This is a genomic window from Mycolicibacterium neoaurum ATCC 25795, from assembly GCF_000691525.1.
Lineage (GTDB): Bacteria > Actinomycetota > Actinomycetes > Mycobacteriales > Mycobacteriaceae > Mycobacterium > Mycobacterium neoaurum.
The window spans coordinates 171,419-212,580 of the sequence record NZ_JMDW01000013.1 but is presented as its reverse complement, the minus strand read 5'-3'; the positions used below and the strand labels follow the sequence as shown (position 1 = coordinate 212,580).

The 41,162-nt window shown below is 67.5% G+C and carries 36 protein-coding genes and 1 pseudogene (1 of these 37 cut by a window edge); 13 read left to right on the top strand and 24 right to left on the bottom strand.

All coding sequences use genetic code 11. The features are described 5' to 3' along the window. Positions 1 to 183, top strand: a pseudogene (locus IC40_RS27990) (hypothetical protein); the annotation flags it as partial. Between the two features lie 33 nt (positions 184 to 216). On the opposite strand, the gene IC40_RS0120360 reads toward IC40_RS27990, so the two are convergent. The 3 genes from IC40_RS0120360 to IC40_RS0120345 form a co-directional block, all read right to left on the bottom strand. Then, positions 217 to 567 carry a DUF6319 family protein gene (locus IC40_RS0120360; RefSeq protein WP_030136524.1) on the bottom strand — a complete coding sequence of 117 codons (351 nt, stop codon included), beginning with the start codon at positions 565 to 567 and terminating at the stop codon, positions 217 to 219. Positions 568 to 705: 138 nt separating this feature from the next. Further along, positions 706 to 1,752, bottom strand: coding sequence for a GGDEF domain-containing protein (locus IC40_RS0120350; protein WP_030136523.1), 1,047 nt, complete (start codon positions 1,750 to 1,752; stop codon positions 706 to 708). 227 nt (positions 1,753 to 1,979) lie between these two features. Beyond that, on the bottom strand, positions 1,980 to 4,850 hold the full coding sequence (locus IC40_RS0120345) for an MMPL/RND family transporter (protein ID WP_030136522.1): 2,871 nt from the start codon (positions 4,848 to 4,850) through the stop codon (positions 1,980 to 1,982). Positions 4,851 to 5,073: 223 nt separating this feature from the next. Between IC40_RS0120345 and IC40_RS0120340 the strand changes: the two genes are divergently transcribed. Further along, positions 5,074 to 6,048 carry a beta-propeller fold lactonase family protein gene (locus IC40_RS0120340; protein ID WP_081843497.1) on the top strand — a complete coding sequence of 325 codons (975 nt, stop codon included), beginning with the start codon at positions 5,074 to 5,076 and terminating at the stop codon, positions 6,046 to 6,048. Here IC40_RS0120340 and IC40_RS0120335 read toward each other — a convergent pair. Genes IC40_RS0120335 through IC40_RS0120320 form a run of 4 tightly spaced genes read right to left on the bottom strand, consistent with a single transcriptional unit; the run spans position 6,027 to position 11,321 of the window. After that, positions 6,027 to 6,830 carry a transglutaminase-like domain-containing protein gene (locus IC40_RS0120335; protein ID WP_019512254.1) on the bottom strand — a complete coding sequence of 268 codons (804 nt, stop codon included), beginning with the start codon at positions 6,828 to 6,830 and terminating at the stop codon, positions 6,027 to 6,029. The genes IC40_RS0120340 and IC40_RS0120335 overlap by 22 nt on opposite strands. A 48-nt stretch (positions 6,831 to 6,878) precedes the next feature. Beyond that, positions 6,879 to 7,583 carry a TVP38/TMEM64 family protein gene (locus tag IC40_RS0120330; protein WP_030136520.1) on the bottom strand — a complete coding sequence of 235 codons (705 nt, stop codon included), beginning with the start codon at positions 7,581 to 7,583 and terminating at the stop codon, positions 6,879 to 6,881. Next, entirely contained in the window at positions 7,580 to 8,992 is a 1,413-nt protein-coding gene (locus IC40_RS0120325; protein WP_030136519.1) for an NCS2 family permease, read from the bottom strand. Before IC40_RS0120325 ends, IC40_RS0120330 begins: the two co-directional genes overlap by 4 nt. A 10-nt stretch (positions 8,993 to 9,002) precedes the next feature. Further along, entirely contained in the window at positions 9,003 to 11,321 is a 2,319-nt protein-coding gene (locus tag IC40_RS0120320; RefSeq protein ID WP_042509657.1) for an AAA family ATPase, read from the bottom strand. 288 nt (positions 11,322 to 11,609) lie between these two features. Here IC40_RS0120320 and IC40_RS0120315 point away from each other — a divergent pair, with 288 nt between their 5' ends. After that, positions 11,610 to 13,355: a hypothetical protein gene (locus IC40_RS0120315; RefSeq protein ID WP_030136517.1), complete on the top strand. Its 1,746-nt coding sequence runs from the start codon at positions 11,610 to 11,612 to the stop codon at positions 13,353 to 13,355. 21 nt (positions 13,356 to 13,376) lie between these two features. On the opposite strand, the gene IC40_RS0120310 is transcribed toward IC40_RS0120315, so the two are convergent. Next, entirely contained in the window at positions 13,377 to 13,784 is a 408-nt protein-coding gene (locus tag IC40_RS0120310; protein ID WP_030136516.1) for a hypothetical protein, read from the bottom strand. After that, entirely contained in the window at positions 13,784 to 14,524 is a 741-nt protein-coding gene (locus IC40_RS0120305; RefSeq protein WP_030136515.1) for an SDR family NAD(P)-dependent oxidoreductase, read from the bottom strand. The genes IC40_RS0120310 and IC40_RS0120305 overlap by 1 nt, the downstream gene beginning before the upstream one ends. A 64-nt stretch (positions 14,525 to 14,588) precedes the next feature. Between IC40_RS0120305 and IC40_RS0120300 the strand changes: the two genes are divergently transcribed. Genes IC40_RS0120300 through IC40_RS0120290 form a run of 3 tightly spaced genes read left to right on the top strand, consistent with a single transcriptional unit; the run spans position 14,589 to position 17,777 of the window. Next, positions 14,589 to 15,131, top strand: coding sequence for a hypothetical protein (locus IC40_RS0120300; RefSeq protein WP_030136514.1), 543 nt, complete (start codon positions 14,589 to 14,591; stop codon positions 15,129 to 15,131). A 10-nt stretch (positions 15,132 to 15,141) separates the two neighbouring features. Further along, entirely contained in the window at positions 15,142 to 16,224 is a 1,083-nt protein-coding gene (locus tag IC40_RS0120295) for an NAD(P)H-dependent amine dehydrogenase family protein (RefSeq protein ID WP_030136513.1), read from the top strand. Beyond that, positions 16,224 to 17,777, top strand: coding sequence for an acetolactate synthase large subunit (locus IC40_RS0120290; protein ID WP_030136512.1), 1,554 nt, complete (start codon positions 16,224 to 16,226; stop codon positions 17,775 to 17,777). Before IC40_RS0120295 ends, IC40_RS0120290 begins: the two co-directional genes overlap by 1 nt. A gap of 10 nt (positions 17,778 to 17,787) precedes the next feature. Here IC40_RS0120290 and IC40_RS0120285 read toward each other — a convergent pair whose 3' ends face one another. Then, on the bottom strand, positions 17,788 to 18,861 hold the full coding sequence (locus IC40_RS0120285) for a class I SAM-dependent methyltransferase (RefSeq protein WP_030136511.1): 1,074 nt from the start codon (positions 18,859 to 18,861) through the stop codon (positions 17,788 to 17,790). Positions 18,862 to 18,941: 80 nt separating this feature from the next. Between IC40_RS0120285 and IC40_RS0120280 the strand changes: the two genes are divergently transcribed. Then, positions 18,942 to 19,655, top strand: a complete 714-nt coding sequence (locus IC40_RS0120280) for an SHOCT domain-containing protein (protein ID WP_030136510.1) — start codon at positions 18,942 to 18,944, stop codon at positions 19,653 to 19,655. Here IC40_RS0120280 and IC40_RS0120275 read toward each other — a convergent pair. From IC40_RS0120275 to IC40_RS0120260, 4 genes are all read right to left on the bottom strand, one after another. Further along, positions 19,644 to 21,005, bottom strand: a complete 1,362-nt coding sequence (locus IC40_RS0120275; protein WP_030136509.1) for a styrene monooxygenase/indole monooxygenase family protein — start codon at positions 21,003 to 21,005, stop codon at positions 19,644 to 19,646. The genes IC40_RS0120280 and IC40_RS0120275 overlap by 12 nt on opposite strands. A gap of 96 nt (positions 21,006 to 21,101) precedes the next feature. Continuing rightward, complete coding sequence (locus IC40_RS0120270; protein WP_110783252.1) at positions 21,102 to 22,241, bottom strand: cellulase family glycosylhydrolase; 1,140 nt, start codon at positions 22,239 to 22,241, stop codon at positions 21,102 to 21,104. A gap of 177 nt (positions 22,242 to 22,418) precedes the next feature. Next, complete coding sequence (locus IC40_RS0120265; RefSeq protein ID WP_030136507.1) at positions 22,419 to 23,042, bottom strand: MBL fold metallo-hydrolase; 624 nt, start codon at positions 23,040 to 23,042, stop codon at positions 22,419 to 22,421. Then, on the bottom strand, positions 23,042 to 24,127 hold the full coding sequence (locus IC40_RS0120260) for an S-(hydroxymethyl)mycothiol dehydrogenase (RefSeq protein WP_030136506.1): 1,086 nt from the start codon (positions 24,125 to 24,127) through the stop codon (positions 23,042 to 23,044). The genes IC40_RS0120265 and IC40_RS0120260 overlap by 1 nt, the downstream gene beginning before the upstream one ends. A 73-nt stretch (positions 24,128 to 24,200) precedes the next feature. Here IC40_RS0120260 and IC40_RS0120255 point away from each other — a divergent pair, with 73 nt between their 5' ends. The 3 genes from IC40_RS0120255 (at position 24,201) to IC40_RS0120245 (ending at position 26,091) form a co-directional block, all read left to right on the top strand. Then, complete coding sequence (locus tag IC40_RS0120255) at positions 24,201 to 25,025, top strand: serine hydrolase domain-containing protein (RefSeq protein WP_030136505.1); 825 nt, start codon at positions 24,201 to 24,203, stop codon at positions 25,023 to 25,025. A 110-nt stretch (positions 25,026 to 25,135) separates the two neighbouring features. After that, entirely contained in the window at positions 25,136 to 25,648 is a 513-nt protein-coding gene (locus IC40_RS0120250; RefSeq protein ID WP_023986000.1) for a DUF3145 domain-containing protein, read from the top strand. 122 nt (positions 25,649 to 25,770) lie between these two features. Beyond that, positions 25,771 to 26,091, top strand: a complete 321-nt coding sequence (locus tag IC40_RS0120245) for a PASTA domain-containing protein (protein ID WP_019513331.1) — start codon at positions 25,771 to 25,773, stop codon at positions 26,089 to 26,091. Between the two features lie 26 nt (positions 26,092 to 26,117). Here IC40_RS0120245 and IC40_RS0120240 read toward each other — a convergent pair whose 3' ends face one another. Together IC40_RS0120240 and IC40_RS0120235 are read right to left on the bottom strand one after the other, a co-directional pair. Beyond that, positions 26,118 to 27,005 carry a diacylglycerol kinase gene (locus IC40_RS0120240; protein WP_036470450.1) on the bottom strand — a complete coding sequence of 296 codons (888 nt, stop codon included), beginning with the start codon at positions 27,003 to 27,005 and terminating at the stop codon, positions 26,118 to 26,120. Beyond that, a complete protein-coding gene (locus tag IC40_RS0120235; RefSeq protein WP_030136502.1) occupies positions 27,005 to 28,573 on the bottom strand; it encodes an FAD-binding oxidoreductase in 1,569 nt (522 codons plus the stop codon). The genes IC40_RS0120240 and IC40_RS0120235 overlap by 1 nt, the downstream gene beginning before the upstream one ends. 50 nt (positions 28,574 to 28,623) lie before the next feature. On the opposite strand from IC40_RS0120235, the gene IC40_RS0120230 reads away from it, so the two are divergent. Together IC40_RS0120230 and IC40_RS0120225 are read left to right on the top strand one after the other, a co-directional pair. Beyond that, positions 28,624 to 29,199: a TetR/AcrR family transcriptional regulator gene (locus IC40_RS0120230; RefSeq protein ID WP_030136501.1), complete on the top strand. Its 576-nt coding sequence runs from the start codon at positions 28,624 to 28,626 to the stop codon at positions 29,197 to 29,199. Continuing rightward, the gene (locus IC40_RS0120225; RefSeq protein ID WP_030136500.1) at positions 29,196 to 30,725 is read left to right on the top strand and encodes a glycerol-3-phosphate dehydrogenase/oxidase; all 1,530 of its coding nucleotides are present in this window, start codon (positions 29,196 to 29,198) and stop codon (positions 30,723 to 30,725) included. The genes IC40_RS0120230 and IC40_RS0120225 overlap by 4 nt, the downstream gene beginning before the upstream one ends. Before the next feature lies 1 nt (position 30,726). Here the strand turns inward: IC40_RS0120225 and IC40_RS0120220 are convergent, their stop codons facing one another. Further along, positions 30,727 to 31,596, bottom strand: a complete 870-nt coding sequence (locus tag IC40_RS0120220) for a LysR family transcriptional regulator (protein ID WP_030136499.1) — start codon at positions 31,594 to 31,596, stop codon at positions 30,727 to 30,729. Positions 31,597 to 31,679: 83 nt separating this feature from the next. On the opposite strand from IC40_RS0120220, the gene IC40_RS0120215 reads away from it, so the two are divergent. Beyond that, the gene (locus IC40_RS0120215) at positions 31,680 to 32,429 is read left to right on the top strand and encodes an SDR family oxidoreductase (RefSeq protein WP_030136498.1); all 750 of its coding nucleotides are present in this window, start codon (positions 31,680 to 31,682) and stop codon (positions 32,427 to 32,429) included. A gap of 87 nt (positions 32,430 to 32,516) precedes the next feature. On the opposite strand, the gene IC40_RS0120210 is transcribed toward IC40_RS0120215, so the two are convergent. The 7 genes from IC40_RS0120210 to aceE all read right to left on the bottom strand — a co-directional run. Further along, a complete protein-coding gene (locus IC40_RS0120210) occupies positions 32,517 to 33,938 on the bottom strand; it encodes an acyl-CoA carboxylase subunit beta (protein WP_030136497.1) in 1,422 nt (473 codons plus the stop codon). A gap of 55 nt (positions 33,939 to 33,993) precedes the next feature. After that, a complete protein-coding gene (kasB, locus tag IC40_RS0120205; RefSeq protein ID WP_030136496.1) occupies positions 33,994 to 35,247 on the bottom strand; it encodes a 3-oxoacyl-ACP synthase KasB in 1,254 nt (417 codons plus the stop codon). 70 nt (positions 35,248 to 35,317) lie between these two features. Continuing rightward, entirely contained in the window at positions 35,318 to 36,568 is a 1,251-nt protein-coding gene (gene kasA, locus IC40_RS0120200) for a 3-oxoacyl-ACP synthase KasA (RefSeq protein ID WP_030136495.1), read from the bottom strand. Then, a complete protein-coding gene (gene acpM, locus IC40_RS0120195; protein WP_030136494.1) occupies positions 36,565 to 36,861 on the bottom strand; it encodes a meromycolate extension acyl carrier protein AcpM in 297 nt (98 codons plus the stop codon). Before acpM ends, kasA begins: the two co-directional genes overlap by 4 nt. A 72-nt stretch (positions 36,862 to 36,933) precedes the next feature. After that, a complete protein-coding gene (locus tag IC40_RS0120190; protein ID WP_081843495.1) occupies positions 36,934 to 37,842 on the bottom strand; it encodes an ACP S-malonyltransferase in 909 nt (302 codons plus the stop codon). A 131-nt stretch (positions 37,843 to 37,973) separates the two neighbouring features. Beyond that, positions 37,974 to 39,257 carry a PucR family transcriptional regulator gene (locus IC40_RS0120185; protein WP_030136492.1) on the bottom strand — a complete coding sequence of 428 codons (1,284 nt, stop codon included), beginning with the start codon at positions 39,255 to 39,257 and terminating at the stop codon, positions 37,974 to 37,976. 72 nt (positions 39,258 to 39,329) lie between these two features. Next, on the bottom strand, positions 39,330 to 41,162 hold the 3' portion of the coding sequence (aceE, locus tag IC40_RS0120180) for a pyruvate dehydrogenase (acetyl-transferring), homodimeric type (RefSeq protein ID WP_030136491.1). 957 nt of this gene lie beyond the right edge of the window; 1,833 of the gene's 2,790 nt are visible here — the last part of the coding sequence; the start codon falls outside the window, past its right edge; the stop codon is at positions 39,330 to 39,332.

The window sequence follows — 41,162 nt, the reverse complement described above, 5'->3', positions numbered from 1 at the left end:
GTCGGTCCGGCGGATCGGCTGGTGGTCACCGACTGTGATGGTCGGCGGTTGACCGGGGCGTCGTTGGCTCGCCCACCGACCGGGCCGCCGCCGGATGTGCCCCCGTGCCGCGGTCCGAAGGGGGAGCGCGCCCAATGGATGTGGTACACGCCCTTCGAACCCGAACCGCCACCGGCACAGTAGAACTGGTCGGCGAACCCGGTCAATCGGCTGCGATCAGTCCAGGCCCGCCAGCGCGGCCCGGGCGGCTTCCAATTCGGCCTCCAATGCCGCCACGCGGGCTGCCTGCTGTGTGCGGGCCTCCTCGATGACCGCGTCGATGGGCGTCGACAGATCCTCGTGCAGCTCGCGTGCCGCGCGCGATACCGCCGCCGCCGCGACGGCCAGCCCGCGAGTCAGATAGGTGCTGCCCTGCTTCAGCTCGGCGTGCCACTCGCCGTCGGCGGTGCCGGTGACGGTCAACGTCAACTCCAGCGTCTTGGTCTTCTTACCTGCCCGCTTGACCGGCGCCTTCTTGGGAGCCTCGGTGCTGACCTCGGCGGCGGGGGAGGTCAGATCGGACGGCATATCGGTGGTCACGTTGTCGAAAGTCATTGCTACGGTGAATCCCTCCCGGTTGTCGCCCGCGGACGGCGGGCCGGTTGCGTCACCGATTAGAACACACGTTCGACTTCGACGGAGAACGCGCCACGCCGAGGGGGTGATTCAGGCGGGTCGGGCCCGCTTCTCGGCGTACATGAGTTCGTCGGCGGAGGCCATCCACTCGTCGAGGGATCGGTCGACGGCGAAGGGGACCCGGACCAGGCCGATGCTTGCCGAGACCAGATAGGATCGATCGGCGGAACCGTTGAATTTCGCGATCGCCGCAGCCATCCGAGCCTTCAGCGCCACCGGGTCACTCTCGGAACCGGTTGTCAGCACACAGAACTCGTCACCGCCCATCCGCGCGAGGATATCGGATTCGTCCAGCGTCGCGCGTAGCACCGTGGCGAGATCGGCGAGCAGGGCATCGCCTGCGATGTGGCCCAGGGTGTCGTTCACGAGCTTGAGTCCATCGGCGTCGATGAAACCCAGCGTGCAATCCAGCCCGTCGCGCCGCGCGGCGCGCAGTGCCGGCTCGGCCAGCAGGTAGAACCCGCGCCGATTGGTCACGCCGGTCAGGTCGTCGGTGTGCGACAGGTGCAAGATCGCGTCATTGGCGCGCTCGAGGTCCGCGGTCCGGTCTCGCACCCGCTGTTCGAGCTGTTCGTAGACCTGCACGTTCTCCATCGCCACCGAGGTCGCATCGGCCAGCGACTGCAACAGCGATATCTGGTGTTCGGTCGGGAGTGTCTCGGCCGCCCAGTAGTTGCCGATCGCGCCGACCGGGTTCAGTTTCCGAATCGGCACCATGGCCAGACTTTTGACGAAGGTCGGTCGATACGCCGCGTGCGGGATGCGCTCGTCGTCGTAGATGTTCTGGATGACCACCGCCTGCCGGTTGGTCATCACCCATCCGCTGATGCAGGTCTCCAGCGGGAACCGGCCACCCTTCCACAACGGCGCGACGGCGTCCTCGTCGACGTAATGACACATGTCCCCGTCCTTGAGGACAAGGGTGGCGCCGTCGCACCCCGTCAGTTCGCGGGCGGCGGCCCGAACGATGCGCTGGATATCGGCCAGACTTCGCGCCAACGACAGTTCCTGCACGGCCTGCAGCAGTCGCTGCACGGTGCGGGTGTCACCGAGACGGTGATCGTCGGGTGCGCTCATCCTGCCTCCGTCCGGACCCCCATCCGTGACGTGCGCACAACGGCGGGTCGTTTCAAGATCGTACTCCGCGCGGCCGATTTTTCGTCATTTGCTGGACACTTCGCTGAACCAGCGCGAATCGGCTGTCCGAACCATAAAAGCGCATTACAGTGCGGAAATTGAATGTCGTTCGTCAGCTCAATCTTATTTGCTGACCGATGTTTTCGCGCGGCGGCGACGCGCCGGGCTCAGACGGAGACGGTTTCCTGCGGTGCCGCCGGGGGAGAAGTCCGTGCAGGACGCCGGATCAACTGCGGCCACCAGAACCACTTGCCCAGCAGTGCGGCGATCGCCGGAGTCATGAACGAGCGGATCACCAGGGTGTCGAACAACAGACCCAGGCCGATCGTCGTGCCGACCTGAGCCGCCACCACCATCTCGCTGACGAACATCGACATCATCGTGAACGCGAACACCAGGCCGGCCGCGGTCACCACCGATCCGGTGCCACCCATCGCCCGGATGATCCCGGTGTTCAGCCCGGCGTGCACCTCTTCCTTCATGCGCGCGACCAACAGCAGGTTGTAATCCGCGCCGACGGCAAGGAGCACGATCACCGCCATCGCCATCACCATGAAGTACAGCTCGATGCCCAGAATGTGCTGCCAGATCAGGATCGACAGGCCGAACGACGCCCCCAGCGAGATCACCACGGTGCCGACGATCACCGCCGAGGCCACCAGGCTGCGGGTGATCAGCAGCATGATGATGAAGATCAGGCTCAGCGCCGCGACCCCGGCGATGATGAGGTCGTAGTTGTTGCCCTCCTGCATGTCCTTGAACGCCGAGGCGGTGCCGGCCATGTAGATCTTGGAGCCCTCCAGCGGCGTGCCCTTGATCGACTCCTTCGCGGCGGTCTTGATCTGGTCGATCAGCTTGATGCCGTCGGGGGTCAGCGGGTCATCGGCATGAGAGATGATGAAACGCACCGATTTTCCGTCGGGGGAGATGAAGCTCTCCATACCGCGCTTGAAGTCCTCGTTGTTGAAGATGTCCGGCGGCAGGTAGAAGGTGTCGTCGTTCTTGGCGTCGTTGAACGCCTCACCCATGGCGCTCTGGTTCTCCGACATCTCCATGCCCTGGTCCTGGATGCCCTTCTGGGTCTGGTACATCCGCAGCATCATGTCCCGCGAGGACTCCATCGACTCGATCTGCGCGGGCATGACCTCCAGCATCTGCGGCATCAGCGCGGCCATCTGGTTCAGGTCGGGCAGGACCTCCTCGAACTGCGTCGTCAGCCGGTCGGTGCCGTCCAGGGCGTCGAACACCGATCGCATCGACCAGCAGATCGGGATGTTGTAGCAGTGCGGTTCCCAGTAGAAGTAATTGCGGATCGGCCGGAAGAAATCGTCGAAATTGGAGATGTTGTCCCGCAGTTCGGCGATGTCGACGGCCATTTCGTTGGACTTGGTCACCATGCTCTGCGTGGTGGCGCTCATCTCCGTCATCAGCGCCATCATGTTTCTCATCGTGTCGACGCTGGACTGCATATCGTCGGCCTGGGCCAGCATGTTGGCGAACATGTCCTCCATGTACGCCTTGTTCATCTGCTGGCTTGCCCCGCTCATGCTCATCTGAGCCGGAATGGTGCTGAATTCCAGCGGCTCACCCTGCGGTCGGGTGATGGCCTGGACGTTGCCCACCCCCGGCACCTTGAAGATGCCCTTGGCGATCTTGTCGATCACCAGGAAGTCCGCCGGATTGCGGAGGTCGCGGTCGGTCTCGACGAGCAGCACCTCGGGGTTCATCCTGGCCACCGAGAAGTGCCGTTCGGCCGCGGCGAAACCCTCCTGGGCGGGCAGGTTCTCGGGCAGGTAGTTGCGGTCGTTGTAGTTGGTGCGGTAGCCCGGCAGCGCCACCAGGCCGATGAGACACAGTGCGACGGTCGCGAACAGGACCGCGCCCGGCCACCGCACGACGCCCGCGGCGATGCGTCGCCAGGTGCGGATGCGCATGGCGCGCTTGGGTTCGAGCAGGTTGCGGAAGCGGCTGGCGACGCTGATGATCGCGGGCCCCAGCGTCAGCGCCGTGAGCACCACGGTCGCCATGCCGAACGCCATCGGGATACCCAACGTCTGGAAGTAGGGCAGTCGGGTGAAATGCAGGCACAGCATGGCGCCGGCGATCGTCATGCCCGAACCGAGCACCACATGCGCGGTGCCGTGGAACATCGTGTAGTAGGCCGATTCTCGGTCCTCTCCGACCGATCGGGCCTCCTGATATCGACCTATCAGGAAGATGGCGTAGTCGGTCGCCGATGCCACCGCCAGTGTCACCAGCATCTGGGTGGCGAACGTCGAGAGACCGATCAGTTCGTGGTAACCGAGGACAGCGACCACGCCGCGGGCCGAGGACAGGCTGAGCACCACCATCACCAGCACCAGCAGGGTGGTCAGGATGGACCGGTAGACCAGCAGCAGCATCGTGATGATGACGATGAAGATGACGCTCTCGATCACCTTGACGCTGCGGTCACCGGCGATCTGTTGGTCGGCCACCAGAGCCGACCCGCCGGTGACGTAAACCTTGATCCCGGCAGGCGGCGGCACCTCGGCGACGATCTGTTTCGCCGCCTCGACCGATTCGTTCGACAGGGCCTCACCCATGTTGCCGGCCAGGAACACCTGCACGTAGGCGGCCTTGCCGTCGGCGCTCTGTGCGCCGGCCTCGGTGAGTGGATCACCCCAGAAGTCCTGGACGTGCTCGATATGGCGGGTGTCGGCCTCGAGGCGGTCGACCAGATCGTTGTAGAAGTAGTGCGCGTCGGCGCCGAGCTTTTCCTCGCCCTCCAACACGATCATGATCTGGCTGTCCGAGCGGTACTCGTCGAAGACCTGACCGATGCGCTTGCTCGCGATCACCGAGGGTGCGTAGTCGGGGCTCATCGAGACCGAGCGCATCTGACCCACGGTCTCCAACGGCGGCACGGTGGCGCTGATGATGCCGACCACGGCGATCCAGCCGATGATGACCAGCACCGCATATCTGCGGATGAACTTGGCGATCCCGCCGCGGTGTTGCTGGGAAGTGACGACCGTCGCCGCCGAAGAGTCGGGCACGTCCGGTCTCTCCTCCTGACATGTTAGAGGTGCTTCGTTCTTACCAGATTTGGCAGCGATTCGGCAGGACAGGCTGCCCTAACCGGCGGTGCTGTGACGGCAATCTCGTCTTCGCTCCCGCGGCGAAAACAAGTACCTCGCTACTCACCGCCGGGAACCGCGACGGCGGCAGAGTCGATGCCGTGGCGCCCCTGCAGCGCCACCGTAGGCCGGAAGGGGTTCCATGTACAGCCGTTCCATGTACAGCGTCGTCACCAGCATCCCGGTCGGCAGTCATCCCCGCGATCTGGTGATCGCCCCCGACGGGAACACCATCTACGTGGCCAACGTCAACAGCTCGGATGTATCGGTGGTCTCCAGGGCCGAGGACACCATGCTGCGCACGGTCACCTTGGACTCGGATCCGGTGTCGATCGTCGTACACCCCGATGGCGACCGGGCCTACCTGGCACGCCCCGGCGACGGGTTCATCTCGGTGATCGACACCGTCTCCGGCACGGTCGTGGCCGATATCGCTCAGGACCCGCAACCGGTGTCGCTGGCGATCGCCCCCGGCGGGGAGCGGCTCTACGCGGTCTGTGACACCGCCGGCGCGGTCAAGGTGTACCGGACCGATTCGATGACCGTCTCGGCGACGATCGCCGTGGGGGCCGCGCCGCGCAAGGCGGTCGTGAGCCCGGCCGGTGACAGCCTCTGGGTGGCCAACAGCGGGTACTCGCACCGCTGCAACGGCACGGTGTCGGTGATCGACGTGCGCGCGGGTGCGGTGACCGCGACCATCCCGGTCGGCAACGAGCCCGCAGCGGTCGCCATCAGCCCGGACGGAGCGACCGTCTACGCCGGTGCGGGCTCGCCGGGTAAGGCGACCGTGGCCGTCATCGACGCGCGCTCACGCACCGTCACCGATGTGGTCGCGGTCGGTTCGGGGCCCACCGAGATCGCTGTCGGTCCGGACGGTGCGACGGTGTTCGTCGCCAACCGCGGCGATGGCACGGTATCGCTGCTCGACGCGGCCACCAGGACCGTCGTCCGTACCACGAAAGTGGGTGGAAACCCGTCGGCCATCGCCGCGCATCCCGACGGTGATGTGGTCTACGTGGCGACGGGAAGCGGCAACAGCATTGCGGTGCTGGCCGAACTGAGCGCCGAAACCTATGGCGTCGAGCACTTCTGGCGTCAGCGCAGGGTGGCCAGCTGATCGATCTGATCGGTCGGCAGCACCCCGTCGGTGATGGCGCGCACCGAGAGCAGGCTCAGGTTGATGGCACCGCTGTGGTTGTCCAGGAACGCGGTGTCGGCGGCGTCGCGACCGGTGGCGATGCGGACCAGACTCTCGCGCGGGGCCAACAGGGTGGCATCGACCACCCGCCACTGATTGTCGACGAACGCCTCGGCAACGGCGTGGAAGTCCATGGGATACAAGCCCGGCGCGTACACCGAGACCAGCCTCGCCGGCACCTTCACCGCGCGCAGCAGCGCCACCACCAGATGCGCGTAGTCGCGGCAGACTCCGGCACCGGCCAGCATGGTGTCCACCGCACCGTCGATCGGGTCGCTGGAGCCGGGGACGTACTGCAGGCGGCGGCCGACCCAGCCGGCAATGCGCTCCAGGAGCTCGGCCGGCTCGGCCTGGTCGCCGAATTCGGTACCGGCGAAACCGAACAGTTTGTCGGCCTCGGCGTATCGGCTGGGGCGCAGATACACCGAAAGGTCGTGGTCGGTGACCGGAGGCGGATCGGCATAGCCGATGACCGTGGCCGAGTAATCGACCCGGAGATGGCCGGTGCCCGCGTCGAATTTGTGGATGCGGTTGCCGTGGGTTCCGGAGATCTCCTGGGCCTGGATCGGTTGTCCATCCAGCACGAAGCTCAACGACTCGTAGACCTCGGCACCCGGGTGCGGCGCCACCGCGATCTGGAATTCCAGCGTGGTGGGGGCGGTGATGTCGACCTCGAGCTCGGCACCGACATCGCGCTTCATGGACCGATCATGCGGTAGAAGCGGCCATTGTGCGAATCGAGGACCGAATCATTCGTTTTCGGGGTGTTCGCCGCGCGTACGCGACGCCCGCCAGCCGCGCAGACCGCGATGTGCGGCGAAAGCGCCGATCACCGCGGTGACACACCACACCCCGATCGCGGCGTAGACCAGCGGTGAGGACAGATCACCGACGGACGCCCCGAGCGCGGTGTAGACGAAGGCGCGCGGCGCCGAGCCGATGAACGAGCCGATCACCATCTGCCACAACGGGACTCCGAAGGCGCCGAAGGTGTAGGAGGCGGCGGCATCGGAGATGCCGGGGACGAAGCGTTGGCCCACCACGGCCCACAGGCCACCACGGGAGATCAGCGCGTCCATCCGGTCGGCCCGTTCGGCGCCCAGTAGCGCCCGCGTGCTGTCCCGGCCCGCCCGCCGGCCGCCGATGCTGGCGATGGTCGCGGTGCCGACGGTGGCGCCGAGGGTGACGAACACGCCGACCACGGGGCCGAACAGCAACCCACTACCCGCCGCCAGCAACGGACCGGGCACGAACAGGCTGCCCAGTACCGCCGAGACCGCGACATAGACCAGCGGGGCGGCAGGCCCGGTGGCCGCGACACCGGAACGGATCTCGTCGAGGTCGATGACGCCCTTGATGCCGATCAGGTACCACAGACCGAGCAGGAAGATCGCCAGCAGAGCCAGCCGGATGAGATGTGTTCGACGGGTTGACTTTTCGACGTCGACGGTCATGCCCCGATCAGCGAATCAATCCACCCGCGCGCGAAGTACAGCAGGAAGCCGGCGGCCACGACCCACAGCAGTGGACTGATTTCCCGGCCCTTGCCCGCCGCCGTCCGCACGATGACCCAGGAGATGAAGCCGACACCGATACCGTTGGCGATCGAGTAGCTCAGCGGCATCACCGCCACCGTCAGCACGACCGGCAGCGCGATGGAGAAATCGGCCAGGTCGATATCGCGCAGATGTGAGGCCATCATCGCGCCCACGATCACCAGCGCCGCCGCGGCCACCTCGGTGGGCACAATCGCGGCCAGCGGCGTCAGGAACATCGCGGCCAGGAACAGGGCGCCGGTGACGAGGCTGGCCAACCCGGTACGGGCACCCTCGCCGATACCGGCCCCGGACTCGATGAACACGGTGTTCGACGAGGCCGATGCCGCGCCACCGACCACCGCGCCGGCACCTTCGACGACGAGCGCGGACTGCAGGCGGGGGAAGTTGCCCTTGTCATCGGCGACGCCGGCCTGTTTGGACAACCCGGTGAAGGTGCCCATGGCGTCGAAGAAGTTGGTGAAGACGAGCGTGAACACCAGCATGACGGCTGCCAGGATGCCGATCCGGCCGACGCTGTTGAGGCTGAACTCGCCGACCAGCGACAGGTCGGGCACCGCGAACGGGGAGCCGCTCAGCGTCGGCACCGAAAGACCCCAGCCGCCGGGTTTCTCGGTGGCCGATCCCAGATGCCAGATCGCTTCCACGACGACCGCGACGATGGTGCCGGTGATGAGGCCGATGAGGATGCCGCCGCGGATCTTGCGGGCCACCAGGATGCCGGTCAGCAGCAGGGTGAACACGAAGATGACGGTGGGGATGCTGCTGATCGACCCCGCGCCGCCGCTGCCGAGGCCGACCGGCGGTGACGGGCCACCGGTGGAGGCGACGAAACCGGCGTCGACGAGCCCGATGAACAGGATGAACAGCCCGATGCCCGCGGTGATGGCCAGCTTCAGCTGGATGGGCACCGCATCGAAGATCAGCCTGCGCAACCCGGTGACCGCCAGCAGCACGATGATGATGCCGTTGATGACCACCAGGCCCATCGCCTCGGCCCAGGTGAGCTCGCCGACCACCGAGGAGGCCAGGAACGAGTTGATGCCCAGGCCGGCGGCGAATGCGAACGGCAACCGCGCGATGACGCCGAACAGGATGGTCATCACCCCGGCGGCCAGCGAGGTGACCGCAGATACCTGGGTGAAGCCCAGCTGGTTGCCGGTGACGTCGGGCGTCCCGGACAGGATGATCGGGTTCAGCACGATGATGTAGGCCATCGCGATGAAGGTGACGACGCCGCCGCGCAGCTCCGAGGAGATCGTCGAGCCGCGGGCGGTGATTTCGAAGAAGCGGTCCAGCCGGTTCACGGGTTCGACCTTAAGGTGTGCGCGACGATGACGAGCGGTGACGGGCCCATCGCAGGAAGTCCTGCGCGGTGAACACGGGTTTGCCGAGTTCGTGCGCCTTGCGGGCCTTGCCGGACTGGCTGCCGGGTTCGGCGGTCACCACGACCTCGCAGCGGGTCTTGGTGACGGTCTTCACCGGGGTGAGACCGGCCTGTTCGGCGATGCGCATCATCTCTTCCCGCGACAGTTCCCGGCCGGCATCGTCGAGCGCGGTTCCGGTGAAGCACACCCGGGCGCCCGGTTCCAGGACCGTCTCGATATCGGGGGCCGACGCCGTCGATCGCAGTGCCGGGTCGAGGACCTCGACGCCGAGCAGCTCTTCGGCGTCGTGCAGGCGCTCCCACACCTGTTCGGTGGGCTGGATCCGACCGGCCGCGGCGCGCAACTGTGCGGCCACCGAGTAGCGGGCCGCGTGGGTCCACGGCGTGTCCGGGGGAGGCGTCGCCGCCGTCGGAAGGCCGAGCAGCGCCGGCCCGATGTACCTGCTGACATCGAGCAGCGCCGAGAGCGCGGGCAACCGGGCCGAGACCGGCGTCGCGGCGGGATCGCGGGTCAGTAGATGGCCGGTCAACGATTCCGGCGGATCGCCGAACGGCGTCGAACCGGTTGTCGTGCTACCGGATTCGGTGAAGGTGGTCAGCGCGTCGGTGGCACGCTGCAGGGCGGTGCGGCCGGTGGTGCGGGCCCGGGGCGCTTCGACGCCGAGCGGCATCACCACCGTCTGCCCGAGACGTTTGAGCTCGAAGTCGATCAATCCGAGCGTCTCGTCGATGCCCGGACCGACGGGGGTGCAACCGGTGAGCATCGGGGCGATCACACCCCACGCCTCGGCCAGCGTCGGGGCCAGCAGGATGTCGGCGACGCTGATGCCATAGGCCGACCGGGCGTCGGCAAGATCGCGCTGGGGATTGATCAGCGTGCTCACCGCGGTGCCATCGTTGAAGGCCACGGCGAGTTCGACCGGCCGCGGCCGCGACATCCTGCCCTCCTCGCCGACGGTGACGATCCCGATACCGCAGTGGCGCCGGGCATTGCCGTCGTCGGGTTCGGCGCTGCGCAGGAACCGGGCGATCCGGCGGTCGGTCTTGAGGTCCTTGGGCAGTACCGGACGCTTGAGCACCAGTCCGTTCATCGAGGTACAACGGCTCAGTGCGACGTAGAGCTGGCCGTAGGAGAACATCCCGCCGGTGAGATCGACGACCAACCGGTCCAGGGTCTGGCCCTGGCTCTTGTGGATGGTGATGGCCCAGGCCAGTGCGAACGGCAGCTGGGTGAAGGTGCCGCACACCTCGTGCTGCAGCGACCCGCCGTCGACAACGGGCCTGGTCGCCTCCCAGGTGAACGGGGTGACCTCGGCGCGGCTGCCGTCGGTGAATTCGACGACCACGCCGGTTCCGTCACTCACCCGCGCGATGATCCTGCCGAGGGTGCCGTTGACCCAGCGGTCGGCGGGATCGTTGGTCAGCATCATGATCTGTGCGCCGACCTTGAAGCGCAGAGTCTCATCGGCGGGCGGGTCGAACAGGCTCAGGTCGCCGGTATGGCGGGCGTGGTGGGTGATCTCGTCCCCGGGCAGCAGCTCCAGCTGCCGCCGGTTGCGAGCGGACACCAGCCGGTTCGTCGGCGCCAGGGTGAGCCAGAACTCGTCGGCGGGCGGCACGAACTCCGGGTCGGTGCGGGTGTTCAACTCGGCCAGCGCGTGCCCGAGCAGCACGCCCTCGCGGATCTCGTTGAGGATGGCGGTCATTCGGTCGTCACCGAGCTGACGGAACACGGTGGTGAGTGAGACCATCGGGAACTCGTCGCGGTCGAAGGTGTCCGCGGAGAAGAAGTACGGGGTGGCGTAGCGATCGGTGAAGAAGTCGGTTTCGGCCTCGGTGACCACCGGCGGCAGCTGATACAGATCGCCGACCAGGACCAGCTGGACACCACCGAACGGGGCGCCGGGATCGGGTCCGTACCGCTGGAGTGCGGCGGCCATCTTGTCGAAGAGGTCGGCCCGGACCATCGAGGCCTCGTCGATGATCAGGGTGTCCAGGCCCTTGACCGTGCGGGCGAACCGGCCGGGGTAGTACCCGCCGGTCCTGATATCGGCCAGGCTGGTGGTGGGGGTGAAGCCGAACAGCCGATGGATGGTGTAGCCGCCGACATTGAGCGCGGCGATCCCGGTCGGGGCGGCCACCACCACGGTGCGGTCGGTCTGCGCCATGAACCGCCGGATCAGCGTCGACTTGCCGGTGCCCGCCTTGCCGGTCAGGAACAGATGCCTGCCGCCGGCGAGCAGTTCCATGGCGTCGCGGAACTCGTCGGTCAGGACGAACTCGCGGGGCGGCACCCGACGATGGTGTCAGACGCTGCACCGGTGAGATTCACATCAGGTACGTCATCCGCTGCAACGACGTACGTGATGTGAATCTCGGGAGCCAGGTAGACGCCGGATGTAACGCTGGGGCGTCCACAGCGATGAACCAGGCGAGACAGCTGCTGGGCCGTACGGCCGGTGTCGGGGGAGATGACTGCGAACCGCAGTAGTGGCTGAGAATTGCCCTGCTCCTGATCTTCGAGGAGTCGATGCACGATGAGTGCCGCACGTGACGAGTTCTTGCGACGCAGCCTGGTGGCCGGCGTGGCGTCCACGGTCGTGTTGTCCTTGACGGCGCTGACCGTCGGGGTCACGCCCGCCCTGGCCGAGCCCGGTTCCGGGGAGACCGCGGTCGTGGAGACGACGGTCGTCGAGGAACCCTCGCCCGCCACCGGCGGCGGTGGTGCCGGCTCGAGCGGTCGCTCCGAGGCAGAGCCCGCCGTTACCGCCGAGGCCCCCGCCGCTACCGCCCCGGCCCCGGCCCCGGCCGCGACGACCGCGGTTGTTCCCGCACCAAACCAAGCCCCGGCGCCGACTCAGGCTCCGGCACCGACGCAAGCTCCGGCGGCGACGCAGGCCCCGGCGCCGACCAGGGTCGTCGAGCCGACCCGGGCGCCGGAACCCGCGCCCGCCGCGCCCGAAACGGTTGCCCCGCAACCCACCCGCGCACCGGAGACGACCACCACCCGGTCGAGCACGCAGGCGGCGACAACGTCCGCCGCCCCGCCGGCGACCAGCACCGTGCCCGCCACCGGAGAGCCCGCCACCCAGCAGCCGCGCACCGAGGAGGCCCGCACCGAGACCGCGACCCCGTCGAGCACGGTGTCCGAGAGCCCGGGCACCGGGGCACCGGCCACGTCCGCTCCTGAGAAGTCCGCCACCGAGAAGCCCGCCGAGGCGACCGAGACCACTCCCGCCGAGACCACTCCCGCCGAGACCACCGCCGAGACCGAGCAGGTCGAGCCGATGGCCCGCGTCATCGAGACCGTGAAGCCGGCGGTGCTGGAGGCTCCCGCCGATGATCTCGTGCTGGCCAGCAAGGCCGCGCCCGTCGAGGTCAAGCCGGAGCCGGCCAAGGTCGAGGATCTCGCCGCGCTGTCATCGCTGGTCGGTCTCGCCGACGAGCGTGATCGGCTGGCACAGGAGCGCCGTGAGCTGCGCGAGGACCAGCGCGAACTCCGTGAGGATCAGCGCCAGCTGCGTGCGGACCAGCGTGAACTGCGCGCCGACCAGCGCGACTGGGACAACCGGGTTCGGCAGTGGAGTCCGGACTGGGTCCAGTACGACGAGTTCTACCGGCCGATGATCGTCAACCCCTATCGCGATCCGGTGCGCATCGTCTACGAGTACCAGAACCAGCCGCGGGTGGTGACGATCCCGCCGCTGCAGCGGATGGTCATGTACGTGGCCGATCTGGCGGCGTACAGCTTCACCGCGGTGGTGCTCAACACCGTCAACACCGTGGTCAGCACCGCCGTCGGGGTGGCCGTCGGCAGCTTCTTCGGTGGCGGGTTCATCCCGACCATCGCCAACATCGGGGCCATCGCGCCGCCGCCCCCGCCGCCGCTGTTCCGCTACGACAACGTGCCGGTGCAGGTGCGTTACTCCGATGCGGTCTACGAGCCCTTCCGCGTCCAGCGCATCGTCGACATCGGCGACGACACCCGCTACGGCGAACGCCGGGTGTTGCTCGACGGCGCGACCCCGGCCTGGGGTGTGTGGAAGCAGAGCGCCGGTGGCGAGCGGATGTTCGAGGTGCACCGGACCCAGCAGTACCCGGGTCTCGACGAACCGCGCGAAGGTCCGCTGCCCGGTGACTACCGGCTGCGGTTGGCCGCCGAGGAAGCTCCGGCCACCGGCAGCAACCAGACGCTGCTGATCACCGCGGCGGTGGCGTGCGCGGTGCTGAGCCTCGGCGCCGTCGGCGGGGCCGCGCTGTTGGGTCGTCGGCGGAGGGTCTAGCCGCCGGGTCCACTCGGCGCATCAGGCGTGCACGTCGCGCAGACCGACCGCGCCGCGCAGGCCCGAGCAGTTCACGCAGCCGATACAGCCGACGCAATCGACGCAGCCGGCACAGGCCACACACGCCGCACATTTGCGGCAGGCCACGCACGCGATGCAGGCCACGCAGCCGACCAGCGCCGCGCACAGCACCGAGAAGGCCGTGCCGACGACGGCGAATCCGCCCGCCACCCCGGCACTTCCACCGGTTGCGATCGAACCCGCGACACCCGCACTGTTCACCGTGGCGATGGACCCGGCGACCCCGGCACTGCCGACGGTGCCGATCGAGCCGACGACCGCGGTACTGCCGACGGTGCCGATGGAACCCTGCACCTCGGTGCTGCCCACGGTGCCGACGGATTGTGTGTCGGTATCGATCTCGCTCATCAGTCGGCGCCCTTTCCGTTGTCGACCCGGTAGACCGCGCCGTGGATGGCGGCGGCGTCGTCACTGGCCAAGAAGGCGATGGTCTTGGCGACGTCGACCGGATCCATCATTCCGCGCGGTGCGGCGATCCGCATGATCAGCTCCCAGTCGGCATCCTCGGGCGCCGAGAAATCGGTGACCTGGGCGGTCAGCATCCCGCCGGGACAGACCGCGTTGACGCGCAGCGCCTCCCTGGTGAACTCCACGGCCATCGCCCGGGTCAACCCGACGAGCCCGTGCTTGGCCGCGCAGTACCCCGCCGAGTACACCTCGCCCTCCACACCGGCCACCGACGCCACATTGACGATGTTGCCGCCGGTGGCCAGCAGATGGGGCAGGGCGGCGCGGCTGAGATAGAACGGCCCGTTGAGATTGACCGCGAGATCGAACGCCCAGTCGGCATCGGTCACGCCGGCGGTGCGCCGCATCTGGTGGAAACCGGCCACATTGGCCAGCACGTCGATGCGCCCGAACGCCTCGACGCAGTCGGCCACCGCCTGCGCACAGGCCTCGGCGGAGGAGATGTCGTAGGAGCCGAACCGGCCACCCGGCACGTTGCCGAACACCTCGGCCATCCGATCGGTGTCCCTGGCCACGCCGTACACCGTGGCCCCACGTTCGGCGAACAGGGTGGCCGTTGCGGCGCCGAGTCCGGCCGACGCCCCGGTGATCAATGCGACTTTTCCGTCCAATGAGGTCATACCCGGCACCCTCTCACGGGGCAAACGCCGGACGGGCCAGAAGCGCCCTGCAATACTGCGACGTGTGAACATACTTCGCGGATTGTTCAGTGCCGTGTTGCTGGCCGCTGGTGTGGCGATGATCGGTCCGGCCGCACCGGCCGGGGCGAACCCGCAACAGCAGGTGCTGGAGGGGGTCTACACCTTCAAGCAGGAGGGCCTGCCCGACGCGGCGTGGTCGATCTACCCGGTCTGCGTGCCCGTCGTCGGCGATCTGCGCGTCGAGATCCGCGACCCGGTCGCCTGCCAGCTGACCGTCAGCTCGACGCCCAACACCGTCGCCAAGGGTGGTATCGCGAAACTGGTGGGCGGGCAGTGGAGTTACAACATCAACTCGGTGGACGGGTTGACGTGTCCGGATGGCAGCACCCAGCCGCTGTTCGAGACGTTCGCATTCAACACCATCACCATGACCGGCACGCGCACCGTGTCGCACAACCAGGTGTGTGGGCTGAATGCCACGCTGGAGAAGTTCCCGTTCACGCTGACCTATGCACGGCCGCTGCCGATCCCGATCACCCAGTACCCGCTGATCTGCGAGCCAGGCGGCCTGCGCCGGTGCTTCTAGGGCTGCCGCGATGAGCGCGTCGCCCAAGCGGGTGGTGGTGTGGGGGACCGGTTTCGTCGGGTCGATGGTGATCGGCGAAATCGTCACCCACCCGAACTTCGAACTCGTCGGGGTCGGGGTCAGCAATCCGGCGAAGGCCGGACGCGATGTCGGAGACATCTGCGCGCTGGGCCGCCAACTCGGGATCACGGCCACCGATGATGTCGATGCCCTCATCGCATTGCGGCCCGATGCGCTGGTGCACTACGGGCCTACCGCCGCGCAGGCCGATGCGAACATCGACCTGATCAGCCGCTTTTTACGCGCGGGAATCGATGTCGTCTCCACGGCCATGACCCCATGGGTTTGGCCCACGATGCATCTCAACCCGCCCAACTGGATCCAACCGATCACCGACGCCTGCGTGGCCGGGGGAGCATCCTGCTTCACCACCGGGATCGATCCCGGTTTCGCCAACGACCTGTTCCCGCTGACGTTGATGGGGCTGTGCTCGGAGGTCAGGACGGTGCGAGCCTCGGAACTGCTCGACTACACCAACTACACCGGTGATTACGAGTTCGAGATGGGCATCGGGCGGCCGCCGCAGTACCGTCCGCTGCTGGAAAGCCCGGAGATCCTCATCATGGCCTGGGGCGCAACGGTTCCGATGATCGCTCATGCCGCGGGCATCACCCTCGACGAGATCACCACGACCTGGGACAAATGGGTGACCTCGACCGACCGGCCGTCGGCCAAGGGTGTCATAGCGGCGGGCAATGTCGCGGCCGTCCGGTTCACCATCAACGGACGCTACCGGGGCACGACCCGCATCCAGCTCGAGCATGTCAACCGGATCGGACTCGACGCCGCCCCGGACTGGCCGACCGGCAACGACAACGACGTGTACCGCGTCGATATCGAGGGAACGCCGAGCATCTCGCAGGAGACCGCGTTCCGGTTCACCGACGGGTCCGGCCGGGACGCGGCAGCAGCGGGGTGCCTGGCGACGGGCCTGCGGGCGCTCAACGCCGTACCGGCGGTCAACGATCTCCCGCCGGGCTGGGTGACCGCACTGGATCTTCCCCTCATCCCGGGCGCCGGTACCATTCGCTGATGGCCTCCGGTGCGGATACCGTCCTGCAACGACTGCTGGGCGGCGGGGTGGACGTGTGCTTCGCCAACCCGGGCACCTCGGAGATGCATTTCGTTGCCGCACTGGACAACACACCGCAGATGCGGGCGGTGCTCTGCCTGTTCGAGGGAGTGGCGACCGGCGCAGCAGACGGTTATGCGCGCATCGCGGGGCACCCGGCCGCCACCTTGTTGCACCTGGGGCCGGGACTGGCCAACGGGCTGGCCAATCTGCACAACGCGCGGCGCGCCCACACCCCGGTGGTCAACATCGTCGGCGACCACGCCACCCACCACGTCGAATTCGATGCGCCGCTGCAGTCCGATATCGAGGCGCTCGCCGGTTGGCCGGACGGAGTGGTCTTCCGCCCGGAATCGGGCGCGCAGCTGGCCCCGGCCGTCGACGCCGCCATCGCCGCCGCGGCCGGACCACCCGGGCGGATCGCGACCGTCATCCTGCCCGCGGATTACTCCTGGAGCGAGGCGCAGGCCCCCGATGAACTCGTCACACCGACCACCGCGACGGCCAGCGACGCGCGCTCCGGTGCCGAGGCTGCCCTGGAGGCGTTGCGCGCGCATGGCCGCGAAACCGTCCTGCTGCTCGGTGGTGCCGCGACGACGGAGGCCGGGCTGACCGCCGCGGCACGCATCGCCGCGGCCACCGGCGCACGCATGCTGGTGGAAACCTTCCCCGCCCGCCTGCGCCGCGGGAAGGGGATACCGGCGGTCGACCGGCTCGGATACCTTGCCGAGCAGGCCGAACAGCAACTGACCGGTGCCTCGCACCTGGTACTGGTCGGGGCGCGCGCACCGGTGGCGTTCTTCGCCTATCCGGGCAAGCCCAGCGGTCTGGTCCCGATCGGGGTCCAGACCCACGTGATGGCGCCCGACGAACTGGACGGCCTGGTCGATCAACTCGGTGCCGGACCGCTGTCGCTGCCCGATACACCTCGACCGGAGCTGCCGAAAGGGCCGCTGACGGCGGCGAATTGGGCACAGGTCATCGGTGCGCTGTTACCGCCGGACGCCATCATCTCCGATGAGGCCAATACCAGCGGGGTGCTGGTGCCTGCGGCCACAGCCGGTGCGCCGGCCCACGACGTGCTCACCCTGACCGGAGGCGCGATAGGGCAGGGACTGCCGGTGGCCGTCGGTGCCGCCGTGGCGGCCCCGGACCGGCCGGTGATCGCGCTGCAGGCCGATGGCAGTGCGTTGTACACGATTTCGGCGTTGTGGACGATGGCGCGCGAGAACCTTGACATCACCGTGGTCATCCTGAACAACCACGCCTACGCGATCCTGCAGATGGAGCTGGCCAGGGTGGGGGCAGGCCAGGGTGAGGGCACCGGCGGTGCGAAGGCCCGCTCCCTGCTGGACATCGGCAACCCCGATATCGACTTCGTCGCCATTGCAGCAGGTTTCGGGGTTCCGGCCAGCCGTGCAGGCACCGCCGAGGAGTTGGCGGCACAGTTCAGCGCGGCGTTGGCCGAGCCGGGACCGCATCTTATCGACGCGGCCGTTCCCGCCTTCATGTGATCTGGCCGGGTCAGCCGCGCGGTTTCTTGTGCAGGACGATCTGGGCCATCGGGATCTGGGTCTCCTGCGGTTCGGCCGCCATCCTGGCGGTCACCCCCGACCGTAGCTGCGCGCCGAACGCCGATCGGCGTTCCGCGGCGACGAAACCGGCCAACACCGGGATCACCGCGGCCTGCAGGAAATCACCCCACTGCGCGCCGAAAGCCGCTGTGTCCCCGTCCTTCTGGTACTGACGCCAGAACCGGTCCTCGGCGTCGAACACCTCGAGGTGTTCGATCGTCAGCTGTTCCAACCGCCCGGAGGGAGCGAACGGTGTGGTGAAATCCGCCGTGCGGCGACCGGCGATGGGTAGCGACATCTGCATGAGTTCGTCGGCGGTGATCACCGCACGTGCCGCGAGTTCGCCGAGTTCGGCCATCAGTGCCTCGAACAGCGCCCGGTACCCGAACTCACCGTCGGAGGAGATGGCCATCGTCATCACCACCACGCGCCCGCCGGGGCACAACTCCCGGCCGCGATAGGCGACGAACTCGTGCCAGTCCCTGGCCGCCAGCCGGTCATGCGCCAGTCGTGCGGTGCTGTCGGCACTGAACGAGGCGTGGATGTGATCGCCCACCACGGCGGGAACGCTGCTCAGCCACAGGATCGACCAGGCCGACCAGCCGAGGTTGACGGTGTTGGCGGGCAGGATCTGGCTGTAGAACGACCGACCGACCGCGGACGCGAAGGTCGCGGGATCGCGACGCAGATAACTGTCCGGGTCTTCACGCAGTACCCGGAACAACGCACTGAAATCGTTCTCCGGCACATCGGTGTGCGTCACCAGGATCGAATGCTCGGGCCGGGTCCGCCCGCGCAGCGTTGTGATCGCCGCGTTGAGCGGCAGCAGCGAGTTGTGTCCGTTGGCCGCACCATAGTCGGCGATGACGATGGGCAGCGGCGGCTGAGGAATGGGTACCGCCGCGGCGGCTTCCTCGAACAACCGGATCGCCTGGTTGAGCCCGGCCGCCTGCAACCGAGAGCTGGCACTGTAGTCACCGCTGCCGACCGGGATCGGCCGCACCACGACACTGGACTCGGGCATGCTCGTGAGGTTAGTACCGACGGCCGCCGTGCGCCGCGATGTCCGGCAGCGGTGATGGTGGGCGTGCCACACTTCCTGCCATGCGTCCCGCCGCCGCACCCCGGTTGCTCACCTTCGTCGCCGTGTTGATCATGGTGGCGGCCGGGATCGGCTTCGTCACCACCCTGATCCTGAACGCCTTCGTGCTGGACCGGTACAACGCCTACGGTGAGGTGCCGATCCCCGGCCGGGCCGAGCTGCAGCTGCCGTCGGGTGAGGTCAACATCAGCTTCCACACGCAGATCATCGGCAGCGCCGGCGGCGCGGGCCTGCCGATCCCGGACATGCGGATGGCCATCGATCCGCCGGCCGGGGTGCCGGAGCCGGAGATCGTCGAGAACATCGGTGGCACGACGACGGTCAACAGCGATGCCAGGGTTCGGGTCTGGGTGGCCCGGGTTGCCGAGGCGGGCACCTACACCGTGCGCACCGAGGGTGACGTCAGTGCCTTCGTCAGTCCGCGGTTGGCGTTCGGGCATGGCAGCCCGCTGGGACAAGCGCCGTGGTGGTGTGCCGCGGTGTTCGGTCTCGGGCTCGTCGACCTGGTCATCGCGAGGGTGTGGGCCGCGCGGTGGCGGGCGAGATCGCAGCCGGTTACGCCGACCTTCACCCTCGGCGAGGCGCCGGCCTCCTATATCCCCACCGATGACGGGATCCGCCTCGAAGGTCTCAAGACGCTGGCGGCACTGCGCGACTCCGGCGCCCTCACCGATGCCGAGTTCGAATCCGAAAAGCGTCGGCTGCTAGGCGGCTGATTGCAGCAGCTGCGATCGCTCGAACCGACCCGCAGGCCGGAACCGGGCGACCACCTCGTCGGCGGGTTCACCGGCGAACTCGGTGATGAGCGCCTTGGCCCCGTCCTCGGAGGTCACCGATTCGAAGGGTGTCGGGTCGTCGAGCAGGCTGACCAGCTTCCCGGCGAAGCGCGGGCTGGCGCTCGCGGCGGCGAAGAACAGGCTGCCGTAGTCGGCGAAGGCGGGGTCGGACAGGAACAACTGGGTGACGCGCTGGGCGGCGCGGCCGCGGTGGTGGTAGAAATCCTCGAATGATGTTGTCAGCCAATCGGTGTCGAACGGGCCGTCATGGGATGCGGCCCTGCGCACCAGATCGGCGGTCTGGATGAGGCCGCCCTGGGCGCCCTGCCCGGCAATCGGGTCATAGGAGATCGCGGTGTCACCGAGGGCCAACACGGGATGGCCGGAGGCCGTGCTGCCCACCGCCTTCCGGACCACCTGGGTTACCGCCCCGGTCAGCCACGAGTGCGGATCCTCGTCGATCACCCGAAGCCGGCTGACCTCCGGTAGGTCCCAGTCGATGTAATCGTGATGCAATCCCGTGGCGATCCGCAGCGCCGATACCGCATCGGTCACGGTGGCAAAGCGCCGATCCCAGTCGCTGCCGGGATGCGCCCAGCCCAGGAAGGCCCAGCTCGGGCCCGCGTCCTTGTGCAGATAGGGGCCCCAGAACGATTCGCCCTGCCCGGCCACGACGGTGAACGCATGGTGGCTGCCGCCGCCCGAACCCCGGTGGGCGAAGACGTCGGGACCATGCCCCAGCCCGGTGACCGAGAACGCCAGCAGCGAGCGCTGCGGCCTGTCGTAGGGGGTGCGGGTGCTGTCGACGGGAAAGAGCGCCGAGAGCCCGCCGCGGCCGGTGGCGACCAACGTGAGGTCGGCGCGGGCTGCGATGGTGTCGAGTCGTTGCGGGTCCACCGACTCGACCACGAAGTGGCCTCCGCGGCGGCCGAAGAGGGTCAGCCGGTCGTCGGCCTTGAGTCGGGTATCGACCGCTACACCGCGGGCACCGTCGAACCAACCGTCGAACGCGATCGCCTCGGCACCGTCGGCGACGACGCGGACGCTCTGTCCGGTCGAGGTGGGCGCGGTGGCCAGATAGGTGTTCAGTCCCAGGCTTTCCTCGGCCTGCTGGGCCTTGCCGAAGATCAGCGCGGTTCCGGTGGCGGGCACATCGTTGCGCAAGGCGTGCTGGTCTCGATCGCTGTAGAGGGTGACGTCGAATCCGTTGTCCAGCAGTCCGAGTGCGGCCGTCACACCGGTCTGGCCGGCACCGATGATGGCCGCGGAGCGTCCGTTCGAAGTCGTCATGGCAACCACTATCGGTGCCGCGGCGCGGGACAGAAAGCGACAGGCTCAGCCTGATCGCAAACGCCGGGCCTAGGCGGTGTGGGCTGGGTAATCGGCCTACGTGGTGGTGCCGACGAGCCGCATCAGCGGATCGCTGGGCCCGATGTCCAGCGTGCACTGGCCGGGCCGCGGGTCGGGGACATAGGACCAGAACATCACCCCGGCGGCGCCCTGATCGCGCATCTCGCCGAATGCCTCCCGCAGGACCTGCTCACGATCGCCGACCGAACCGCACGATCCGGCTTCCATGCCGACCTCGGTGATCACCAAAGGCTTGTCGAGCGCCCGGGCCTGCTGGACCCGGCGGGCCAGCCCGTCGTACTCGTTGCCGGGCAGCGAGTCGGTCGACTCGTAGAAGTGGTACTCCAGGACGTCGATCCCGGGTGAGGCGCTCACGTATTCGAACGAGTCGCCGGCCGACCCGCATTGGCCACCGCCGGCGTGCCCGCTGAACACGGTGGTGCCCGGGTCGAGTTCGTGGATGCGCGCACCGGTCGCGTCGTAGAACTGGCGCAGCACCTGTGCGGCATCGGACGGGCAGGACCGTGCCTGCCAGGTGCACCCGTCGTCGGTGCACAACGACGGTTCCGGCTCGCCGACGGCGGTCCAGCCGGCCACCGCGGGTGAGGACGCCCACCGCTTCACTGCGGTGTCCAGCCACTGCGCGAAGGTCAGCGTCGTGCCCGGTGACCGGTTGGTGGTCCAGCCATCGGTGTACCAGCCGTATTCCTTGAACGTGTCGTCCTCGCAGCTGCCCTCGTTGCTGGAGAGCACCGCGATCAGCATCTGACCGTGCCGCTCGGCGGCACGCACGACGGCGTCCAGCGCGGTGAAGTCGAGCATCCCGGTGTACTTGTTGACGGCCAGGCTGGAGAAGGCGTTGAACCGGGTGAGCGAGTGCGGCGGGAGCCGGCTGAAATAGGTGTCGAGGTCGACCTGCGCACCGCAGCCGGCGTTGATGGACCAGTCGGTGCCCAGCTGATAGGCGTTCAGGCCGATCGGCCACCACGGCTTTCCGTCGAGGGTGAGCGCGGTTCCCTCGACGCCGAGGGTGGCCGTCGTCGACGTCGTGGCGGCCAATGGTTGGGGTGCACCCGAGCTGGTGGGGATCGACCCTTGGGGTGACTGGACCGAGCACGCAGCAGTCAGCGCCACGGTGATACACGCCGTGAGGGTACGCAACCACGGGCGAGCCATGAGCTGACTTTAACCCCGCCGAACACCTGCTGCGGACAACAATTCAGCTACTGCAGTTTTAGCAACTCGGCACCTGGGAAAATGCGCGTCAATTTGGCGAAATGTCGCATGGACGTGCAATCTCAGCAAACAAAAATTCGTCCGCCCGCAAACGCCGTCCGGTGGGTCGCCGGGGCCCTAGTGGCCGCGCTTGACCCACTCGTCATAGTTCACGAGCTCACCCCCGATGGTGGTGGTGTCACCATGGCCGGTGTATACGACGGTCTCGTCGGGCAGGGTGCCCAACCGCGAGGAAATCGATTTCAGGATGGTCGGGAAGTCCGAATAGGACCGCCCGGTGGCGCCCGGGCCGCCCTGGAACAGGGTGTCGCCGGAGACGACGGCGTTCAGTGCCGGTGCCGACCAGCACACCGATCCCGGGGAGTGCCCTGGTGTGTGCAGGGCGTGCAGTTCGATCCCACCGGCGGTCAGCACCAGGCCGTCGTCGACGGTGCGGAACGCCGCCTCGGGGTGCACGGCGCGCCACAGCATTTCATCGGCCGGGTGCAGGAACACCGGGGCATCGAGGGCCTCGGCCAGTTCCGGCGCGACGGTGATGTGGTCGTTGTGGCCGTGGGTGCACACCACCGCGACGACATTGCGTCCGGCGACCGCGTCGATGATCGGGTCGGCGGTGTGGGCGGCGTCGAAGACGATGACGTCTTTATCGTCGCCGACGATCCAGATGTTGTTGTCGACATCCCAACTGCCGCCGTCGAGTTCGAAGGTGCCGCTGGTGACCACCCGCTCTACGCTGCCCATCAGAAGACCACCACCGAGCGCAGCACCTCACCGGCATGCATCTTGTGGAAGGCGTCTTCGACCTGATCGAGGCCGATGCGTTCGGACACGAACTTTTCTACCGGCAGGCGGCCCTGCAGGTACAGGCTGATCAGGGTGGGGAAATCGCGCTCGGGCAAGCAGTCGCCGTACCAGCTCGACTTCAGCGACCCGCCGCGGGAGAAGAAGTCGACCAGCGGCATCTCCAACTTCATGTCCGGGGTCGGCACGCCCACCAGGACCACGGTGCCTGCCAGGTCGCGAGCGTAGAAGGCCTGCTTCCAGGTTTCGGGGCGGCCGACGGCGTCGATGACGACATCGGCGCCGAACCCGTCGGTGAGGTCCTGGATCGTGTCCACGGCATCGAGATCTTTGGCATTGATGGTGTGGGTGGCGCCGAACTCGCGGGCGGTGTGCAGCTTGCGGTCGTCGACGTCGACGGCAATGATCCGTCGCGCACCGACCAGGGCGGCGCCGGCAATGGCGGCATCACCCACGCCGCCGCAGCCGATGACGGCCACGGTGTCGTCGCGGTTGATCGCACCGGTGTTGATCGCGGCGCCGATACCGGCCATCACGCCGCAGCCCAGCAGGCCGGCCACGGCCGGGTCGGCGGTGGAATCGACCTTGGTGCACTGGCCCTGGTGCACCAGGGTCTTATCGGCGAAGGCGCCGATGCCCAGGGCGGGGGACAGCTCGGTGCCGTCGGTCAGCGTCATCTTCTGGGTGGCGTTGAAGGTGTCGAAACACAGGTGCGGGCGGCCACGCTTGCAGGCGCGGCACTCACCGCAGACCGCCCGCCAGTTCAGGATCACGAAATCGCCGACCTCGACATGGGTGACACCCGCACCGATGCTTTCGACGATCCCGGCGGCCTCGTGGCCGAGCAGGAACGGGTAGTCATCGTTGATCCCGCCCTCGCGGTAGGTCAGATCGGTATGGCAGACACCGCAGGCCTGGATCGCGACCACGACCTCGCCGGGACCGGGATCGGGGATGACGATGTCGACCAACTCGACGGGCTGACCTTTGGACCGGGAAATCACACCGCGCACTGTCTGACTCATGCCTATAACCTAATACGCGGCACCCACCCTCGCCGGACAGGTGTCCAGTTTCGGCGTCGGTAGCATCCTGCGGGTGGGTGCGCTCGAACTTCTCGACGATTGGCCGGTGTCGACGGTCGCTGCCGCGGTGGTCGGCCCAGATGGCGTGCTCGCCGACCGTGGGGACACCGCTCATCGCTTCCGGTTGGCCTCGGTGACCAAGCCGCTGGTGGCCCGCGCCGCACAGGTTGCCGTCGAAGAGGGCGCCTTCGATCTGGATACCCCCGCCGGTCCACCCGGTGCGACGGTGCGACACCTGCTGGCGCACACCTCGGGGGTGAGCATGCAGGGCCCGGATCAACTGGCCGCGCCCGGCACCCGGCGGGTCTATTCCAACTACGGGTTCGCTCTGCTGGCCAACGCGCTGCAGGACGCGACCGAGATCGAGTTCTCCGATTACCTGCGCGAGGCGGTGTTCGAACCGCTGGGCATGACGGGATCATCCCTGGCCGGCGGGGCGGACGCCGCTGGGCACGGTGGCCAGTCCTGCGTAGACGATCTGGTGCGCTTCGCCGGTGATCTGCTGCGGCCGGTGCTCGTGACGCCGGAACTGCACGCCGAAGCGACGACGGTGCAGTTTCCCGGGCTCAACGGTGTGCTGCCCGGGTTCGGCTCGCAACGGCCCAACGACTGGGGGCTGGGATTCGAGCTGCGCTCGCACAAGTCGCCGCACTGGACCGGCGCCGCGAACTCGCCGTCGACGTTCGGGCATTTCGGCCAGTCAGGGACGTTTCTGTGGGTCGATCCGATCGCCGAGCTGGCTCTGGTGGTGCTCGCCGACCGCGACTTCGGGGACTGGGCGTACGAGCTGTGGCCGGCGATCTCTGATGGAGTCCTGAGAGAATTCGGCGCACACTAGCGCAACACGCGTCTCACAAGGCACAATAGACACGCACGAAACAACTGCACATTTCGGTAACGCCAGGTCGTTGGGGAAGACGTCCCTCGTGGAGCCGAAGGAGCAAAAGTATGCGTGCGTCGAACCAGTTCGCCGAGGCGACAACTGGCGTGGTTTACGTTCACGCCTCGCCCGCGGCGGTATGCCCACATGTGGAGTGGGCTCTTTCGTCGACCCTGTCGGCGCGGGCGAACCTCAAGTGGACGCCCCAACCTGCCATGCCCGGGCAGCTGCGTGCCGTCACCAACTGGGTGGGCCCGGTGGGTACCGGTGCTCAGTTGGCGAACGCGCTGCGATCCTGGTCGGTGCTGCGCTTCGAGGTCACCGAGGACCCCAGTGAGGGCGTCGACGGGCACCGCTGGTGCCACACCCCGCAGCTCGGGTTGTGGAGTGGGGCGATGAGCGCCAACGGTGACGTGATGGTCGGCGAACAGCGATTGCGCGCCCTGATGGCCTCCGGTGCCGATGCGCTGGCTGCCGATCTGGATTCCGTCCTGGGCACCGCGTGGGACGAGTCGTTGGAGCCCTATCGCGGTGGCGGCGACACCGGCGAGGTCACCTGGCTCAATCGCGGAGTGGGCTGAGTCACACCAGGAAGTCTGTTTTTCGGTCGATTTGGGTTGCCCGGAAACGGTTTTCACGGCTTACAGGAGAGTCACGCCTGGGATCCAGCTTCCTTACAGAAATGCTGGCTAACCTTCGCGCTATGAAGTCGAAGACAGCGTTCGCCGCGGCCGGTGCCGCACTGGTTGTTCTGTCCGCTGCCGGAATGCCCACTGCGGCAGCAGAACCCACCTGGACCATGCCCTCACTGCAGGGTATGAACCTGGAGAAGGCTCAGGCTCTGTACACCGAGGCGGTCGGCGGCAACGGGCCCACCCTCAAGTATGTCAATAAGCAGGTCGCGTCATGGAAGATCGTGGCGCCGGCGATGTGGGATGTCTGCTCCCAGTCGCCCGATCCGGGAAGCGAGATCGCCCCGCACACGGTCCCGCGGGTGTCGGTGAACGAACACGGCGAGTGCTGATCGCCTGATCTGAGGGGCCTTCCGGGTCAGGGGCGCAGCACCGTCAGCGCACCCGGCACCGCGGACACCTCGACGGGCAACGGGCAGACGAACTCCCCGTCGGCATAGGCGTTGATTGCCGGGCAGTCGACCGTGATCACCCGGGCCCGCCGGGTCTGCACCTCGTCGAGATCGACATGGGTGCCTCGAAAGACCGTGGGGAACAAGCGGATGAGCCGCGTTCGGGATGCCGACGCGACCATGGTGACGTCGAGCAGCCCGTCGGTCGGGTCGGCGCCAGGACAGATCCGCATACCGCCGCCGTAGCTGCGGGTGTTGCCGAAGGCCGCCAGCGTCAGGTCGGTCTGCTCCTCGACACCGTCGAAGGTCAGCCGGAACGGCAGCAGTCGGAGTGCGGAGATCTCCGCGACCATCGCCAAGTTGTATCGCATCCGCCCGTGCGGCCATCGCATCCGGTTGGTCCTGTCGGTCACCAGCGAGTCGAAACCGGCGGCCATGACGGTACCGAACCAGCGCTGAGTTCCGTCGGCGCCGACGATGCGTCCCAGATCCACCGTCGCCGCCCGCCCGTCGACGACGATATCCGCCGCGGTCTCGGGATCCTTTGTCGGAATACCGAACTCGCGCGCATGGTCGTTACCGGTGCCGGCCGGGATGATGCCCAGCGGGATACCCGTGGTGGCGAGAACCTGCAATGCCAGCGAGATGATCCCGTCACCGCCGACCACGACCAGCGCGTCCATCCCACGCTCAAGGGCACCCTCGACGAGCTGTCGGGCATGAGCGGGATCGCGGCCCGCGACGGCCACCACGTCGACCCCGCGGCGGTGCAACTGTGCGACGGCGCGTTCGGCGGCATGCGGTGCGCTGCCGTGTCCCGACGCCGGGTTGGTCAGGACGGTGACCCGCTTGATCACGGGATCAGCTTGCCCGGGTTCATGATTCCGACCGGGTCGAGGACCGACTTGACCGCCCGCAGGATGTCGATGCCGAGGTCGCCCACCTCGGCCCGCATCCACGGCCGGTGATCGGCGCCCACGGCGTGATGATGGGTGATGGTCGCCGCGGTGCGCACCATCGCCTCGGAGGCGGCGATCTTGGCGCGCCGCCACTGCTCGATCGGGTCGCCCTGCTGGGCGGCGACCACCGTGAAGTACAGCGACGCGCCGGTGGGGTACACATGCGAAATATGGCACATCACCAGCGCCTGGCCCAGTGAATCGGTGAGCGCCTCGGTGACCGCGTCCTTGAGCGCGGCGATATTCGACCAGTTGGTCGCGGTTTCCAGCGTCTCGCACAGCGCACCGGCCGACAGCAGGGAATCGCGCAGATACGGGGCATTGAACCGACCGTGTTCCCAGGCTCGGGCTGCGCCGTCGCCGAGCGAAGTACCACCGTGAGCCCGCAGGACGGCGGCGGTTTCGGCGTGGCGGCTCTCGGTGTGCGCCGCGGACCCCTCGAACGCGGTGATGGCCAGACAGCCACCGGTGATGGTCTGCTCACCGATGCTCTCGGTGGTCGCCAGGTTGACGCCGGTCTCGGCCTCGTCGGACAGGCGGATGACCGTCGGCCCGGTGCCGGTCTGCACCACCGCGCGCAGCGCCGCGGCGCCGGTGCCGAAGTCGGGGAATGACCACGCCTCGTAACGGGTGGTCTCAGGGACCGGATGTACCCGAACCCGGACCCGGGTGATGATGCCGAAGACGCCCTCCGAACCGACGATCAGCTGCCGCAGGTCGGGGCCTGCCGCCGAGGCAGGGGCGCGGCCGAGGTCGAGCACACCGGCGGGGGTGGCCACGGTCAGACCGCGCACCATATCGTCGAATCGGCCATAACCTGCGGAGTCCTGACCGGAGGAGCGGGTGGCGGCGAAGCCGCCGATGGTGGCGAACTGGAAGCTCTGCGGGAAGTGTCCGAGTGAGAACCCCTGCGCACCAAGCAGTTCCTCGGCTTGCGGGCCGGTGACGCCGGCACCGAGCTCGGCCTCCCCGGAGATCGGGTCGAGATGGTGTAGCGCATCGAGTCGGCGCAGGTCCACCGACACCACGGCGGCGAACTCACCGCGATCAGGATCGAGCCCGCCGACCACGCTGGTGCCGCCGCCGAAGGGAACGACGGCGATGCCCCGCTCGCTGCATACCTTGAGCACCTCGATCACCGCGGCCTCGTCGGCGGGGAGCAGCACGGCATCGGGCGCATCTTGTTCGCCGGTGCTCTTGCGGCGCAGCAGATCCGGTGTCGACTTGCCGCCGGCGCGCAACAGTCGGCTCTGGTGATCGGTGCGGACGTGCTCGGCACCGAGGACGGCCTGCAGGGCGTCGCGGTCGGCATCGCGCAGCGCCGACGGCCGCAGTCGCACGTCATCGGCTGCCAGTTCCGGATCGGCTGGTCCGTCTATGCCAAGGGCCTGCTTGAGCAGACCACGAATACCGTCGGACAGCGGCTTGGCGGCCCGCGGATCTCCCCAGGCGTTCCACTTCATCGGGGGCAGCAGGTCGGTGTGGGCTCGCGTCATGCGTTACAGTATTACACATGGTGTCAATCAGTAACGAGGACTCGGTCGGGGATCGTATTCTCGACGCAGCCGCCGAGTGCGTGCTCGCCTATGGGGTGGACCGGGTGACACTGGCCGAGATCGCCCGTCGTGCCGGGATCAGCCGTCCGACGGTGTACCGCCGATTTCCGGACACCCAGTCGATCCTTGCGGCGCTGCTGACCGCCCGTGTGGTGCGCGTGCTCGACGACGCGGGGGACAGCGAGACCGGCCGCCGTGCCCTGGTGGCACGCATCGTCGGGGTGGCACGCCGACTGCGCCACGATCAGATCGTGATGTCGGTCCTGCACGACGCACCCGAGCTGGCCATGGTGTACATCGCCGAGCGGCTCGGCACCAGCCAGCAGATCCTCATCGACGCCGTCGCCGGGCAACTCAAACTGGCCCAGGAAGACGGCAGCGTCCGCGCCGGTGATCCGCGCCGGCTGGCCGCGATGTGCCTGCTCATCACCCAGTCCACCGTGCAGTCCGCCCAGATGGTCGAACCGATCCTGGACGCCGACGCGCTCGCCGATGAACTCGCCCACGCCCTGAACGGATATCTGACGCCATGAGCTCGATACGCGACAGCGCCCTCAACCGGACCCGCCGCACCGCCGAGTTGACCGCACTCGGCGACGGTGGCGTCGTCGACCTGGTGGTCATCGGTGGGGGCATCACCGGCACCGGGATCGCCCTCGACGCGGCATCCCGCGGCCTGAACGTGGTGTTGGCCGAAAAGCACGACCTGGCATTCGGGACCAGCCGCTGGAGCTCCAAACTGGTCCACGGTGGATTGCGCTACTTGGCCTCGGGCAATATCGGCATCGCCCGCCGCAGTGCTGTCGAACGCGGAATCCTGATGTCGCGCACGGCACCTCACCTGGTCAACGCCATGCCGCAACTGGTGCCGCTGTTGCCGGCGATGGGGCGCCCGGCGCGGGCGCTGGTCCGCACCGGATTCCTCGCCGGTGACGGGCTGCGCCGGCTGGCGGGCACGCCGGCGTCGGTGTTACCGCGCTCGCGGCGGGTCGGTGTCACCGCGGCCGTCGACCTGGCTCCGACCGTGCGCCGCGCCGGTCTGGACGGTGGATTCCTGGCCTATGACGGTCAGCTCATCGACGATGCGCGCCTGGTCACGGCGGTGGCGCGCACCGCGGCCCAGCACGGCGCAATCATTCTGACCCGGACGAATGTGACGGGCGCGCAAGGTGATTCGGTGATGTTGACCGATGAGCTCACCGGGCAGACCATGGCGCTGCGATCGCGTGCCGTCGTCAACGCCACCGGGGTGTGGGCGGGGGAGGTCGACCGGACCATCCGCCTGCGGCCCAGCCGCGGCACGCACCTGGTGTTCGACGCAGCCGCCTTCGGTAATCCCACCGCGGCACTGACCATCCCGATTCCCGGTGCGCTGAACCGATTCGTCTTCGCGATGCCCGAACAGCTCGGCAGGGTGTACCTGGGCCTCACCGACGAGGATGCCCCCGGGCCGATACCCGATGTGCCAGAACCCATCCCGGCCGAGGTGCGCTTCTTGCTCGATACCGTCAACACCGCGCTGGACACCGCACTGACCGAGGACGACATACGTGGCGCCTACGCCGGGCTGCGCCCGCTGATCGAGAGCGAGGGCGAGACAGCGGACCTGTCGCGTGACCACGCCGTCACCGAGTCGCCCGACGGCGTCATCAGCGTCGTCGGTGGCAAGCTGACCGAATACCGTTACATGGCAGAGGATGTGGTGAATCAGGCGATCACCCGGCGCCGGCTTACCGCGGGACCCTGCCGAACCCGTGACCTGCCGCTGGTCGGTGCACCCGCCAACCCGGTCGCCGCTCGATCCACGTCGATGCCGATGCCGGCGTCCCTGATGGCCCGCTATGGTGCCGAGGCGTCGAATGTCCTCGCCACCGCGAGCTGTGACCGGCCCGCCGAGCAGGTGGCCGATGGAATAGACGTGCTGCGTGCCGAATTCGAGTATGCGGTCACCCATGAGGGGGCCCTGACCGTGGACGACATCCTGGACCGGCGAACCAGGATCGGTCTGGTCGCCGGCGACCGGGAGCGCGCCGAGGCGGCGGCGGCCGAGTTCGTCTGACTCAGCGGGCCGCGAGAACGGCGTCACGGAATGCCGACCGGGTGTGCCGTTGCCACAGTGCCTGTACACCGACGAGGAGATCGGGTTCGAGGTCGATGACCCGTACCCGGCCATCCATCTCCGGCCCGGCCTGGGTGGTGACGAACGCCGGCGCCCCGGTGGTCAGCGGCGCGGCGACCGTCGCCGAGCCCTGGACACGGCTGACGACGAAGTCTGGCTCGAAACCCGCTCGCCGGCATGCGCCCATCAGGAAGTCGCTGTAGTACGAGGCGCCCGGTGGTGCCCACAGGGCGATCTGCTCGCCGGCCAGTTCGCGGATGTCGATGACCGTGGCGTCGGCCAACCGGTGCTCACGAGGTACGGCAACCCTGACCCGGTCGTAACCGATGGTGGCTGAAGATAGTTCGGCGGTGGGCGCGATGCCGCGGCGTAGCCCCAGGTGCACGGTGCCGTCGAGGATCTCGCGCAGCAGCTCGCCGGGATACATCTGGCGGCAGGTGACCGACAGGTGGGTGAAGCCGTCGATCGCGGGTTCGAGCCTGGTGTACACCTCGGCCGAGCTCAGTGCCGGGGTGTGTCCCACCACGAACACCTCGGGGCTATCCCCGGCGGTTCGCGACACCCGATTGGCCACGGTCTCGGCGGCCGCCAGCAGTACCCGTCCTTCGATCAGCAGTTGTGCGCCGGCCGCGGTCGGGGTGATGCGGCGTCCGGACCGGGTGAAAAGCTCGGCACCGAGCTCTTTTTCGAGCAGCTGGACCGATTGGCTCAGCGCCTGCTGGGTGATGTGCAGGGTGGTCGCTGCGGCGGTGAAGCTACCTGCCTCGGCCACGGCGACGAAGTGGCCCAGTCGCCGAAGGTCGAGAGTCATACGATCAATCTACAAGTATCACTTGTCATAAGTCAGTTTATATCTGTTTTCCAATTGTTTGACCGGTCGATAGCGTGCGATACATGAGCGAAATCACGGGAAAGTCAGCAGTCGTCGCGGCCGGTGCCAAGAATCTGGGTGGTCTGATCAGCCGGAGTCTGGCGCATCGCGGTGTCAATGTCGCGGTGCACTACAACAGTTCGGCCACCGAGGCCGATGCCGATGCGACGGTCGCCGAGGCCGAGCGGGCCGGCGTCAAGGCCATCAAGGTGCAGGGCGATCTGACCGTGCCCGCCAATGTCGAGAGGTTGTTCGACACCGCCGTCGATGCGTTCGGGGGAGTCGATATCGCGATCAACACCGTGGGCAAGGTCCTGCGCAAGCCCATCGTGGAGACCACCGAGGCCGAGTACGACTCCATGTTCGACATCAATGCCAAGGCGGCCTACTTCTTCCTGCAGCAGGCGGGGCGTCGCCTCGCCGACAACGGCTCGGTCATCACCATCGTCACCGCCCTGCTGGCCGCATTCACCGACGGCTATTCCACCTATGCCGGCGCCAAGAGCCCGGTCGAGCACTTCACCCGCGCGGCCGCCAAGGAGTTCGCGGCGCGCGGGATCAACGTCAACAACATCGGCCCCGGTCCGATGGACACGCCGTTCTTCTACGGTCAGGAGACCCCCGAGCGGGTGGAGTTCCACAAGTCCCAGGGCATGGGCGGGCGTCTGACGCGCATCGAGGACATCGCCCCGCTGGTGTTGTTCCTTGCCGGCGAGGGACATTGGATCACCGGGCAGACCGTCTTCGCCAACGGCGGCTACACCACCCGCTGAACCACCCGCTGACACGGCGAATGGCCGGTGATGACACGGCTTTCCGGGGAGAGCGTGTCGTCACCGGCCATTCGGCCCGGCTGAAGGTTACAGCGGGATGTTCTTGTGCCGACCGCGCCGGGCGGGGGCCTCGGCCAGCGCCTGGGTGATCACGCTGCGGGTGTGCGCAGGATCGATCTTGGCGTCCACCACACCGATCTCGATGGCACTGTCCACCCCACCGGCGATCCGCTCGTGCTCGGCGGCCAGTTCCTCGTGCAGCGCATCGCGCTCATGGTCCGCGGCGGCGGCGAGCTTGCGCTTGTGCAGGATGCCGACGGCGGCCTTGGCGCCCATGACGGCTACCTCGGCATCCGGCCAGGCGAACACCTTGGTGGCGCCCAGCGAACGGGAGTTCATGGCGATGTAGGCGCCGCCGTAGATCTTGCGGGTCACCAGCGTGACCCGCGGGACGGTGGCCTCACCGAAGGCGTGCAACAGTTTGGCACCACGCCGGACCACGCCACCCCACTCCTGGTCGACGCCGGGCAGGTATCCCGGCACGTCCACCACGACCACCAGCGGGATGCCGAAGGCATCGCACAACCGCACGAAACGTGCCGACTTCTCGGCACTCTCGGAGTTCAGGCAGCCGCCGAGGCGCAGCGGGTTGTTGGCGATCACGCCGACCGAGCGGCCGGCGAGCCGGCCGAGGCCGACCACGATCGACGGGGCCCAGCGGGACTGGAACTCCTCGAATGGGGCGTCCGAATCCAACAACGCCTCGACGATGGGGTGCACATCGTAGGCACGGCGGGCCGACTCGGGCATCAGGGCCTTGAGGTCGACATCACCGGACTCGGCCTTGCTGCGGTCGAAATGGCCCTGCTGGCAGAACAATCCGACCAGGCGACGGCCGCGCTCGTAGGCGTCGAGCTCGTCGTCGGCCACGATGTGGCACACGCCGGACTTCTTGTGATGGGCCTCCGGGCCGCCGAGGGACACCATGTCGACGTCCTCGCCGGTCACGCTGCGCACCACGTCCGGACCGGTCACGAAGACCTTGCTGTCCGGGGCCATGATGATGACGTCGGTCAGTGCCGGTCCGTAGGCGGCGCCGCCGGCGGCGAAGCCGACGACCACCGAGATCTGCGGGATGTATCCCGAAGCCCGGATCATCGCCTCGAAGACCAGACCGACCGCGTGCAGCGCCTTGACGCCCTCGGCCAGCCGCGCACCGCCGGAGTGCCAGATGCCCACGATCGGGCTCTGCTCCTCGATGGCGGTGTCGTAGGCGTCGACGATGTGCGCACATCCCTCGATGCCCATCGCGCCGCCCATCACGGTGCCGTCGGTGCAGAACGCGATGGTCTTCACACCGTTGACGGTGCCGGATGCGGCGAGCACACCGGACTTGTCGCGCTCGTGCAGCAGCGCGACGCTGCCGTCGTCGAAGAACGTGCTCAGCCGCAGCAGCGGATCACGTGGGTCGAGCGACTCGGCGGCCGCTTCGGGAGCCATGATGGTCATCCAGTCCTCCTCTTACGCGTCGGATGGTGACCGGCGCCCTCGGGTTTTACTTTGTTCAGTACTTTCCGAAGGTGAGCGCCACATTGTGCCCACCGAATCCGAACGAGTTGTTGATCGCGTATTGGTAGTTGCCGGTGCGCGGCTCGCCAGCCACCACGTCCAGGTCGATCTCGGGATCCAGATTCTTCAGGTTCAGCGTGGGCGGGATGACCCCGTCACGCAAGGCGAGCACGGTGAGAATCGACTCCACCGCACCGACCGCACCGACCGAATGGCCCAGCGCGGACTTGGGCGCGTACACCGCGGGCTTGTGGCCCTTCATGGCGTTGTTGATCGCCACACCTTCGGCGACGTCACCGACGGACGTGCCGGTGGCGTGCGCGTTGACATGGTCGATATCCGAGGGCTGTAGCCCCGCCAGCTCGATGGACCGGCTCATCGCGTGGCCGGCCTGCTCACCGTTGGGGTCCGGCGCCACGATGTGGAAGCCGTCGGATGTGACGCTGGCACCCATGATGCGAGCAAGGATGTTGGCGCCGCGCGCCTTGGCGTGCTCCTCGGTCTCGATGACCATCATCGCGCCGCCTTCGCCGAAGACGAACCCGTTGCGGTCGACGTCGAATGGCCGACAGGCGCCCTGCGGGTCGTCGTTGGTGTTCGACAGCACGATGCGCATCTGGGCGAACCCGGCGATGGGTACCGCCTCGATCTTGGTCTCGACGCCACCGCAGATGGCGATATCGGCTTCACCGAAGACGATGTTGCGCCACGCGTTGGCGATACCTTCCGATCCCGATGCGCAGGCCGAGATGACGGTGTTCACACCGGCTTTGGCCTTGCGCTCCAGTCCGACGGCAGCGGCCGCGCCGTTGGGCATGTACATCTGCACGACCAACGGAGAGACGGCCCGTAGACCCTTGGCCCGCATGCCGTCGTAGGCGAAGATCAGTTCTTCCGCCGAGCCGAGGCCGGTTCCGATGGAGACCATCAACCGCTTGGGGTCGACGTCGGGGGACCCGGCGTTCTCCCAGACGCGTCGGCCGATGACGGTGGACATCTTCTGCAGATAGGACAGCCGCCGCTTCTCGACGCGGTTGAGCTCGTCCTCGAAATCCTCCAGTAGGTGACCACCGATGCGGACCGGCAGGTCGTACTCCTCGACGAACGGGTCATCGAGCCGGCGGATGCCACTCTCACCGGCGAGCAGTTTCTTCCATGTTGTTTCGGCATCGGTGGCCAACGCGGTCGTCATGGCGATGCCAGTGACGACCACGTTGGGCAAACCGTTCCCCGTAGACAGCTTGTTCAAGCCGTTCCCCACCTCATGTACTGCGATCTTCCAAAAGGCCTGTCTTCTGAAGCCTCAGTGACGCTCTGTCTCAGTACCGCCCGAAGGCCAGAGCCACATTGTGGCCACCGAAACCGAACGAGTTGTTGATGGCGTACTGGTAGTCGCCATAACGAGGCTCACCCGCGACAACATCGAGATCGATCTCGGGATCGGGGGTCTCGTAGTTGAGCGTGGGCGGGATGACACCGTCCCGCAGCGCCAGCACGGTCAGGATCGACTCGAGGGCGCCGACGGCACCGATCGAGTGGCCCAGCGCCGACTTCGGCGCGTACACCGCGGCGTGCTCCACACCGGCGACCCGGATGGCGTTCGCCTCGGCGACGTCGCCGATCGAGGTGGACGTAGCGTGCGCGTTGACGTGCGAGATGTCCTTGGCAGACAACCCGGCGGTCTCCATCGCGCGCTTCATGGCCTGGCCGGCGCGAGCGCCGTCCGCGGCCGGAGCCACCATGTGGAACGCATCGGAGGTGATACCGGCGCCCATCAGGCGGGCCAGCGGCTTGGCGCCACGGGCCAGGGCGTGCTCCTCGGTCTCGATGACCATGAGCGCGCCGGCCTCGCCGAAGACGAAACCGTCACGATCCTTGTCGAACGGCCGGGAAGCCGCCTCGGGATCATCGTTGCGGGTCGACATCGCACGCATCATCGAGAACGCCGCGATCGGCAGCGCCTCGATGGCACCCTCGACGCCGCCGCAGACCGCGATGTCCGCATCACCCATGACGATCTGACGCCATGCGTGGGCGATGCCCTCCGAGCCCGACGAACACGCCGAGACGGGGGTGATGACACCGGCACGGGCCCCGAGTTCGAGACCGACGACGGCGGCTGCGCCGTTGGGCATGATCATCTGAACGGCGAGCGGGGACACCTTGCGGGGCCCGCCCTCGTTCATCGCGTCATAGGTTTCGACGATCTTCTCGCCGCCACCGAGCCCGGTGCCGATCACGACCGAGAAACGGTCGGGATCGACCTCCGGCTTGCCCGCGGTCTCCCAGAGCTGGTTGCCGAGGTACTTGGCCATCCGCTGCACGTAGGACATCCGTCGCATTTCCAGACGTGACATCAGCGGATCGAGCGGCTCCTTGAGGTGCCCACCGATCTTGGCTGCCAGGTCCCACTTCTCGACGAAGTCGTCCTCGAGCTTGCGGATGCCGCTCTCGCCGGCCAGCAAGCCCTTCCACGTGCTCTCGATGTCCGGTGCCAGCGACGTGGTCGCCGTGACGGCGGTTACCACGACATTCGGGAACCCGCCGTTAGCAGTGGAAGGTTTGGTCATTCCGAGCCAAACTTCTCGCGCAGGGCGGCAGCGGCCTCGGGGTTCTCGGCCTCGAGCTTCTGGATGTAGGCGACGACGTCACCCACGGTGCGCAGACCGGCGAGATCCTCATCGGGGATCTTCACGCCGTACTTGTCCTCGGTCTGGACGGCGATCTCGACCATCGACAGCGAGTCGATGTCCAGGTCGTCGACGAAGCTCTTCTCCGGGGTGACCTCGGAGGGCTCGATGCCGGTGACCTCTTCGATGATCTCGGCGAGACCGGCGATGATTTCTTCTTGACTGGCGGCCACGATGGCTCCTTCTTTGTTTGGCCATCCCGGCTGTCGGGATGGTTCGAGTCTGTGGTTCTTTCGTACTCCGGGTCAGAGCTCGGCGAGCCCGTCCAGGTCTTCGGGGGCCTTGATGGCCTTGGTCGGCGTGCCCTTGAGCTCGCGCTTGGCGATACCGACCAGTGTTCCGGCGGGCGGGAACTCGACCAGCGCCGACACCGCCATGCCGCGCAGGGTCTCGTTGATCAGGTCCCAGCGCACCGGGCGGGTCATCTGGGCGACCAGCTTGGTCATGGCGTCGGCGGCGTCGGTCACGGGCTTGCCGTCGGCATTGGACAGCAGCGTCTTGGTCGGTTCGTCGGTCGCCACCTGAGCCGCGGCGGCGGCGTACCCCTCGGCGGCCGGTGCCATGTAGTGGGTGTGGAACGCGCCGGCGGTGGCCAGCACCCGCACCCGCGCCTTTGCCGGGGGATCCTCGGCAAGCTTCTCCAGCGCGGCGACGGCACCGGCGGCGACGATCTGGCCGGCGGCATTGCGGTTCGCCGGGATCAGGTCGAGGGATTCCAGCCGCGCCAGGACCTCGGCCTCGTCGCCGCCGAGCACGGCGGCCATACCGGTGGGCTCCAGCGCACAGGCCTTGGCCATCTCGGCGCCACGGGTGGCCGCGAGCTTGACCGCGTCATCGGCGGAGATGACGCCGGCGATGGCGTAGGCGGCGATCTCGCCGACGGAATGTCCTGCGACCACGGCGTCCTTGCCTGCCAGGCCGTCACGCTTGGTGAGCTCCTCGTAGGCCAGCAGCGTGGCGGCCACGACCAGCGGCTGGGTCACCGCGGTATCGGTGATCTCCTCGGCGGTGGCGGTGGTTCCCAGGCGCACGAGGTCCAGTCCACTGATATCCGACCATGTGGTCAGACGGTCGACGGCGCCGGGCAGCTCCACCCAGGGGGTGAGCATGCCGGGCGTCTGGGATCCCTGGCCGGGAGCAAGCAAAGCAAGCACGGGATTAAGAAAACACTGTGAGTCGCTCATAGCGCCGTGTAAGAGATTATGAACCTTGTCTTATTCTTTTGTGGAGTTTCTACAAAACAGCACGTGAAGCGACCGGGACGTGACCTCGGCGCGATATCCACTTACCGCAGAGGTCCCGACCAACGGGTCCCCAGCGGCCCCACCGGCCCCGTTGTACTGCCATTTGTCGTGCTGAAGTGGCCCAGGTCACGTTGTAGCCGGCCGACGGTGGTGGCGACGCGCAGGACGTATGCATCGCGGGGGACGGTGGGATCACGCCCGGTGAAGTCGGCGATCCGTTTCAGTCGATAGCGCACGGTGTTTGGATGAACGAACAATTTGCGAGCGCACGCTTCTATCGCACCACCCGAATCGAGATAGGTGTCCAGCGTCTCGGTCAGCGCCGGACCGGCATCGGCGAGGGGATGCATCACCTCGGATTCCAGCGCGGCCAGGGCGTTCTCGTCACCCAGCAGCGCGCGTTCGGGAAGCAGTTCGCGGGCCGATACCGGGCGCGGGGCGCCGCTCCAACCCGCTACGGCATGCATGCCCGCGATCGCCTCGGCGGCGCTGCGGTGCAGGCCGGACAGGCTCATCGCGGTCGGTCCCACGACGACAGGTCCGTCGTCGAAGACGGTGAGCAGGTCGGCGAGGAAGCGGTCGGTCAGCGACAGCGATCCGGCCACGATGGCGACCAGCCAGGTGCCGTGCACATCGGAGAGGGTGGCCCGGTTGTGCCGGTTGCCTGCGGCATGCACGTCACCGATGGCCAGATCGATGCGATCCGGACGCGGGGTGCCGACGATGACGGTGGCCGGAGCGGTCGCGTCCCAGTTCAGCGCGGCCGCCTGTGACTGCAGCCCACTGCCCGCATCGCCGCGCACGATGGCGTCGACGATATTGGCCTCCATCCGGGTGTCCCAGGCCCCGCGCGCCTCGGCCGCGTCGGCGTAACTCGCCGCGGCGGCGAACGCCAGATCACGGCTGTAGCGCAGGATGCCGACCGTCAGGGCCTTGGTCTGCTCTTCGTTGCGGCCGAGCATCGGCAGCAGTTCCTCGAGGAACTCCGTGGTCACCCGAACCATGTCCACGGTCTGGCGTAGCGCGACGTGACGGGTCAGATCCTGTGGCACCAGGGCGAAGGCCTCGGCGGTGTAGCCGAGGTCGCTGCCAGGGTCGTGCAGCCACTCGGCGAAGTTGACGACGGCGGTCTGGACCACCAGCTGCACGCTCGCGCGCTGGGAGGCCTCCAGGTCGGCGAAGAACGGCAGCCGCTCCTGCATGGCCTGCACCGTCTCGGTGGCGAGTCGGCCCGAGTACTGCTTCAGCCGACGGCGCAGCGACTCCGGAACGCCCTCCAGGATGGTGAGCGGAGAACGCGGCTCGGGGAAGGAATTGTCGGGCACCTCTAAAATTTTACCGTCGCGTTTGTGGAGCCCCGCCCTTTTTCGCTGCGGGCGGGGCTCCACACGCGACAACTAGGCGCTGCCGGTGTCCGCGTAGGAGACCTCGGCGGCCTGGACATCGTCGATGCGATACTCCTTGGCCGCGGCGATCGCGACCGACGGATCGATCTCGCCGTCGCGGGCCAGCGCCTCCAGCACGGCAACCACCACCGACTCGGCGTCGGTGTTGAAGTAGCGCCGCGCCGCAGGGCGGGTGTCGGAGAAACCGAATCCGTCGGTGCCCAGCGTCAGATAGGTGCCGGGCACCCAGGGCCGGATCTGCTCGGGCACTGCGCGCATCCAGTCCGATACCGCCACCACCGGTCCGGTGGCATCGGCGAGCACCTTGGTGACATAGGCCGTCGGTGCCTCCCGGTCGGGGTGGCGCAGCCGCTGCTTCTCGGTCTGCACACCGTCGCGGTTGAGCTCGCCCCAGCTGGTCACCGACCACACGTCGGCGGCAACATCCCACTTGTCGGCCAGCATGTCCGCGGCCCTGATGGCCTCCGGCATCGACACGCCCGAGGCCAGGATCTGCGCGGTGCTGGTGCGCTTCTCCGGTGCACGCCGGAAGCGGTACATCCCGCGCAGCACGCCCTCGGGATCGAAGTTCTCCGGTTCGGCGGGCTGCACGTAGGGCTCGTTGTAGATGGTGATGTAGAAGAAGACGTTGTCCGGATTCTCCCCGTACATCCGCTTCAGGCCGCTTTCCACGATGTAGGCGATCTCGTAGGCGAACGCCGGGTCGTAGGTGACCGCCGCCGGATTGGTCGACGCCAGCAGCAGCGAATGCCCGTCGGCGTGCTGAAGACCCTCACCGGTCAGCGTGGTGCGTCCCGCGGTGGCGCCGAGGACGAACCCGCGCGCCATCTGGTCGGCGGCGGCCCACAGTCCGTCGCCGGTGCGCTGGAACCCGAACATCGAATAGAAGATGTAGATCGGGATCATCGGTTCGTTCTGGGTGGAGTACGAGGTACCCACCGCGGTGAAGCTGGACGTCGAGCCCGCCTCGTTGATGCCCTCGTGCAGGATCTGGCCGACTTCGCTCTCCTTGTAGGCCAGCATCAGCTCGGAGTCCACGGCCGTGTAGAGCTGGCCGTTGCGGTTGTAGATCTTCAGGCTGGGGAACCACGAGTCCATCCCGAAGGTGCGCGCCTCGTCCGGGATGATCGGCACGATGCGCGGCCCGATGTTCTTGTCGCGCAACAGTTCCTTGAAGGTGCGCACGGTCGCCATGGTGGTGGCCACCGGCTGCTTGCCGGAGCCCTTCTTCAGCGCCTTGTAGGTGTCGGTGCCCGGCAGCGTCAGCGGCTTGGCCTTGGTGCGCCGTTCGGGCAGGAACCCGCCGAGGGTGCGCCTGCGGTCCAGCAGGTAGCGGATCTCCGGGGCGTTCGGTCCGGGGTGGTAGTACGGCGGCAGGTAGGGATCCTTCTCCAGCTGCGCGTCGGTGATCGGCACCCGGGTCACATCGCGGAAGGTCTTGAGGTCTTCCAGCGCAAGCTTTTTCATCTGGTGGGTGGCGTTTCGGCCCTCGAAGTGCTGGCCCAGCGTGTAACCCTTGATGGTCTTGGCCAGGATGATGGTGGGCTGGCCCTTGTGCTCCATGGCCGCCCGGTAGGCGGCGTACACCTTGCGGTAATCGTGCCCGCCGCGCTTGAGGTTCCAGATCTCCTGGTCGGTCATCGGCTCGACGAGCGCCTTGGTGCGCGGATCGCGGCCGAAGAAGTGATCACGCACGTAGGCGCCGTCGTTGGCCTTGTAGGTCTGGTAGTCACCGTCGGGCGTCGTATTCATCAGATTCACCAGCGCGCCGTCGCGATCGGCATGCAGCAGGGCATCCCATTCGCGGCCCCACACCACCTTGAT

Bases quoted from the DNA above. Each gene is read 5' to 3' on its own strand.
- IC40_RS0120245 (WP_019513331.1), top strand. From the start codon at position 25,771: ATGAAGTCGAAGACAGCGTTCGCCGCGGCCGGTGCCGCACTGGTTGTT.
- IC40_RS0120270 (WP_110783252.1), bottom strand. From the start codon at position 22,241: ATGGCTCGCCCGTGGTTGCGTACCCTCACGGCGTGTATCACCGTGGCG.
- IC40_RS0120230 (WP_030136501.1), top strand. From the start codon at position 28,624: ATGGTGTCAATCAGTAACGAGGACTCGGTCGGGGATCGTATTCTCGAC.
- kasA (WP_030136495.1), bottom strand. From the start codon at position 36,568: ATGACCAAACCTTCCACTGCTAACGGCGGGTTCCCGAATGTCGTGGTA.
- IC40_RS0120330 (WP_030136520.1), bottom strand. From the start codon at position 7,583: ATGACCGTCGACGTCGAAAAGTCAACCCGTCGAACACATCTCATCCGG.
- IC40_RS0120210 (WP_030136497.1), bottom strand. From the start codon at position 33,938: ATGACCATCATGGCTCCCGAAGCGGCCGCCGAGTCGCTCGACCCACGT.
- IC40_RS0120260 (WP_030136506.1), bottom strand. From the start codon at position 24,127: ATGAGTCAGACAGTGCGCGGTGTGATTTCCCGGTCCAAAGGTCAGCCC.
- IC40_RS0120290 (WP_030136512.1), top strand. From the start codon at position 16,224: ATGGCCTCCGGTGCGGATACCGTCCTGCAACGACTGCTGGGCGGCGGG.
- IC40_RS0120275 (WP_030136509.1), bottom strand. From the start codon at position 21,005: ATGACGACTTCGAACGGACGCTCCGCGGCCATCATCGGTGCCGGCCAG.
- IC40_RS0120215 (WP_030136498.1), top strand. From the start codon at position 31,680: ATGAGCGAAATCACGGGAAAGTCAGCAGTCGTCGCGGCCGGTGCCAAG.
- IC40_RS0120225 (WP_030136500.1), top strand. From the start codon at position 29,196: ATGAGCTCGATACGCGACAGCGCCCTCAACCGGACCCGCCGCACCGCC.
- IC40_RS0120305 (WP_030136515.1), bottom strand. From the start codon at position 14,524: ATGACCTCATTGGACGGAAAAGTCGCATTGATCACCGGGGCGTCGGCC.
- IC40_RS0120250 (WP_023986000.1), top strand. From the start codon at position 25,136: ATGCGTGCGTCGAACCAGTTCGCCGAGGCGACAACTGGCGTGGTTTAC.
- IC40_RS0120235 (WP_030136502.1), bottom strand. From the start codon at position 28,573: ATGAAGTGGAACGCCTGGGGAGATCCGCGGGCCGCCAAGCCGCTGTCC.
- IC40_RS0120320 (WP_042509657.1), bottom strand. From the start codon at position 11,321: ATGGAACTGCTCGCCGGCGGCAGGCATCTGTTCCTGACCGGCAAGGCG.
- IC40_RS0120265 (WP_030136507.1), bottom strand. From the start codon at position 23,042: ATGGGCAGCGTAGAGCGGGTGGTCACCAGCGGCACCTTCGAACTCGAC.
- IC40_RS0120335 (WP_019512254.1), bottom strand. From the start codon at position 6,830: ATGAAGCGCGATGTCGGTGCCGAGCTCGAGGTCGACATCACCGCCCCC.
- IC40_RS0120360 (WP_030136524.1), bottom strand. From the start codon at position 567: ATGCCGTCCGATCTGACCTCCCCCGCCGCCGAGGTCAGCACCGAGGCT.
- IC40_RS0120295 (WP_030136513.1), top strand. From the start codon at position 15,142: ATGAGCGCGTCGCCCAAGCGGGTGGTGGTGTGGGGGACCGGTTTCGTC.
- IC40_RS0120350 (WP_030136523.1), bottom strand. From the start codon at position 1,752: ATGAGCGCACCCGACGATCACCGTCTCGGTGACACCCGCACCGTGCAG.
- IC40_RS0120340 (WP_081843497.1), top strand. From the start codon at position 5,074: ATGTACAGCCGTTCCATGTACAGCGTCGTCACCAGCATCCCGGTCGGC.
- IC40_RS0120280 (WP_030136510.1), top strand. From the start codon at position 18,942: ATGCGTCCCGCCGCCGCACCCCGGTTGCTCACCTTCGTCGCCGTGTTG.
- IC40_RS0120310 (WP_030136516.1), bottom strand. From the start codon at position 13,784: ATGAGCGAGATCGATACCGACACACAATCCGTCGGCACCGTGGGCAGC.
- IC40_RS0120220 (WP_030136499.1), bottom strand. From the start codon at position 31,596: ATGACTCTCGACCTTCGGCGACTGGGCCACTTCGTCGCCGTGGCCGAG.
- IC40_RS0120315 (WP_030136517.1), top strand. From the start codon at position 11,610: ATGAGTGCCGCACGTGACGAGTTCTTGCGACGCAGCCTGGTGGCCGGC.
- IC40_RS0120285 (WP_030136511.1), bottom strand. From the start codon at position 18,861: ATGCCCGAGTCCAGTGTCGTGGTGCGGCCGATCCCGGTCGGCAGCGGT.